Below are 53,204 nucleotides of genomic sequence, written 5' to 3'. Positions count from 1 at the left end.
GCCCTCCAGGGCCAGAACCAGGCGCTGGGCATCGCGGTCGGTCAACGCCCGGCCACAGAAAGGCTCGAGCAGGCGTGTCAGCGCGAGCAATGCCGGCTCGAGCGCCGCACGCACCTGGCCATGGTCGTGAATGCGCTCCAGCAGTTGGTGCAAGGCATTGAAACGGGTGGTGATGCCCATGAACTCGCTGTTCAGGCGGCTGACCCGGCCAGAGCGGTGACGCATGTGCGGGTCTTCGAAGGCGGTAATCGAGCGCAGGCTCTCCAGGCCCACGGCTTCGGCGATCAGGCGCACGTTGACGCTTTCGAAACTGTCACGCTGGCCCTGCCCACTCAAGTGCTGCACCACGAACGCCGCGAACACGCCAAAGCGCTGGTAGAGCGCATTACGCATCGCTGCGCTGGACGATTGCGGCAGGATGGCGGCGCTGACGAAAGTGGACACCAGCAAACCCAGGCCGATTTCCAGCACTCGCCACACCGCCGCCATGAACGCCCCTTCGGGGTGGTTCAGCACCGGCAGCCCGACCATCGCCGCGGTGTAGCCCGCCAGCACGAACCCGTAACCGCGAAAGTTGCGGTGGCGCTGCGCCCCAGCCGAACAGAGCCCCACCCACAGCGCCAGGCTAGGCAGGAACAGCTCACTGTTCTGCGGGAAAAGCGCGAACAGCAAAACCGTTACCGCCGAGCCTGCGATCGTGCCGAGCAGTCGATAGAAGCTTTTGGCGAACACCTGGCCACTCTGCGCCTGCATCACGATAAACACTGTGATCATCGCCGTGCGCGGCTGCGGCAGTTCCAGGCGCATCGCCAGCCAGAGCGTGGCGAACGCAGCCAGCAGCACCTTGAAGATAAACACCCAGGTAACCCCATCGGTGCGAGCCCACGCCAGCAGGCTGCGCCGCCAGGGCAATGCGAGCAGGCTCACGGGGCGGCCACCGTACTTCTCAGGCGATCCATGGCTGAAAGGGCAGCCGGCGTGGCGGGGGCTTGAAGCGAGCGCGGGTCGGGCGCGTCGTCGCCCGCCTGCACCCCCCCGCCCAGCGCACTGACCAAGCGGGCCTGGGTACTGAGCTGCGCTGCCTGCACCTGCTGCTGCACTCGCTGCTGCTGGAACAATGCAGTCTGGGCGTTGAGCACGCTCAAGTAGTCGGTCAGGCCACGACGGTAGGCCGCCAGGGCGAGGTCGAAGGTGCGTTGGGCGCTGGCCACAGACTCGGCGGCAAGGCCGGCCTGCTTGTGCATCGACTCGCGCCGCACCAACTGGTCTGCCACCTGCCTGAGGGCCTCGACCAGGGTTTGTCGATAATTCGCCACGGCCTGGTCATAGCCGGCACTGGCGGCGCCCAACTGGCCGCGCAAACGCCCGGCATCGAAAATGGGCAGGCTCAGCGCAGGGCCAGCGCTGTAGCTGAGCTTGCTGCCGGTCAGAAATTCCAGCATGCCGCCACCGGTGGCCATGTAGCCGAGGCTGCCGGCCAGGTTCACGTCCGGGTAGAAGCCTGCCTGGGCGACCTGGATGCCACGCGCCTGCGCCGCCACCTGCCAACGCGCGGCGACCACATCCGGGCGCTGGCCGAGCAGTTGCGCTGGCAATCTGGAGGGCAACGGCAGGTCGCGGCCAAGGCGCATACAGGGGCGCTCAAGCCCTTGCGACGCGCCCGGCCCCTGCCCCGCCAGCGCTGCCAATTGGTGGCCGGCCAAGGTGATGCTCTCCTCCAGCGCGTCGAGCTGGCGGTGGGTTTCAGGCAGTGGCGTTTGCGCCTGGCTGACTTCGAACTGTGTGCCGATACCGTGAGCCAGCCGCGTGTGCGCAAGGCTCAGGATCTGCTCCTGCTGGGCCAGCGTCGCTTGGGCGATGTCGCGTTCGGCGTATGCCAGCGCCATGCGGATATACACCTGCACCATCGCATCGACCAAGGCCAATTGCGCTTGGCGGGCCTGGGCAACGCGCTCATGCACAACGTCGAGCGCCTGCTCGCTGGCATTGAGCTCACGGCCCCAGAGATCGAGGTTCCAATTGAAGGCTAAACCTGCGTTGTTGTCCCAGGTGGTGTCGCCGGCCAGCGCCCCGGGCCCATAGAACTGATCGGCCGGCCAGTTGCGCCGCTTGAGTGCAGCCGTGCCGGCCACTTGCGGCCCTTCGGCCGCCTCCACGGCACCCGCCAACGCCTGGGCTTCGCGCACCCGCGCCTGAGCCAGCGCCAGGCTGGGGCTGCCGGCCAGCGCTTGGGCGATCAACCGATCGAGTTGCTCATCACCATAACCTTGCCACCACTGCTGCGCCGGCCAGCGAGCATCTTGCTCAGCGTTGTGCACGGCGGCGCCCGCAACGAGCGTGTCAGGCTGAGGAATGCTGCTATGGGGGGCGATCCCCCCGGTGCCGATGCATCCGCTCAGGGCAAGCGGATACGCGCAGAAGGCCAAAGCCTTGAGCTTTCGAAATGTACGCAGGGGCACAACGACGCCTCGAGAAAGAGGTGGGGGCAGGAATTGGGGCCGATTCTAGAGCGGCGCCTGTTGGGCGATAAGGTGTTTTTTTGGTGATTCTTTGTTACAGATCAAGAAACAATCCTGTGGTAGCCTTTACTTGCCAAATAGTTACTACATGCGACAATCGCGCCGTCTTCCTTGAGCACGAACCATGGACACCCTGCAAAACATGCGGGCCTTCTGCAGCGTGGCAGAGGCCGGTAGCTTCACCGCCGCAGCCGCGCAACTGGACACCACCACCGCGAACATTTCACGGGCGGTTTCCAATCTTGAAGCCCATTTGCAAACCCGCCTGCTCAACCGCACCACTCGCCGCATCGCGCTGACCGAAGCTGGCAAGCGGTACCTGGTGCGCTGTCAGCAGATCCTGGCATTCGTCGAGGAAGCCGAGGCCGAAGCCAGCGATGCTCACGCGCGGCCCGCAGGGCAACTGAAAGTGCACACCATGACCGGTATCGGCCAGCACTTCGTGATCGACGCCATTGCCCGCTACCGCCAGACCCACCCGGACGTGACCTTCGACCTGACCCTGGCCAACCGCGTGCCCGACCTGCTCGACGAGGGCTACGACGTGTCCATCGTGCTGGCCAGCGAGCTGCCGGATTCAGGGTTCGTGTCGCAGCGCCTGGGCATCACCTACAGCATTGTGTGCGCCTCCCCCGAATACGTTAAAACCCATGGCATGGCCAGCACGCCCGGCGACTTGAAACGCCATGCCTGCCTGCGCCTGGTGAGCCCGGTGGTGCAATTGGAAAAGTGGCTGTTCGACGGGCCCGACGGCCAGGAAATGGTCAACATCAGCAACGCGCCTTTCCAGGTCAACTCCGCCGACGCCATGACCACCGCGATCAAGAGCGGCATGGGGGTGGGCGTGCTGCCGATCTACGCAGCCATCGATGGGCTGCGCGATGGCAGCCTGGTGCGCATGCTGCCGGAGTACCGGCTGCAGGAGCTCAACCTGTATGCCATCTACCCATCGCGGCAGTACCTGGACGCCAAGATCAAGACTTGGGTGGAATACCTGCGCGGCTCGCTGCCGGACATTCTGGCCGCCCATGACGCCGACCTGCGCACCCACGAGCTGAACTTCGCGACCTGAGGCGGCTGGCGCCGAGGCCGAGAGGAATGTTAGCGTGCTTACATTCCCGCCCTAAAACGAGCCGCGCCGATGAAAAAAACAGTATTGGCTTTCAGCCGTATCACGCCTGAGATGGTCACCCGCCTGGAGCAGGACTTCGAGGTGATCGTTCCTGACCCCAAGGCCGGCGACATCGCTGCGCAGTTCAATGAGGCATTGCCACATGCACACGGCCTGATCGGCGCGGGCCGCGCGCTGGGCGAGAAGCAACTGGCCGCGGCCACCCGGCTTGAGGTGGTTTCCAGCGTTTCGGTGGGTTACGACAACTACGATGTGCCCTACCTGACCTCGCGCGGCATTCAACTGACCAACACCCCCGACGTGCTGACCGAAAGCACGGCAGACCTGGGCTTTTCGCTGATCATGAGCAGCGCCCGGCGCGTGGCCGAGCTAGACGCCTGGACCAAGGCCGGGCACTGGAAGGCCACCGTGGGCCCTGAACTGTTCGGCAGCGACGTGCATGGCAAGACGCTGGGCATGGTGGGGCTGGGCAACATCGGTGCAGCCATCGCCCGGCGCGGCCGGCTGGGCTTCAACATGCGCGTGCTGTACAGCGGCAACAGCCGCAAGCCGGCACTGGAGCAGGAACTGGGCGCGCAGATGCGCAGCCTGGATCAACTGCTGGCCGAGGCCGATTTCGTTTGCCTGGTGGTACCGCTGTCGGAAAAAACCCACCACCTGATCGGCCAGCGCGAGCTGGCGCTGATGAAGCCCAGCGCGTTTCTGATCAATATCGCCCGTGGGCCGGTGGTCGATGAGCCCGCGCTGGTGGAGGCGTTGCGCAACGGCACGATCCGAGGCGCCGGGTTGGACGTCTACGAAAAAGAGCCGCTGACCGACTCGCCGCTCTGGCAGTTGCCCAACGCCGTGACCCTGCCCCACGTGGGCTCGGCCACTGCCGAAACCCGCCAGGCGATGGCCGAGCGGGCGATGGCCAACCTCACCGCCGCGCTCAAGGGCCAGCGCCCTCAGGACCTGGTCAACCCCGAAGCCTTCAAAGGCTGAGCCAAGGCCTGCGGGCGTGGTTTGCGAAACACCAACCAGTTGCCCAACATCACCAGCGCCAGGCCCGCAAGGGCCGGGCCACTCCAGTGGTACCCTTCGAACCAGCTCGACACGTTCAACGCCACCAGCGGAAAGAGCACCGTGCAATAGGCTGCCCGCTCGGCGCCCAGCCGGCCCACCAGCGTCAGGTAGGCCGTGAACGCAATGACTGAGCCTGGAATGGCCAGATACAGCAAAGCCCCAAGATACAGCGGGCTTGGGTCCCAGGTGAACGGCACACCGCAGGCCAGGCAATACCCGGTCAGCCACAAGGCCCCATAGAGCATGCCCCAGGCGTTGGTGGTCAGCGGGCGCAGGCCACGGCGCTGATGCAGGGCCGAGAGCATGTTGCCCGCCGAAAAGCACATCGTGCCGGCCAGGGCCCACCCCAAGCCCAGTAGCGTGCCGTTGCCGGCAGGGTGGTTCGCCCATTGCGGCCAGAACAACAACCCCAGGCCTACCAGGCCCAGCGCCCCGCCACCGATAACCGCCGGCGCAATCCGTTGGCCAAAGCACAGCCGAGCGCCAAGGGCGTTCCACAGGGTCGCAGTAGAGAACACCACGGCCGACAGGCCACTGGGCAACCACTGCATGGCCTGCAGAAAGCACATGAAGTTCACGCTGAACAGGCACAGCCCCTGTGCCAGCGCAATGCCGTGGCTGGCACGGTTCATCGGCTGCAGCCGGCGCGTGAACATCAGCAGGGCGAACAGCACCGCTGCGGCCAGCCCAAAGCGGTAAACGATAGAGGCGGCGATGGGCACTGGCCCCAGTTGCCATTTCAAGGCGATCCAGGTGGTGCCCCAGATCAATACGGTGGCGAGGTACAACACAGCGTTCATGGCATGGCCTCCTGTCGAGGCCGCCAGCATCGGGCCTGGCACAGGCGCTGGCTTTCATATTCTTGCGGTTTTTCGTCCCGGTATGCGCCGTATGCCTGCGCCGGGCGCTAGGATAGCGCCCTCAAGGAGCTCACCATGTTGCAACTCGATGTGTTCAACTGCCTCGAAAGTTCGCCACACGCTCGCCTGGAACGGCGCGCGGAGCTGGGCGACGGCCTGGTCGTAGCGCAGTGGCGCAACCGCGACAACGCTCAGCAATACGTGGGCCCATCGCACCACACGCTGTCGTGCTACCTCGAAGGCGGCAACGACGTCCTTTGCTGTGCGCAACCTCACCTGCGGGGTGGGCCGGGCAAGGTGTTCGTGTTCCCGGCGGGGGTAGATTCGTCTTGGGTGGTCAACAGCGAGTTGCGCCTGCTGCACCTGTACTTCAGCACCGAACAGTTTGCCTTGGCGTGCATGCGTTGGCTCGACCGAGAGCCGCGCGCCTTGCAGCTCAACGAGGGCCTGTTTCTGGATGATGCGCTGCAAGCCGCGCGCTTTGCTGCCCTGGCGCGGCTCGACTGGCAGGAGCCGGGCGAGCGGCTGGTCACCAGCAGCCTGGCCCACGACATGCTCGGCCATGCCCTGCTGGCGCAGGCAGGCCCGAGGGCGCAACCGAGCGTGCGAGGCGGGTTGTCGGGCCGGGCGCGGCGCCAGGTGATCGAATACATCGAAACGCACCTGCCGCAAGCCCTCACCCTCGGTGAGTTGGCGGCAGTGTGCGGGCTGTCGGAATATCACTTTGCGCGGATGTTCCGGCAGAGCCTGGAAGTGGCGCCCCACCGCTACGTGCTGGCGCGGCGCCTGGCACGGGCACAGCACCTGCTGCAGCACAGCCAGCTGGCACTGGGCGAAGTCGCCATGGCCTGCGGCTTCGCCAGCGCCAGCCATTTCAGCAGCCGCTTTCGCCAGTGCCTGGGCACCACGCCGGGCGCTTACCGGCTGGCGTTAGCCTAGGCGGGCGAGTATCACGCCGATAGGGCCTGCCACAACGCAAGCCGCAGCCAGCCCTAACGCAACGCGCGGCCGATAGGGCATCAGCCAGACCATCAGCCCTGCGCTGGCCATCAATACCGCGCACCACTGCACCAGGCCAAGGGCCCAGCCTTGGCTGGCGACAGCGGGCCAGGGTGAGACGAGCAACAGGCCGGCCCCCGCTGCTCGCAGGCACCGGCGCTGGGCCAATGTGCCTTTGCGCCTGATCAGGTCGCTGAAGTGCTTGTCCATCGCCAAGCACAGTGCCATGAAGCCGGCATAGCAGAGCAACGCCGCAAGCAGCATCAGTGAGCCTCCTGTTCAGCGCGAAGCGGGCGCGCCCGCTCGCGGGGCAGCGCCGACCCCAGCGCCTTGCGACGCACTCGCCGGGCGACCCACGCCAGCAACACACCGAAGGCGGCCGCCGTCAGGTCGATGCCGGCCCGCGCCCAGTCGCCTGCCGGCAACGACACGCTCAAGCCGGCGCCGGTGGTGAACTGGCTCAACAGCGGTAGCGATACCAGCATCACCGCGGCCGCCGTCAGTTGCTGTACCCAACCCCGCGCGTCGGGGCGCCACGCCGCATGCAGCAAGCAGCCCAGCCAAACGAGAAAGAAGCAGCGCACCTCCCAGCCACCGCGGCCGGGCAGTTCTATCGGCAGGAGGCGGTTGGCGCACAGAAACGCCGCCACCGCGCACACCAGCCCCGCCATGCCGGCCAGGTTCAACATGCCCACCAACCGCAGCTCGAAGGGCCTGATCGCGGCCTTGGCATGCTTTTGCTGGCGCTTGCTCAACCACATCACAAGCCCGGTGCCGATCATCGCCGTGCTCGCCAGCCCGCAGACGAAGTAAAGCCAGCGCAGCAGTGGGTGGGCGAAGCGGCCCATGTGCAGGCCGTAAAAAGAACCTGCAATCATCTGGGGCAGCGGCCGGGCACCCTCGTCGGCATGCAGGAGGGTGCCGCCTGCCACGCTGAAGACAGTGCCGGCGCCCGGAACATAGGCCACACGCGCAGAAGTGGGTGGCTGGAAAGTCACGGTAGCCTGCGCCGTGCCGGGTTTGTCGACGCGCACGCTACCCACCTGCCCCCCTGGCACCTGCTGCTGGTAGCGATCAAGCAGTTGCGCGAGGCTCAGCAGCGTGGCCGAGCTGGGGGGCGCAGTGGATTGGACCTCGGGGTAAAGCTCGCGGAAGTACTCGCGGTCACCGCCTTGGTAGTTCGCCATCAGTGTGGCGGGCATCAGCAGGTACATGAGGATCACCAGGCTGCTGTAGGTGATCATCAGGTGAAACGGCAAGGCCAGCACCCCGGCGGCATTGTGGCCATCCAGCCACGAACGCTGGCCCTTGCCGGGGCGGAAGGTGAAGAACTCCTTGAAGATCTTCTTGTGGGTGATGATCCCGCTGATCAATGCGACGAACATCACGAACGCCGCCAGCCCGGCGATAAGGCGCCCCCAGGGATAGGGAAGCTCCAGTTCGAAATGGAAGCGGTAGAAGAACTCCCCGCCCAACGTGCCGCGCGCGTCGAGCGCCTGGCCAGTGACGGGGTCGATCGCCTTTCTGACATAACTGCCGCGCCCCTGCTTGCCCGGCTGCTGGTAGAGCACCAGGGTCTTGGGGTCGCGCTCGTCGCCCGGGTCGATATACCAGCTGGCCGCCCCGCCCGCATGAGCTTGCAGGTAGCGCTCGGCGCCTGCCAGGCGCTGATGCATCTCCAGCGTCTGAGCGGGCACTTCCGGTTGTGCCCAGCGGCTCAGCTCTTCCTTGAAGTAGGTCAGCGACCCGGTCAGGAAGATGGCGAACAACAACCAGCCGAACACCAACCCTACCCACGTGTGCAACCAGGCCATTGCCTGGCGAAAGCCCTCTTTCATGGGTGGGCCACCCCATGAAGGCAACCCGCCAGGCCGCCCAGCAGCAGGGCGCCCAGCCCGACACCGAGCCACGCGCGTGTCGCACTGGCGCAAGCGAAGCACCAGATGACCGCCACCAGCCACACGACGAACGAGATCATCATCGCCGTCATCACGGCCTGCAAGCGAGCCATCGGCAAGCCCCAGCTGACACACAAGCTCGCCAGGACCGCCACGAGGTAGCCGCCCACTATGGCGGCGACGATGCGGGAAGTCACAGCCAGGCGGTAGCGCAAGGACACCTCGGCGGCTTTGGTTTTCATGGCGTGCGCGCTGCGAATGGGGAATGGATTGCCAAGTTTATTGATAAACATTCTCAAGGGCAAAGGCTTTGCATCGCCTTCGGTTCAAGGGGCGCGTCAACCGCCGCTTTTAGCCCGATCGGCCCGCTCGTCAAGCAACAACCGGAAAAATATTTATTAACCACACCGGGTTGAAATCGCCGGCCTGATCCCCGAATGTGTGCCTCAAGGGCCGCTGAAAACTGCCAGCACCCGGCAGTAGTGGCGCCTTGATTTCGTCACCTGAAGAAGGGGCAACACCATGCATATTCAAGTCAACAGCGATAACCACATCCACGGCGGTGCTCGCCTGGAAGAATGGGTGCGCAATACGCTCGAAACCGCACTGGAACGCTTTGAAGACGACCTCACCCGCATCGAGGTGCATCTGCGGGACGAAAACGGCGATAAGGCCGGCCCGCACGACAAACGCTGCCTGCTTGAGGCACGTCTGAAGGGTATGCAGCCGCTTTCGGTCAGCCACCGCTCACCGTCGCTCGACACCGCCATCGACGGGGCCGCCACCAAACTTGAACATGCCCTTGAACATGCACTGGGCAAATTGCGCGACCGGCGCGCCAGTGCCGCCTGAGCCCTGCCCACTGACGAAAAAGGCGAGCCAAGGTGCTCGCCTTTTTCATGCCTGGGCAGTGTTCAGGTGCACCCGACCACGCAAGCATGCCGGTGGTCCGGCGCCACGAACTTACCTGAAGGGGCCTAGTCAATACGTCCAGTCTTGCTATTCAGGTGACGTTATGGACAACCCTTTCAAAATCATCACTGATGCGTTCCAGCCCGAGTATCGGGTGAACCTGAGCATTCAAGGCCTGGACGGTACCATCATGCTCACGCTTTCCAATGCCCAAGGCGTGGTAGCAAAGCGTTTGATCAGCGCACAACAGCGCAACGACCCTAAACGCCTCGCCCGGCTGATCGACAGCGTGCGTTTCGGGATCGCCATAGAGCAAGGCAGCAGTGCCGTCGAACTGCTCACCGCCATGACCGAACGCGATCGCACCATGCGGCCGCGCCCCCAGTGGCTTGGCGAACAACCCAGCCTCGCCGTGGGAATCTAAGCGGCTCAGATTTCCCCTTGCTCGACTTCTACCTTGCCTGCCTGCCCACCCTTGCGTGACGGCCCTTCGATCTTGACCGAGGGGAAACGCGAGGAGGCGAAGCGCACCACCAGGATCGCAAAAGCCAGCAACAGGATCGCACCCGAAAGGTAGACCACGCCCAGGTCGGCGGGCCCATGATGCGATACGTCAGAGATCAGCAACCGGGTGAGCGCGGTGATAGCCACGTAGATCAGAAAGCGCACAGGCATGTGGTTGGTCTTGAAGTAGATCCCCACCATCGCCCCCAACTCCAGGTAGATGAACAGCAGCAGCACGTCATCCACGGAGATATGGCCTTTCTCCAACATGCCAACGAAGGCCACCACTGACGCATAGGCCGTTACCCCACCAATGGCGAACAGCGCCAGGTAGTGGAACGTCTCGACGAACAGATTACCCAGCGACTCGGCGCAGCGGTGCACGTGTTCACGCAGGGCATCGGCCCAATTCTTTTTCATGGGTAAGTCCTTTGAGTGGCACCAGGCGGGGATCATAACCAAAGCCTGCGAACCGGCGTGGAGGCAGTTTGTCGCAGGTCGCGCTACAGTGCCTGCTGGCCCAGACCCAATGAGGACATTGCACGTGAAGATTTCAGCACCCCGATGCCTGGCCGCCGTGGGCGACCGTTGTGGTGAAGCCGCCGTATGGTCGGCAAGCGATAACGCCATCTGGTGGGTGGATATCAATCGTTTCCTGGTTCACCGGCTGGGCTACCCCGACGGCGCGCTGCACAGCTGGGTATTCGAGGAGCCGGTCACGGCCCTGGCGCTGACCGATGAGCCTGGGCGCTGGCTGGTTGCCCTGGCCTCGCAGCTGATCTGGTGGTGGCCCGACGATGACCGCCGGCAGCCCCACGGTTTCAAGCTGAGCGATGCCCCGGTTGCACGCTTGAACGACGGCCGCGCAGACCCTCAGGGCAACTTCTGGGTGGGCTCGATGTTCAACAACGTTGCCCCCGACGGCGGCCCTCAGCAAGCCGGCGGCACTCCTGGCCGGTTGTTTCGCATTACCCCGAAGGGTGAAACCCACGTGCGCCTGGCCGACATCGGGATCTCCAATACCCTGTGCTGGAGCCCCTGCGGCACGCGCTTCTATTTCGCCGACTCCACGCGCAACTGCATCAGCGTCTATCACTACGATGCGGCCAGCGGCGACATCACCCCCCAAGGCACCCCATTCTTCGAAGGTTTCGAGCGTGGCGCGCCGGATGGCTCGGCCATCGACCGCGACGGCTACCTGTGGAACTGCCGCTACGGCGGCCACGGCATCGCCCGCATCGCGCCGGATGGCCGCCTGGACCGGTTCATCGAGCTGCCCACCGCAAACCCCACTACCTGCACCTTTGGCGGGCCAGGCCTGAGCACTTTGTTCATCACCTCGGCCAGTTATGACACTGGCACCGGGGACCGGCTGGCCGGCTCACTCTGGGCACTGGACACCGGCACGGCCGGCATGGGGGAGAATGTAGCTCGAGTGGGTTGAAAACCTGAAGCACGATACTGTATAAATGCACAGGTAATTTTCAGCACCTGCCCGCAGCTGCTTGCCGCTGGCACACCTTGATGAGGCCACCCATGGCTGTAGAAACCCTGTACCGCAGTACCCGCGACCTGGAGACGCTCTTCGTGGACCGCAAACTCGCCGATGCCCATGACCAGATGCTCGAGCTGGCCGAATCACTCACCGGTTTGCTGATGAGCAATGTCCAGGGCCTGTCCGAAACCCTTGCCGAGGAAGTGAGTATCTACCTGGCCAAGAACCGCTCGGTTCTGGCCTCGGCGTTCAAGAACAACGTGGGTGCCCTGGCCGAGCTGTCCCAGCCGGCGAGCGACGCCAACGCTGAAAGCGATCAGCCGTAAACCAAGCGCTCGGCCAGCGTTTGGGCCACGCGTGCCGGTGAACAATGCTGAGCCTGGGCCTGGCCGAAAATCTCGGTCAGGCGAGTGCCGATGCCGCCCAGGTGTGCAGCAACGGCGGCTTCCTCTTCACCCCGATGGCGAAGGCTTGCGTGAATCACCCCCCCTGCGTTGATCACGTAGTCCGGGGCATACAGGATCCCTCGCTGCTCCAGTTGGTCTGCCACCTCGAGCGCACTGAGCTGGCCATTGGCACAGCCGGCGATGGCAGAGCAACGTAGCTGCCCCGCGCTCTGGCTTGTCAGCACGGTGCCGAAGCTGCAGGGCGCGAAGATGTCGCATGGGGTGCTGGCCATCATGTCGGTGGCCACGGGGCGCGCCTGCAGCTGCTCCATGGCCAGTTGTACCTTGGCCGGGTCGACATCACTGACCAGCAGTTCAGCCCCTGCCTGATGCAGGCGGCTGGCCAGGGCGAAGCCGATATGGCCCAGCCCCTGAATACCGACGCGAAGCCCATGCAGGTCATATGCCCCAAGGCGTGCTTTGGCGGTAGCGCGGATGCCCACGAATACACCTTCGGCCACATGGTGCAGCGGGTCGCCGGTGCGGCGTGTGCAGGTCACATGTGCAGTTTCCCTTGCAATGCAGTCCATGTCGGCACTGGTGGTACCGCTATCGATAGCGGTTACGTAGCGGCCGCCCAGGCTCTCGACCAATCGGCCAAAGGCTTCGAACAGCGCTTCTCGGTTTTCAATACGAGGGTTGCGCATGATGACCGCCTGCGCCCCGCCCACGGGCAGGCCGGCGAGTGCGGCCTTGAAACTCATGGCCTCGGCCAAGCATACAGCCTGGTAAAGGGCAGCCTCGTCGTCGGGGTAGGCCAGGTACCTGCACCCACCCAACGCTGGGCCATGGCGAGTGTCATGGATGGCCACCGCCGCCCGCAGGCCAGTGGCCGGGTCGACTGCCAGTTGTAGGGTTTCTACGCGTGTGCCTTGCATGAGCGCGAACATCAGGGCGAGCCCTCCCGAGCGCAGCCGTCAGTTGTGGCACTGAGTATAGATCGCGTTGGCCGTTGCGCTGCGACTTCACTGGACGAAGCGCGCGCCTAGCGCTAAAACAATAAGCGACAGCCCGCTTTTTGGAATGCCAATGACCCTACGCCAAGCTTGCCTTGCCTGCGTGGCCCGCGAACCGGCCGCAACCTTCGAGGCTGCACTGTGGGTGGCCGCTGAGCACGACCCTCAGGTTCAGCCTGCACAGTGGCTCGGGCAGGCGCGCGAGCTGCGCCATCAGGTTGGCGCCCGCCTGCCCGCGCTGCCCCCACGTGAGCTGGCACAGCCGTTACTGCGTGAGCTTGCAGGGCTGGGGTTCGTACAGGACGACTTCCACCCAGTGCGCCCGGAGGCCGCGCTGCTGGATCATGTGCTACAGCGCAAGCGGGGCCAACCATTGGCCCTCGGGCTACTGGCGCTCGAGCTGGCGCGGCAGCTGGGCATTGCGCTGGTAGGCATCAATTTTCCGGGGCATTTTCTTCTGCAGGTGCCGGGGGCCGATCACCTGCTCGACCCCAGTGGCGGCAGGCGCCTGTACCCGATCGACTGCCGCAGCTTGCTGGTACGCCAGTTCGGCCCGCACATGCCGTTGCGCGCGGAACATATGGCGGTGGCCACACCGAGGCAAATGCTTCAGCGCCTGTCGCGCAACCTGCGCCAGTTGCACACCCGGCACGGCCAACCGCTCGCTGCATTGCGCGACGCGGAACGTGTGCTGGAACTGGGCCCAGGCATCAGCAGCGATTACCTGGCCCGCGCAGGGCTGTATCAGCAGCTCGACTGCCCGCAGGCAGAACGCTATGACGTAGAGCACGCCCTGCTGCTGACCGACGACCCGGTCCAGCAGTTGCGCCTGGCCGAGCGCCTGCATCACTTGCCGGCAGGCCGGGGTGCCTTGCACTGATACGAACGATTGTTACCCGAAGCGTAACGGTCAATGTCGGCGCCGCTGGTTTATCCACTGCTCGGCGTTCTCTATGCTGCGCACACTTTCCAGGCCATCCGCAGCGGGCTTAATCCCCCTTTAAGCTGCCGTCGCGATAGTGGCTCGGCGAGTGCTCCAATGGGCGTTGTGTGTTGCTCCTGCTTCCAACGTCTTGCTTATAACCGCTGTGTGCGCAGCGGTTTTTTTTCGCCTGGCTTTCAGCCCCGGCGCTTGAGTTGTTCGGCGAGCGCATCGACCCATGGCTCGGCGTCGGTCTCTGGCGTCACGGTTTCGCAGGCATCCAGGCGCAGCATTGGCTGAACCTGCTCGATCCCCAACTCATCGAACAGCTCGCGCAGCAGCTCGCCGCCGCCACAGAAGCTGTCATCGTAGCTGCTATCGCCCAAGCCGATAACCCCACCAGGCAAGCCACGCAAGGCCGCGGGCAGGCTGGCGCGCAGCTCGCTGTACAGTGGAATCAGATCGTCGGGCAGCTCACCCAGGCCAGTGGTGGAAGTGATGCCTAGCAGTGCCTGGGGTTGGGCATCGAGCAGCGGTGCCAGATCGGTGCGGCGGAAGTAAACACACTGGTGGCCCGCAGCCTCCAGCCGCGCCACGGCGTGACGGGCGACATCTTCGGCCGCGCCGTAAACTGTGCCGGAAAACACTACCACTTTCATACATTCACCTTCTTCAGGGTCAAGCCTGGGAGTCTACCAGCTCATTCGTGCCAGCCGCGCGGGGTTGCTTTAGAATGGGCACGTCCATGCCGCTGGAGCCTACGATGATCAATGCCAACCTGCTGCAACACGTCGTTAACGCATCCTGCGACGGCATCGTGGTCGCCGAGCAGGAGGGGGACGACACCATCCTCCTCTACGTGAACCCGGCATTCGAACGGCTCACCGGCTACAGCGCCGCCGATATCCTGTACAAAGATTGCCGTTTTTTGCAGAACGATGATCGCGAGCAACCGGCGCTTGATCGCCTGCGGGAGGCCATTCGCACGCGGCAGCCCTGCCGTGAAGTGTTGCGCAACTACCGCAAGGATGGCTCGGTGTTCTGGAATGAACTGTCGATCACCCCCGTGTACAATGATGCCGATCAGCGGCTTTACTTCATAGGCGTGCAGAAGGACGTCAGCCAGGCGGTCGGCGCGCAGGCCCGAATCCTGCAGCTCGAAGCAGAACTTGCCCAGGCGCGCCAGGAAATCGACCAATTGCGCGCTGGCGCTTGAACCACGCGCCTCACTCACCAACGATCAGGCACTGCCATGCGCTCCGACGCTATCCTCACCCAGGATGAGCTGGACTTCATCCAGACCATGAACCGCAGCCAGGCGGCCAGCGCGCCCGAAAACCTGTCGACGCTGTTGCTCAATGGCGGCGATCAGATCAAAGACCTGCTTGCGCGCCTGCTCGCCAACGAGCAGGTCACCATTCAGGCGCAATTCGAGAACCAGCAGCTTCGGTTCCCCCTGCAACTGGTGGAAGACGAATTTCATGCCCAGCATGTGAAGCTGGGCTCGCCCATCATCTATGAAGATGGCCCGATGCTACGCCCCTGGCGCTTGGCGTTGCCCGAGCCGGTGCAGCTGGCAGAAGACGACGGCCGGCCAAGCGAGCTGTGGTTGGTGGAGTTGTCTTTCAATGGAGTGCTGGTTGAGGTGCGCAATGGCGCCCGGGTGCCCCGGCATTTCGCCCTGTGGTTCAACCCGGAGGGCTACGACCCGGTCTCGCTGCATGGCGCACTGGAGCGCCAGACCAAGGACGGCTTTTTTGCCTATCGCCTGACGCTGTGCAACCCCCAGGAAATGGAGCAACTGCGCGACTATATCCTTCAGCAGCATCGGCTCAGCCACCCACGCTTGCACACGAGCTGATCAGGTGTCCAGGCGGCCCTGAATGAACTGCTGCAGCCGCTGTTCATAGGCGCGCAGGTCACTGCCCATGCAACCCACGGCGCTGCCGAGCAGTTCATTACGGGCAAGGTCGCTGCAATCACCGGCGATAAGCAAAGGGCACTCCAGCCCAAGTGCCAGTTTCATCATGCGCTGCCCGAAATCCGCTGCTGGCGGGTGATTGGAGAACAGCACCATCGCCTTGGGCCCTAATCGCTCGCAGACCAGGCTCAATTCATCCACCGGCTGGCGCACCGGCAGCACCTGAACTTCGACGTGGGCCGAGCCCATCGCCAGCCCTGCCAACAACAGCTCCAACTCGTGGCATTCACCCGGCACCGCCGCCAGTAGCACACGCCCTGCCCGTTCGGCCCGGCGGCCCTGCTGCAGCCGTTGCCAAAGGCGGCCGCGCAGATACTGGTCGAGCAACAGCCATTCGCTTTGTTGGCCAAAGCCCTGCTGCTCGATGCGCAACTGCCGCCAGACCGGCATGAACACATCCTCAAAGGCGTTCAGTAAGGGGTAGGTCGCCAGGACCTCGTCGAACACCTGGTCAAGCCGACGCTCGTCGAAACTGCTCAAGGCACGGCAAAGTCGGTCGCAGCACACTCGTAACTCGCCGATCACCGCCCGCTGGCCCTGAGCCTCGGCCTCGCGCAAAGCCTGGGTACGGGCCAGGATCCCGCCTACCTTGCTTACTGATACCCCACGCTCGATCCACCCCAGGATCAGGCGAACTTCATCGATATTGCCGTGCGAGTACAGGCGGTGCCCGCTTTCGGTGCGTACCGGCTGAATCAGGCCATAACGGCGCTCCCAGGCGCGCAGCGTCACCGGGTTCACGCCGGTCAGGCGAGAGACTTCGCGGATCGGAAGCAACTGCCCGGCGAGGTGCTCTGGCACCTGTTCCGAGCCGTCGATGGGATCGTTCATGTGCAGTAAAACCAAGGGCCTTGATGATGAGCAGGCATTCTAGCGCGATCTGTGGGTACTGGAGCATCGCTGCTGCCGCTCGCCGCTCAACGGCGGCTCAGATACGGCGCTGGACGCCGCCGAAAAAATAGGAATAATCCTTGCATCTATTCCAAGTGCCCGCCACCACCCCGGCCGGGCACTTCGCGACCCTCTACCCGAGGGCCATCGCCAACACCCGGAGATATACCATGTCTGCGCCTCCCGTGACCCTACTGGTCGCCCGCCACGCTGCGCGTGGCCGCTATCCCGAATTGCTTGCCTGGCTTCATGAAGGCGAACGCCTGGCTACCGACTTTCCTGGCTATTTGGGTTCGGGCGTGCTCGCACCGCCTCATGGCGACGACGAATTCCAGATGATCTTCCGATTCACCGACGCCGCAACGCTCCACGCCTGGGAACATTCAGCATCGCGCCGTGCCTGGCTCGAACGCGGCGATGGGCTCTTCGCCCAACCCCGTGAGCAGCGTGCCCAAGGCCTGGCTGGCTGGTTCGGCAACCCTGGCGCCCCACGCCCACCGCGCTGGAAGCAATCGATCGCGGTATGGCTGGCGTTCTTCCCGGTATCGCTGGCTTTCAACGCGGCGTTCGGCCCCTGGTTGGCCGACTGGGCGCTGGTGCCTCGGGTACTGGTCAGTACCTTGCTGCTCACACCGGTCATGGTGTGCGTCTTCATTCCCCTGGCCACACACTTGCTGGCGCGCTGGCTTCATGCGCCGGCCGCACCTTCGCGCAAGGTGCTGGCACCGCAGGTTCGCTGAAGGCGCCGGGCAGTGGTATAAAAGCCGCTGCCCTGGTTTGCCACGAGCGCTTCAATGCCCCTTCCCTACCCGATCCTGATCACGGGTGCCGCCCAGCGAGTGGGCCTGCACTGTGCACTGAGCTTGCTCGAGAGCGGCCAGCCCGTGATCGCCAGCTACCGTAGCGAACGCCCAGGCCTGGGCGCTTTGCGCGAAGCGGGTGCTGTCTTGATCCAGAGCGATTTCTCCAGCGAAGCTGGCATCGAGGCCTTCATCACCGAGCTCAAGGCCTGCACCCCGGGGCTGCGCGCCATCGTGCACAACGCCTCGGCCTGGCTGGCGGAACAACCCGGCCAGCAAGCGCAAGTCATGAGCCAGTTGCTGAGCGTGCATGTGCTGGCGCCCTACCTGATCAACCTCAAGGCCGAAACGCTGCTGCGCCACGGCGGCCCAGCGGATATCATTCACATCAGCGACGACGTGACGCGCAAAGGCAGTGCCAAGCACATCGCCTATTGCGCCAGCAAAGCAGCACTAGAGAGCCTGACGCTCAGTTTCGCCGCGCGCCTGGCGCCGGATATTCGCGTCAACGGTATCGCACCGGCCATGGTGATGTTCAACGAGCACGATGACGCGGCGTACCGCGAACGCACCCTGGCCAAAGCCGCGCTGCCTCGGGAGCCCGGCCCGCAAGTCATTTACCAGAGCCTGCGTTACCTGCTCGATACGCCCTATGTCACCGGAACCACGTTGGCCGTCAACGGCGGCCGGCACCTGAAATAACCGCGACAGGAGTTTGCCCATGTCAACACTCGCGCCAGGCACGGCCCGCATCCGGGTCAAGGACCTGCGGTTGCGCACTTTCATCGGCATCAATCAGGACGAAATCCTCAATAAGCAGGATGTGCTGATCAACCTGACCATCTGCTACCCCGCCCACGATGCCGTGCGTGACAACGACATCGACCATGCCCTGAATTACCGCACCATCACCAAGGCGGTGATCGCGCTGGTGGAGGACAACCGCTTCGCCCTGCTGGAACGCCTGACCCAAGAGATTCTCGACCTGGTAATGCGCCATGAATCGGTGACCTACGCCGAGGTCGAGGTCGACAAACCCCACGCGCTGCGCTTTGCCGAATCGGTGTCGATCACCCTGGCAGCCAGCCGCTGAAACACGCGAGTCCCCATGAACGATACCCAACGCACTCAACTGGAAGCCGCCGCCTTTCGCCGTCTGGTGGCCCACCTGCAAAGCCGCACTGACGTGCAGAACATCGACCTGATGAACCTGTCAGGCTTCTGCCGCAATTGCCTGTCCAAATGGTACAAGGCTGCGGCCGATGACCAAGGCATCGAGCTCTCGCTCGATCAGGCCCGCCAGACCGTGTACGGCATGCCCTACGACCAATGGAAAGCCCAGCATCAGACCGAAGCGAGCGCGGCTCAGCAAGCGGCATTCGCTCAAGGCTCGACCTCCAAGGAGAAACCATGATGGATTTGCAAAGCCTGCGCCAGAGCCTGGCCAGCGGGGAGCACCAGTTCGCTGACACCTTGGCATTCATCGCCCAAGGCTACGATTACACCCCCACCGCATTCGATAACGGCCCTGTGCACAACGCTGCCGGGCAGAACGAAGGCTCGTGCAAGACGCTGGGCTTGGCACGGCTTGAAGGCTTCAGCGATGAACAGGCCCTGCTAGCCTTTGGTGAGCACTACCGCTCGGTGTTGGCGACTCCTGAGGGCAGCGACCACGGCAACATCCGTGCGTTGATCGCCGGGGGGCAGGCGGGGGTTAGTTTCGAAAGCGAGCCTTTGAAGCGCAAAGGCTGAAAAGCAGGCCACCGCGTTGCAAGCGAAGCGGTGGCCCAAGGGCTTACTCGAACGTTGCGTTCTGCAGCCCGTCCAGGTAGCGCTCGACATCCAGCGCGGCCATGCAGCCAGCACCGGCAGAGGTGATTGCCTGGCGATAGACGTGGTCAGCCACGTCACCGGCGGCGAACACGCCGTCTACGCTGGTCGCAGTGGCATTGCCTTCGCGGCCACCCTTGACCACCAGGTAACCATCCTTGAGCTCAAGCTGGCCCTCGAACAGCGAAGTGTTCGGGGTGTGGCCAATGGCGATGAACACACCGTCCACCTTAAGCTCGTCGCTGCTGCCATCGTTATTGCGCAAACGCGCACCGGTGACACCCATGTTGTCGCCCAGCACTTCCTCGAGCACCGCATTGAGCTTGAGCTCGATCTTGCCTTCGGCCACGCGGGCATGCAGCTTGTCGATCAGGATCTTCTCGGCGCGGAAGGTCTCGCGGCGGTGCACCAAGGTCACCTTGCGGGTGATGTTGGCCAGGTACAGCGCCTCTTCGACGGCAGTATTGCCACCGCCGACCACGGCGACGTCTTTGTTGCGATAGAAGAAACCGTCGCAGGTCGCGCAGGCTGAAACGCCCTTGCCCATGAAGGCTTCTTCCGACGGCAGGCCCAGGTAGCGAGCGCTGGCCCCGGTGGCGACGATCAGCGCGTCGCAGGTGTAGGTGCCGCTGTCACCGGTGAGGGTGAACGGCTTGTTGGCCAGATCCACGGCATTGATATGGTCGAAAACGATCTCGGTCTCGAAGCGCTCGGCATGACGCTGCATGCGCTCCATCAAGGCCGGGCCGGTCAAGCCTTCGACATCACCGGGCCAGTTGTCGACTTCGGTGGTGGTGGTGAGCTGCCCGCCTGCCTGCAGGCCGGTGATCAGCAACGGCTTGAGGTTGGCCCGGGCTGCGTACACAGCAGCGCTGTAGCCTGCGGGGCCGGAGCCGAGAATGATCACCCGCGAATGACGAACATCAGACATGACACACTCCTATGGGCCGCCAGCCCCCTGGCCGGCCACCCTGAAACGAGGCGCGGCCGCCTGGCCGCGCGGGGGTTACAGCGACTTGGCGTTGCCGGCCAGGTAGTCGGCCACGCCTTGGGCGTCGGCCTTCATGCCTTTCTGGCCCGGGCGCCAGCCCGCTGGGCACACTTCGCCATGCTCTTCGGTGAACTGCAGTGCTTCGACCAGGCGAACCATTTCGTCGACGTCCCGGCCCAGTGGCAGGTTGTTGACAACCTGGTGCTGAACCACGCCCTGGCGGTCGATCAGGAACGAGGCGCGCAGTGCGACACCCGCGTCGTGCTCAATGCCGTAAGCCTGGACAATCTGGTGCTTGACGTCAGCGACCATGGTGAATTCGACTTCGCCGATACCGCCTTTCTCCACCGGGGTGTTGCGCCAGGCATGGTGGGTGAACTGCGAATCGATGGACACACCGACCACTTCCACACCCAGCTCGCGGAAACGCGCGATGCGGTTGTTGTGGGCGATGATTTCCGATGGGCAGACGAAAGTGAAGTCCAGCGGCCAGAAGAACAGCACCACGTATTTGCCAGCCAGCGAAGACAGCTTGAAGCTGTCGACCAGGGTACCGTCGCCCAGGACTGCCGGGGCGTCGAAATCGGGTGCTTGCTTGTTGACCAGAATGCTCATGGGTATCTCCTGATAATGAGGCTTCATTGAGGTTGGAAAAGGAAAGTGCGCAAAGCTTAACGGGCCAGGCACGATTAGGGAAATCCTGCTTGGCAATCAAAGCCATAGGCAAAGCTGATGGCGCAAGGGTGTAACTGGTTGTAAACAGGCTTGGCCGCCCAGGTGGAGGCGGGGTATGTTCGTGGCCTCTGCCACTTCGGAGCGGCCTATGCCTCCCTACCCTGCCCTCTCTGGCCCCGGCTACCTTCGCGAAGGCCTGCAACTGTTGATGCGCCCCGGCCTGCGCTTGTTCGTGCTGATCCCGCTGGGTATCAACCTGCTGCTTTTCTGCGCACTGATCGGCCTGGCCGGGCATGAGTTCGGCCTGTGGCTCGACCACCTCAAAAGCAGCTTCCCCGGTTGGCTGAGCGCCCTGCAATGGCTGCTGTGGCCGTTGTTCGTCCTGTTGATGGTACTGGTGATCTTCTTCACCTTCACCATGGTCGCCAACATCATCGCCGCCCCGTTCAATGGTTTTCTCGCGGAGAAGGTCGAGGTGGTGATCACCGGCAAGGACGAATTTCCGGCGTTCAGCTGGAAAGAACTCATCGAAATGATCCCGCGCACCATGAGCCGGGAGATGCGCAAGCTCGGCTATTACCTGCCCCGTGCCCTAGGGCTGCTGGTACTGTCGTTCATCCCGGGAGTCAACATCGTCGCAGCGCCATTATGGGTGCTGTTCGGCGTGTGGATGATGGCTATCCAGTACATCGACTACCCGGCTGACAACCATAAAATGAGCTGGCAAGACATGCTCGCCTGGCTGCGCAGTAAGCGCTGGGCATGCCTGAGCTTTGGCGGCGTGACCTACCTGGTGTTGCTGATACCGCTGGTGAACCTGGTGATGATGCCGGCCGCAGTGGCCGGCGCCACGTTGTTCTGGGTGCGTGAGCGCCAGCGCTGAAGCGTCTCAGCCTTCGATGGCCCTTTCGACCGCCTGAATCACTTCAGGCGCGTCGGGTGCGATACGCGGCGAAAAACGCGCGAGAATACGCCCGTCACGGCCGATCAGAAATTTCTCGAAGTTCCAGCCGATGGGTTCACCCTCGCCTACCAGCCATTGGTAAAGCGGGTGGCGGCCTTCGCCGTTGACCTCCAGCTTCTCGCCCATGGGAAAGCTCACGCCATAGTTGAGGCTGCAGAAGCGCTGGATATCCTCGGCACTACCCGGCTCCTGGCCTCCAAATTGGTTGCATGGCAGGCCGAGCACGCTGAAGCCACGATCGGCATGGCTTTTGTAAAGCGTTTCGAGGGCGGCGTATTGAGGCGTCAGCCCACACTTCGAGGCGACATTCACCACCAGCACTACCTTGCCCTTGAAGGTGCTCAGGGGCAACGGCTCCCCCTCGAGTGTGCGCAGCTCGAACGAATGGAAATCAGACATCGGCATAGCTCCTTGGAAGGGTGGAAACAAAACGGGCGCCGCTCTTTCGAAGCAGGCGCCCGGTTCGATGCATCAAGCGTGAATCAGTGGTGGTGACCACCTTCGCCATGAACGTGGCCGTGGGCCAGTTCTTCCTGGCTCGCATCGCGAACGCTGATGATCTTGACCTTGAAGTTCAGGCGCTGGCCAGCCAACGGGTGGTTGCCGTCGACGGTGACGTCGTCGCCGTCCAGGTCGCGAATGGTGACGATCTGCATTTGCCCATCGGGGGCCGACGCATGAAACTGCATGCCGACTTCCAGCTCGTCGACACCTTCGAACATGCTGCGGCTCAGGGTGCTGACCAGCTCGGCGCTGTACTCACCGTAGGCGTCCTCGGGCTCGATGGCAACGTTGAGCTCGTCACCGGCCTGCTTGCCGTCCAATGCCTTTTCAAGGCCAGGGATGATGTTGCTGGCGCCATGCAGGTACGCAAGCGGCGCACCGCCGGCGGAGCTGTCGATGACCTCACCAGCGTCGTTGGTCAGGGTATAGTCGATAGAGACAGCCTTGTTGGCGGCGATCAGCATGAAATGACACCTTTGCATGTGTGTATGAACGAGAAACGTCCAAGCAGTGTAAACAAGCCTCGGCACGAATGCGAATCCACGCCCGCCTCACGCGTGGTCGGTTACGACCGTGACGACCATGGGCATTGGTTCGTGAAGCTCTCGTGCGGGCACACTCAGCATGTGCGCCACGACCCACCCTGGCAATCACGCCCCTGGGTGCTCGACGCTACCGAGCGCGAGCGCAGGCTGGGTGAACCCTTCGCATGTGGCTGGTGCGCGAAGGGGGCAGTTAGCGATACCCTTGGGCGATGAAAACAACAGATGAGCCATGGCAGGCTCACACCCTGCTCCGCAATACCCGAGAGATCCTCCATGCAAACCTTCTTCATCGCGCCGACCGATTTCGGCGTGGGCCTGACCTCCATCAGCCTCGGGCTGGTGCGCGCACTGGAGCGCGCCGGCCTGCAAGTCGGTTTTCTCAAGCCGGTGGCGCAGCCGCACCCCGGCGACACGGGCCCTGAACGCTCAACCGAACTGATCGCCCGCACCCACGGCCTGAAGCCACCGCCGCCCCTCAACCTGGCGCACGTGGAGCGGATGCTCGGCGACGGCCAGCTCGATGAACTGCTGGAAGAAATCGTCCAGCTGCAGCAGCAAGCGGGCGTGGGCAAGGACGTGCTGATCGTCGAAGGCATGGTACCCACCCGCCAGGCCAGCTACGCGGCGCGGGTCAATCAGCACTTGGCCAAGAGCCTGGACGCCGATGTCATCCTGGTGTCGGCACCGGAAAGCGAGGCTCTGGCCGAGCTCTCGGGCCGTGTGGAGTTGCAGGCCAGGCTGTTCGGCGGCGCGCGCGACCCCAAGGTGCTGGGTGTGATTCTCAACAAGGTGCGTACCGACGAGAGCCTGGCCAGCTTCGCAGCGCGCCTGCGCGAGCATTCGCCGCTGCTGCGTGGCGGCGATTTTCGCCTGCTTGGCTGCATTCCCTTCCAACCGGAGCTCAACGCCCCTCGTACACGCGACGTAGCCGAACTTCTGGGCGCGCGGGTCATCAATGCCGGGGACTACGAACAGCGGCGCATGGCCAATATCATCCTGTGCGCGCGCACCGTGGCCAACACCATCAGCCTGCTCAAGCCGGGCACCTTGGTGGTCACGCCGGGGGACCGCGACGATATTCTGCTGGCTGTGAGCCTGGCGGCCATCAATGGCGTTCCGCTAGCCGGGCTGCTGCTGACCAGCGACTCGGTGCCCGACCCACGCGTGCTGGAGCTGTGCCGCGGCGCCCTGCAGGCGGGGCTGCCGATCCTTTCGGTCAGCACCGGCTCCTACGATACCGCGACACGGCTGAACCAGCTGAACCGCGAGATCCCTATCGACGACCGGGAGCGGGCCGAGACCATCACCGACTTCGTCGCCAGCCACCTCGACTCTCGCTGGCTCGAGCAGCGCTGCGGCACGCCGCGTGAGCTTCGCCTGTCGCCCGCCGTGTTCCGTTACCAACTGGTGCAACGAGCGCAGCAGGCTGACAAACGCATCGTGCTACCCGAAGGTAACGAACCGCTGATCATCCAGGCTGCCGCCACCTGCCAGGCCCGTGGGATTGCCCGCTGTGTGCTACTGGCCCGGCCTGACGACGTACGCGCCACCGCTAGCGCCCAAGGCATCGAACTGCCACCGGGCCTGGAGATCCTCGACCCTGAAGCCATTCGAGGGCGCTACGTTGCACCGATGGTGGAGCTGCGGCGCAACAAGAACCTCAACGAGCCGATGGCGGAGCAGCAGCTCGAAGACCCGGTGGTGATCGCCACCATGATGCTCGCGCTGGATGAAGTCGACGGGCTGGTGTCTGGCCTGGTCCATTCCACGGCCAATACCATTCGGCCAGCGTTGCAATTGATCAAGACAGCACCGGGTTGGAGCCTGGTGTCGTCGGTCTATTTCATGCTGTTCCCAGACCAGGTGCTGGTGTATGGCGACTGCGTGATGAACCCGCACCCAAGCGCCGAAGAGCTGGCGCAGATTGCCCTGCAGAGCGCGGACTCGGCCAACGCGTTCGGCATCGCACCAAGGGTGGCCATGCTCAGCCATGCCAGCGGGCAGAGCGCTACGGGGGAGGAAGTCGAGAAGGTCCGCGAGGCGACACTGCTTGCACGTGAAGCCCAACGGGATCTGCTGATCGACGGGCCACTGCAGTATGACGCCGCAGTCAATGAAACTGTGGGCCGGCAACTTGCCCCCGGCAGTACCGTGGCCGGTCGTGCGACAGTGTGTGTATTCCCGGAGCTCAATACCGGTAATACAACATTGAAGGCGGTGCAGCGCAGCGCCGATTGCACAAGCCTGGGGCCGATGCTGCAAGGCCTGCGCAAACCGGTGAACGACCTGCCGCGGGGGGCGCAGGTCGACGATATCGTCTATACCATCGCGCTGACCGCCATCCAGGCCAGCCGCACGCTTTGACCTGCGCGTTGCCGCGGTTAGCCGGGCCAGGCTGACGAAGGGGCCTCAGCGGCCCCCTTCAACCTGCGCAAGCACGCTGGCCGCGCTCAACCCTGGTGATCACTGCGGGTATTGCTGATACTGCTGTTGCTGGTACTGCTGTTGCTGCTGTTGTGGCGCCGGCGCTTGGTACTGCTGACCTGGGATGGGCTTGAGGTTGACCTCCACACGGCGGTTCTGCGCCCGGCCGTTCACATCGGCGTTGCTCGCTACCGGCTGGTCCGGCCCCATGCCACGTACCGACAGCCGCGAGCCATCGACGCCCTGGCTGGTCAGGTAGGTAGCCACGGCTTGGGCACGTTGTTGGGAAAGGTCCATGTTGTGCTGGCGGCTGCCGGTGCTGTCAGTGAAACCTACGATCTCAATCGTGTTCTCGTTGAACTGCTTGAAAGAGGTGGCTAGGTTGTTCAGTGGCGAATAGAAGCCAGGGGCGATGGCAGAAGAATCGGTGGCGAAGGTGATGTTGCCGGGCATGATGAGCTTGATCTGATCACCCTGGCGTTGCACCTCCACGCCAGTGTTGGCCATGCTCTGGCGCAACTGGGCTTCCTGGCGATCGGCATAGTAGCCGTAACCTGCCGAGGCCGCGCCAGCGACGGCTGCACCGATCAGCGCGCCCTTGCCACGGTGGTTATGGTCGATGGCCGCACCTGCTACAGCACCCGCCAGGGCGCCGAGGCCGCCGTATTTGGCCGTCCGGCTCATGCCCTGCCCACCTTGACCCTGCTGCGCCTGGCCTTGTTCGGAATAAGGGTTGGGAGAGGCGCAGCCGGCGAGGGTCGCGGCAGCGAGGGTAGCGAGCATCAATTGGCGGGCGTTGAACATCGTAAAGCTCCTGAAGGCAGATGGCAGTCGGGGCCATGGCGCAGCGCCCCGCGCAGCTATTTGAACCGCAAACCGGAGGTTGTTTCCATGACAGGAAATTTAGCCAACCGGCTTTATTTGTGTCAGTCGATGACCCCAGACGTTCCCTTCAGTCTTGCGCAAGCAGTTGGGCATAACGTGCCAGGTCCACGTTGCCGCCGGTAATGACCACCCCGATCCGCTTGCCACGCCACGCTTCAGGCTGCTCCCATAGGGCGGCAAGCCCTAGGCAGCCGGTGGGCTCGACGACCATCTTCATGCGCTCGGCAAAGAACCGCATGGCCCTTACCAGGCCGGCGTCCGGCGCCGTGAGGATGTCGTCGACCAACTTACGGATCAGCGCAAAGGTGTAGTTGCCCAGGTACTGCGTCTGCGCGCCGTCAGCCAGGGTGTGAGGGGTGTCGATTCGCACGATGCGGCCTGCACGCAGCGATTGCTGGCCGTCGTTGGCGGCCTCCGGCTCCACGCCCAACACCTGGCAGGCCGGTGAAAGAGTGCGCGCTGCAAGCGCGCAGCCCGAGAGCAGCCCACCCCCTCCAAGCGGCACCAGCAAGGTGTCGAGGGGCCCGGTATGCTCGATCAACTCCTTGGCTACCGTACCTTGCCCAGCCACCACCCCAGGGTGATCGTACGGCGGCACCAGCGTCAGGCCATGCTGCTCAGCCAGAGTCTGGCCGATGGCAGCGCGGTCCTCACTGTAGCGGTCATAACCCACGACGGTGGCCCCGTAGCCGCGTGTGGCCGCGATTTTGGCCGCTGGGGCGTCATGGGGCATCACGATGGTTGCCGGAATGCCCAGCGTTCGCGCGGCCAAGGCGATGCCCTGGGCATGGTTGCCTGAGGAAAACGTCACCACCCCACGCCGCCGCTGCTGCTCATCGAACTGGGCCAGGGTGTTGAAGGCGCCGCGGAACTTGAACGCTCCCATGCGCTGGAAGTTTTCGCACTTGAAGAACACCTCGGCGCCCAGCGCCTGGTCGAGTGTGTGGCTGGTCAGCACCGGCGTGCGGTGGGCATGGCCTTGGATACGTTGGGCGGCGGCTTCCACATCGGCGTAGGTCGGCAAATCGGCGGGGGGCATGCACAGGCTCCTGATAGCGGCTGCCTGCATTCAAGCACCGACTCTGAAAATCAGCCAGCCCGCCGGCATATGGGTAGGGCTTTCGCCGCGACCGTATGCCGCCTGCGGCACTGAATTGGGTTAATTCATCAGCCGACACGCATATTGAGAAAGTAGAATTTCAAGGGCTCACCATTGTAATGGCCTGCGCGCAGGCACTCCCCAAAGGGAAAGGGCAAAACGGGGTGAGGGTAGGTACTATTGCCGACCCGCTGCCCCTCGGTATCACTCAGGTAGAATCGGCCAAATGCTTTGCTGGAAGGCTCGACCACTTCCAACGCCCAGATGTTGTTTGCCCCGGCAGAAAAAGGATTGAGTGATTCGGCCACACGCCCAGGCAGTGTTCCGCCATAAAGCCCCAGCCAGCCGGATGCGTTTTGCTCCAAACGAGCATTTGCATAGGCACCCTCTTCCCTAATCGAAACCTGAAAACGAGGCCTTTGGGTGAAGAAGTCGTGCCCTATGAAGGTGAAATGAAACCTCAACGGCAAAAAGTTCGCGGCTCTTTGGCCCCGCGCAAGATGGTGCAGCCAACCGCTATATTCCCGCGCCAAGGCGAAGTGAGAGGGCCCCCAAAGAGGTGAATTACCGAACGGCGCCCTATTGGCACCTACGCGGCCCAATGGGCTGTGAAGCTCTGCACTGAAACTGGAGCTCATCGAATACTTCCCGACGTCGTCTGCTGAAAGGAGCCGCGGACTTTATGAAAGGGCAAGCAATCCCACGATAAGGAACCCCTCCCCGGGCGCTGCGGGCTTTCCAGCAGAGCGCACGCGAGCGAGCAGTAGCAATGTTGGATTATGATCAAAACAATCAAATAGCCGTCGATGTGTACATCAAAAAATGAAAGCAGTGATCAAAAAACAGATCTATTGATCGTTCTGATCATTGATGGCATGATCCTGATCATAACAATCACAAATCAGGACACCGCCAATGAAATTCCACGGCATCGTTCCCGCCCTCGTCACCCCGCTTACGGCCGACCAGCAGCTTGATGAAGCCGCGCTGAGGGCACTGATCGAAAATCTCATCGGCCATGGCGTCCATGGCCTGTTCGTGCTCGGCACCAACGGCGAGTTCTTTGCGTTGAGCGAGGAAGAAAAACTGCGCGTAGCGCGCATCACCGTGGAAACCGCTGCCGGCCGTGTGCCGGTCATCGCAGGCACCGGCGCCTTCGCCACCGCTGAGGTGGTGCATATGAATGAGCGGATGCACGCGCTGGGCGTCGACGGCCTTTCGGTCATCACGCCGTACTTCAATGCCGTCAATGAGCGCGAGCTGATCAAGCACTACGAGACCATCGCCGACGCCTCCGCGCTGCCGATCATGCTGTACAACATCCCGGCCAAAACCGGTATGAGCATCGGCATCAAGGCGGTGGCCGCACTGTGCCAGCACCCGATGATCAAGGGCATCAAAGACAGCGCCGGCAATTTCGACGCGCTGGTGCAGATGATGCAGTACCGCAGCGACGACTTCGCAGTGTTCGCCGGCACTGACTCCCTCATCTACTGGAACCTGCTGGCTGGCGGCGACGGCGCGGTGGCCGCGACGGCCAACGCTGTGCCTGGGGTTGTGATGGACATCTGGAACCGCTTCAACGCGGGCGACCACGCGGGCGCCCGCCAGGCCCAGGAGCGCCTGCGCCCACTACGCGACGCCTTCGCCATGGGCACTCTGCCCGTCGTGCTCAAGGAGGCCACCAGCCTGCTCAACCTGCCGGTGGGCCCCTGCCGTTCGCCGACCTTGCCGCTGGAGCCGGCCCAGGCTGAACGCCTGGCCCAGGCACTGGCGGTCTACCGCAACTGACAGGAGGCAGCCATGCCCTATCACTTCCAGACCATCAAACACCTGGTGCACGGTGCCGGTTGCCTCGACGAGCTGCCCCAGCGCCTGGCGCTGCTCGACCGGCCGATAAAGCGCCTGGTGCTGGTCACTCAGAACTCGATGCATCGCCTGGGCGTCACCGAACGCGTTCGCGACATGCTCGGTGCCGAGGGCATTTCGGTTCAGGTGATCGACCAGGTCGAAATCGAGCCGACGCTGGCCAATATCGAGCAGCTGTTCCGTGAGCAGGTCGCCTCGTACGCGCCTGACGCGTTGCTGGCGATCGGAGGTGGCAGCGTGCTTGACGCTGCCAAGCTGTTCTCCGTGCTGTTGACCAACGATGTGCCTCTGCGCGAGATGCTGGGGGTCGACAAGGTCGCCCTCCCCGGCCTGCCTACCGTCATGGTTCCGACCACCTCCGGCACAGGCTCCGAAGTCACGCCCAACGCGATCGTCACCCTGCCCGATGAAGCGTTGAAGGTGGGTGTGGTGAGCCGCCACTTGTTGCCCTCTCTGGTGCTGCTCGACCCGCTCCTGACGCTCAGCCTGCCGCAGCCGATTACCGCAGCCACCGGCATGGATGCGTTCACCCATGCGTTGGAGTCGTTCATTTCAACCAAAGCCAACCCGGTCAGCGACGGTTTCGCCCTGGAGTCGATGCGGCTGATCGCCGGCAGCCTGGTGCAGGCCTACGAGCAGCCCGACTCGGTACAAGCCCGCGCCGACATGCTGCTGGGCTCGATGTACGGTGGCCTGGCGCTGACTGCCGCCGGCACCGCTGCAGTGCATGCCCTTGCTTATCCGCTCGGAGGGCAGTTTCACGTGACCCACGGCGTGGCCAACGCGATGCTGCTGCCCCACGTAATGCTGTTCAATCAGGACGCCTGCGCTGCCCGTTTGCAGCGCGCCGCCAAGGTGTGCGGCATCGCTTCGGAGAAAGACAGCGAGCTGGTGGCTTCCGGCAAGCTGGTGGGCTGCATCGTCGACTGGACCAAGCGCCTGCACATTCCACAGGACCTGCGTGCCTTCGGCGTGGAAGACGAGCATGTGCCAGGGCTGGCAGTGGCCGCTTCGAAGGTTACCCGGCTGATGGTCAACAACCCCAAACCGATGTCGCTGGCCAACATCGAGGCGGTCTACCGGTGCCTGCTGCCATGAAGCGCCTGCTGATCCTGGCCGACGACCTCACCGGCGCAGCCGATTGCGCAGTCGGGTTCGCTGGCCGTGCCCGCTGTGCAGTCGCGCTGAAGGCCCACGAGCCGCTGCCAGCCGGCGCGGATGTCGTGGCGCTGGACCTCGATACCCGGCGCATGCCCCCCGAGGCGGCAGCGCTCGAACACCACCGCGTGCTGGCCGTACCAGGCCATGACAGTTACGGCCTGTACAAAAAGATCGATTCGACCCTGCGCGGCAACTACGCCGCCGAGATAGCGGCGCTGAGCGAGCGAGGGCTGGCGCTGATCGCCCCGGCCTATCCCGCGCTGGGGCGTACGACTCGCCAGGGAGTTCAGTGGCTGGATGGCGCACCGGTGCACCAGAGCGAAACTTGGCGCAATGAAGGCTTGGCCGGTAGCGCTGACCTGGTCGCCGCATTGCGTGCACAGGGCTTGCGCTGTGCGCATCTGGAGCGCTCGGCACTGGCGCAGGCGAGCGAACACCTGCGCCAGGCACTGGCCGATGGTGTGCAGGCGTTGATCTGCGATGCCAGCACCGATGAAGACCTCGCCGTGATCGCCGCAGCCAGCGCAGCGCACTGGCAGGAGCTGTTCTGGGTCGGTTCGGCGGGCCTGGCCAAGGCCTTGGGGCCGTGGCTGCAGGCCAACACCCGGCAGGCTCCGCACCGCGCACAGGGCCCTGTGCTCAGCGTGGTCGGTTCGATGGCTTCCCACTCCCACGGGCAGGCCGTGCACCTGGCGCAGGCCAGCGGCGCGCTAACGACTGTGCTTGACCCTCACGCCTTGCTGAGCGGCACTGCCGACCATCTGGGGGCCATCACCGAGGCCTTGGCCAGCGGCCGTGACGTGGTGGTGACCGTCAGCCAACGCAGCCGCCTCGGCGATCAAGCTGCTGCCCTCAGCCAGGCACTGGCTGCCAGCCTGCAGCCGGCCCTGTACCTGGCTGGCACGCTGATAGCCACCGGTGGCGAAACCGCCCGCGCGCTACTCGACGTCGCCGGCATTGGCCACCTTGAACTGTACGCAGAGCCCGCGCCGGGCTTGGTACGGGGGCATGCGATGCACCAAGGCCGCCCCTTGACCGTGATCACCAAGGCCGGCGCCTTCGGTGCCCCGGATGCCCTATGTGCCGCCTGGCGGCAACTCGACCTGTGCCCGGCCAATGCCGGGCAGGAGCCTCCTATGCTTGAACGTCCCGTTATCGGCATCACCTTGGGCGACGCCACCGGCGTTGGCCCGGAAATCATCGTCAAGGCCCTGGCCCACGAGCGCGTGCATGCGATGTGCAAACCGCTGGTGATCGGCGATGCCAAGCGGCTGGAAAGCGCCAACCGCATCGTCGGTGGCTCGATGCAGGTTCATGCGATCCAGCACCCACGCGAGGCGCTCTACGAGCCGGGCACCATCGACTGCATCGACCTGGGCCTGATCCCCGAGGGCTTGCCCTACGGCAAGCTCTCGGCGTTGGCCGGTGACGCTGCCTACCAATACATCGCCCACACCGTGAAGCTGGCCGAAGCGGGCGAGCTTCAGGCGATCTGCACTGCCCCCCTGAACAAAGAAGCGTTGCACGCCGGTGGGCACCTCTTCCCCGGCCACACCGAGCTGCTGGCGCATCTGACCGGTGTCGAAGAAGTGTCGATGATGCTGATGACGCCGACCCTGCGGGTGATCCACGTGACCACCCACATCGGCATCATCGACGCGATTGCCCGCATCGAGCCCGGCCTGGTGCGTCGCACCCTGGAGCGTGCCCACCAGACGCTGGTGCGGGCTGGCATCGCCGACCCGCTGATCGCGGTGTGTGGCATCAACCCCCACGCTGGCGAAAACGGCCTGTTCGGCTATGGCGAGGAGCAGACCAAGATCCAGCCCGCCATCGACGAGCTGCGCGCCCGCGGCTGGCGCGTCGAGGGCCCGCTGCCGGCCGACACGCTGTTCTTCCGCGCAGGCCGCGGCGATTTCGATGCGGTGGTGGCCATGTATCACGACCAAGGCCACGGCCCGGTCAAGGTGATGGGCCTGGAGGCCGGGGTCAACGTGACCATCGGCCTGCCGGTGATCCGCACCTCGGTCGACCACGGCACCGCGTTCGACATCGCAGGCAAGGGTGTCGCCGACGAACGCAGCCTGATCGAAGCGCTGCGGCAGGCGGTGGAACTGGCCGCCCGCCCCCCTGCTTGAGTTGGTTCATCCGCCCCACACAACAACAATTCTGGAGCGATAACAATGGCAACCTTCGATTCGAAAGACACGATGATCATCATCGCCATGGTGGTGCTGTACATCCTCTTCACCACCTGGCTGAGCTTGCGCCTGCGCAGCCGCACCAGCGAGCAGTACATGGTGGCATCACGCAGCATGCCGGCCTACGTAGTGGGCATTCTGATGATGAGCGAGTACATCGGCGCCAAATCCACGGTAGGCACGGCCCAGGCAGCGTTCGAAAGCGGCATGGCAGCCTCCTGGGCGGTCATCTCGGCGGCAATCGGCTTTCCGCTGTTTGGCTTGTTGATGGCGCGAAAGCTCTATAGCTCGGGCGAATACACCATCTCCGGCTTCATCGAGAAAAAGTACGGGCGCTCTACCAAACTCATGGTGTCGGTGATCATGATCTACGCCCTGCTGCTGGTGAACGTCGGCAACTACATCAGCGGCGCGGCCGCCATCAGCACGGTGCTGAAGATCAATCTGCCGGTGGCAGCGTTCATCACGGCGATCATCAGCACGCTCTACTACGTGTTCGGCGGCCTCAAGAGCGTTGCCTACGTCAGCATCCTGCACACGGCCGTGAAATACGTGGGCGTGCTGATCGTGCTGGGCACTGCAATCTCCCTGGCCGGCGGCTTCGACAAGATTCACCAGGGCCTGCCGGCGCATTACTTCACCTGGGACGGTGCCATCGGTGGCTCCAAGGTCGCTGCGTGGATCATCGGCACGGCGGGGGCGATCTTCTCCACCCAGTTCATCATCCAGGCCATTTCCTCCACCCGTAACGCCAAGGCCGCGCGGGCCTCGACCTACTGGGCCGCGCTGTTGTGCCTGCCGATTTCGCTGGCACTGGGCCTGATCGGGGTCACCGCCAAATACCTGTACCCAGACATGAACAGCCTCTACGCAATGCCGGTATTTCTACAGGCCATGAGCCCGTGGATGGCAGGTGTGGTGACCATCTCGCTGGTGGCCTCGATCTTCGTGGGCGTCAGCACCGTGGCGCTGGCCATCGCCTCGCTGGTGGTGCGCGACTTCTACGTGCCGATGTTCAAGCCCAATGCCGAAACCGAATTCCGCATGACCAAGCGCATCGGCCTGGTGATCGGGTTCTTGCCGCTGATCTTCGTGTTCTTCGTGCCGGAAATTCTCAACCTGTCGTTCTTCACCCGCGCCCTGCGCCTGTCGATCACTGTGGTCGCGCTGGTTGCGATCTACCTTCCGTTCTTCGCCACCACCCGTGGCGCGACCCTGGGCCTGGCGGCGGCCACCGTGACAACCAGCGCCTGGTACCTGATGAACAACCCCTATGGTATCGACAACATGTACATTGCCCTGGCCACCCCAGCCGTGGTGATCCTCATCGAACGCTGCCTGCCCGGCGCGGGCCGCAACAAGGGCCAGGCTGCCAAACCGGAGGTTTCCAATGCCAACTGAACACCGTGAGGACGCCTACCTGCCGACGCCCTACGCCCAGAACCACGCCGCCAACCTGCACGAGCTGGCCGACGGCACGCTGTTGTGTACCTGGTTCGCAGGCACTCAGGAAGGCATGGCCGACATCTTCGTACTGCTCTCGCGCAAGGCGCCGGGGCAAGCCTGGAGCGAGCCGGTCAAGCTCAGCCAGGACGACACCCGTTCCGAGCAGAACCCGATCCTCTTCCAGGCCCCGGATGGGCCGTTGTGGCTGATCTGGACCGCGCAGGTATCAGGCAATCAGGAAACCGCCATTATCCGCCGCCGCCTGAGCGAGGACGGCGGCCTGAGCTGGGGCCCGGTCGAAACGCTGTTCGACGAGCCGGGCATTTTCGTACGCCAGCCGCCGGCAATCCTGGCCAACGGCGACTGGGTGCTGCCAGTGTGGTACTGCATCGCCCTGCCCGGCGAGAAATGGGTGGGCAGCCACGACGTCAGTGCGGTCATGATTTCCGCCGATGCCGGCCGCAGCTGGACGCGCCATGACGTGCCGGCCAGCACCGGCTGCGTGCACATGAACGTGCAGCAATTGGCCGACGGTAGCCTGCTGGGGCTGTTTCGCAGCCGCTGGGCCGACCATGTTCACGCGTCCAGGTCTCACGACGGTGGCCGCACCTGGTCGGCACCAGAGCCTACCGAGCTGCCCAACAACAACTCGTCCATCCAGTTCGTGCGCCTGGCCAGCGGCGAGCTGGCGCTGGCGTGCAACCCGATCAATGCCGAAGGCATCAGCACCCGCCGTGCTTCGCTGTACGACGAGATCGAAGACGAAGGCGACGAGCGCGTAGTGCCCGGCGCCAATGCAGACGGCCGTGCCGCAGTGTGGGGCATCCCCCGTGCGCCCATGAGCCTGATGCTCTCGCATGACGAAGGCCGCACTTGGCCGGGGCGGCTGGACCTCGAACAGGGCGACGGCTTCTGCCTGACCAACAATTCCCAGGAAAAACTCAACCGCGAATTCTCCTACCCCAGCGTGATCCAGGCCCGTGACGGCAGCCTTCATGTGGCCTTCACCTACTTTCGGCAGAAGATCAAGCACGTGCACGTGCACCTGCCACTGGCGGCATTGCGTTGAAGGAGGCAACGATGAGCGAACAACCCCGAACCGCGTTGGTGACCGGCGCCAGTTCCGGCATCGGGCTGGCGATCGCCGAGCGACTGCTGGCAGAAGGCTGGGCAGTGCTGGGGCTGTCGCGCCAGTGCCCGCCGCTGGAGCACCCGGCGTTCACCTGGCGCGCCGTCGACTTGAGTGACCGCGAGGCGACCGACGCGGCGCTCGGTGAGGTCGGCCCTCTGCAGGCACTGGTTCATGCCGCAGGCATCATGCGCACCGCGCACTTGGGTGAGCTGGACCTGAGCGCGGGCGCTGCCATGTGGCGCCTGCATGTCGAGGCCGCCACACAGTTGGTCGACCGCCTCGCCGGCCGCCTGGCGGGCGGCGGGCGAGTGATCGTGATCGGCAGCCGTACCTGGCAGGGCGCCGCAGGGCGCAGCCAGTACGCGGCGACCAAAGCGGCGTTGATAGGGCTGGTGCGCAGCTGGGCAATGGAGCTGGCACCCCGTGGCATCACCGCCAACATCATCGCCCCAGGCGCCACCGACACGCCCATGCTGCGCGACCCGGGCCGCCAGGGCACACCGCCCCGTGTGCCCCCGCTGGGGCGTTTCGTTACCCCCGAGGAAGTCGCAGCCTACGCCGCCTTCATTGCCGGCCCGTCGGCCGCGGCGATCACTGGGCAAACCCTCATCATGTGTGGCGGCGCCTCCTTGTAAGGTAGAGTAGCGCCCAGATTGCCACCGCCGAACGGACGCTTCATGAAAGTCGCCAACCGCCGCCATACCCTGCTTGAGTTCGTCCACGCCAACCCAGGCAACGCTAATGTCGAGACCCTCTGCGCCTTGCTGGGTGTCTCGGAGGCAACGGTGCGCCGCGACCTGACGGCACTGGCCGAACAGGGCCTGGTGATGCGCACCTATGGCGGGGCCGCGCACATCGGGGCACGCGAGCCAGAGCAGTCGTTGCAGGAACGCAGCGGCCAGCATTCCACCGAAAAGGCCCGCATGGCCCGCGCGGCGCTGGCGCACATCCACGACCATGACACGCTGCTGCTCGATGGCGGCACCAGCACTGCCGCGCTGGCGCGGCTGCTGAGCGAGCGCCGCGGGCTGCATGTGATCACCAACAACCTGCTGGCGCTGCCCGCCTTGCAGGAACTTCCCGAAGGCCGCGTGACCTTGCTGGGCGGCGACCTGCGCAGTGAGAGCCTGTGCACTTTCGGCCCTGCGGCCCTGGCCATGCTGGAGCGGCTGAGCGCCGACAAGGTGTTCGTCAGCGCCGACGGCGTGGTGGCTGGCCGCGGGCTATGCGAGGCCAGCGCGGAACAGGCCTACCTGAAGGACAAGATGCTGCAGCAGGCGGCCGAGGTATTCGTGCTGGCCGACGCCAGCAAGCTGGGGCGCGACAACCAGCAGCACTGGACGCCGGTGAGCGGCCATTGGCGGCTGATCACCAGCGCCGAGGACGAGGCGCTGGTGGCGCCCTTCATGAGTACCGGGTTGGTCGAGGTGCAGAGGGTGTGAACGCTTCAGCCTGCTGGCAACCCGCTTGCGTCAGCCAAAACGCCCGGTGATGTAGTCCTCGGTCTGGCTCTTGCTCGGCTTGGTGAAGATGGTGTCGGTGTCGCCGTGCTCGATCAGGTCGCCCATGAACATGAATGCAGTGGAGTCCGAGCAGCGCGCGGCCTGTTGCATGTTGTGGGTCACGATCACCACGGTGAATTGCTCCTTTAGCTCGGTGATCAACTGCTCGATGCGGCCAGTGGAAATTGGGTCGAGCGCCGAGGTCGGCTCATCGAGCAGCAGCACTTGTGGGCGCAGGGCGATGGTGCGGGCGATGCACAGCCGTTGCTGCTGGCCACCGGAAAGGCCCGAGCCGCTCTTGTTGAGTTTGTCCTTGACCTCATCCCATAGCGCAGCGCCGCGCAGGGCCTGCTCGACCCGCTCTTCCATTTCTCGCTTGCCGAGCTTTTCGTGGTGGCGCACTGCATAGGCAATGTTGTCGTAGATCGACATCGGGAACGGCACCGGCTTCTGGAACACCATGCCCACGTGGCTGCGCAGGCGGTTCATCGAGTAATTCGACGCCAGGATGTTCTCGCCGTTGAGCAACACTTCCCCCTTGGCCTCCTGCTTGGGGTACATCGAGTAGATACGGTTGAACACGCGCAGCAAGGTCGACTTTCCGCAGCCTGACGGGCCGATGATGGCAGTGACCTGCTTCTCCGGAATGTCCATATTGATGGAGTTGAGCGAGCGGTGACCGTTGTAGAAGAACTCGAGGTTGCGGACCTGGATCTTGGTACGCACGGGCGCGGCGGTAGTCATCAGTGGGACCTTTCACGAAGAATCAAACGGGAGAACAGGCTCAGGGCCAACACGAAGAGGGTCAGCACCAGCGCGCCGGCCCAGGCCAGGGCATGCCAATCCTCGAAGGGGCTCATGGCGTACTGGAACACCACCACCGGCACACTGGCGATCGGCTTGAGCAGGTCGCTGCTCCAGAACTGGTTGCCGAAGGCGGTGAACAGCAGCGGCGCGGTTTCACCGGTGATGCGTGCCAGTGCCAGCAGGATGCCGGTAATGACACCAGCCCGGGCGGCGCGCAGGATGATCTGCAGGGTCATCTTCCATTGCGGCACGCCCAGGGCCAGTGCTGCTTCACGCATGGTGCCCGGCTGCAGCTGGAGCATCTCGTCGGTGGTCCGCACGACCACTGGAATCACCAGCAACGCCAAGGTCAGGCCACCAGCCAGGGCAGAGAAACCGACCTGATGATTGGTCAAGGCGCTGACCGGCAGGATGAACGCGGTGTAGATGAACAGCCCCAGCACGATAGACGGTGCCGACAGCAGAATGTCGTTGATGAAGCGCACGATGGTGCCCATGCGTGTGTACCGGGCGAATTCGGCCAGCCACACCCCGGCCATCAAGCCGATGGGGGTACCGATGATCAAGGCCACCGCCGACATCAGCAGGCTGCCATAGAAGGCATTGGCCAGGCCGCCCTGCGAGCCGGGGGGCGGTGTCATCTGGGTAAACAGCGCAGGCCCCAGGGCAGAGAGGCCATTGGTGATGGTGGTGAACAGAATCCACACCAGCCACAGCAAGCCAAAAGCGGTTGCAGCGCAGGCGAAGGCCATGGCCAGCCCGTTCTTGAGCGCGCGCTTGCGGTACAGGTTTTCGTTGGGCGAACTCATTTAACCCCCTCGTTGCGCGACAGGCGCATCAGCATCAGGCGGGCGATGGCCAGCACGATGAAGGTCACCACGAACAGCAGGAAGCCGAGCGCGATCAGCGAGCTGCGGTGCATGTCTGAATAGGCTTCGGTGAACTCGTTGGCGATCACCGAGGCGATTGAGCTGCCCGGCATCAGCAGCGAAGCCGAGAGCTGGTGGGCGTTGCCCAGCACGAAAGTCACCGCCATGGTTTCACCCAGGGCGCGGCCCAGGCCCAGGAACACGCCGCCGACCACGGCCGAGCGGGTGTAGGGCAGCACGATGTCCCACACCACCTCCCAGGTGGTTCCGCCCAAGGCATAGGCCGACTCCTTGAGCTGGGTCGGCACGGTGCGAAACACCTCGTTCATGACCGAGGTGATGAAGGGGATGATCATGATCGCCAGCACGATGCTCGCGGTGAGTACGCCGATGCCCAAGGGCGGGCCCTGGAACAGTACGCCGACGCCAGGGATGGCACCCAGATAATCGTTGATCCAGGGGCTGATGTGATTGGCCATGAACGGGGCGAACACGAACAGCCCCCACATGCCATAAATGATTGAAGGAATGCCGGCCAACAGCTCGATGGCCGAGGCGATCGGCATGCGCAGCCACGGCGGGGCCACTTCGGTCAAAAAGATCGCAATGCCGAAGCTAACCGGCACGGCAATCACCAGCGCCAGGAAGGCGGTCACCAGCGTGCCGTACACCGGCACCACGGCGCCGAAACGTTCACCGACGGCATCCCAGTCGGTGCTGGTGAAAAAATCGAGGCCAAAGGTATGGAAGGCCTGGGCGCCGCCCCACAGGGTGGAGCCGGCAATGCACGCAAGCAGGCCCAGCACGACCATCGCAGCGCCACGCACCGTGCGGCGAAACCACACATCGTGACGGTGATCGCGGGCGGCGCGCGCTTCGCTTTCGTTCTGTTTGTCTGCAATCACAGTGGACAGCACTTGGGAGTTATCGGTCATCTTGGTCCACTCGCACGAAATCCCCTCAAGCGCCGATCAGCGCTTGAGGGGCGAGGGTTGCACTCGGTTCGCTTACTTGAACTCGGCGGCCCAGTAGGCTTCGATCTGCTTGACCAGCGAGTCCGGCAGCGCGACGTAGTCCAGCTCGGCAGCCTGAGGCTGGCCCTTCTCCAGCGACCACTTGAAGAAGTCCAGAGCGGCTTTGCTTTCTTCGGCTTTTTTCGGCTGCTTGTACATGATGATCCAGGTGGTCGCAGCGATCGGCCATGCATCGGCGCCCGGCGCGTTCACCAGCAGCAGGTTGAAGTCCTTCGCGCTTTTCCAGTCGGCAGTGGCACCGGCCGCAGCGAAGGCAGCAGCGCTAGGCTCAAGGAACTTGCCGCCGGCACTCTTGAGCTGAGTGTGCGACAGCTTGTTGGACTTGGCGTAGGCGTATTCGACGTAGCCGATCGAGCCCTTGATCTGCTTCACGTAGGCAGCAACCCCTTCGTTACCCTTGCCACCCACACCTACCGGCCACTGAACGGTGGAGCCGGCGCCGGCTTTCCAGGCGTCTGGGGCGGCCTTGTCGAGGTAGCTGGTGAAGTTGAACGAGGTGCCCGAGCCGTCGGAGCGGTGAACCACGGTGATCTTCTCGCCGGGCAGTTTCACGTCAGGGTTCAGGGCCTTGATCTTGGCATCGTCCCAGGTGGTGATGGTGCCCTGGAAGATAGCGCCGAGGGTTTGGGCATCGAGTTTCAGTTTGCCCGGCTCGACGCCTTCGACGTTGACGATCGGTACGATACCGCCGATGACGCTGGGGAATTGGCCCAGGCCAGCGGCCTGCAGGTCTTCACCCTTGAGCGGGGCGTCGGATGCGCCGAAGTCAACGGTGGCGGCCTTGATCTGAGCGATACCGCCGCCCGAACCGATCGATTGGTAGTTGATGCGGTTACCCGAGGACTCCTGGTACTTCTGTGCCCATTTCGACAGCACAGGGTAAACGAAGCTGGAACCTGCGCCGTTCACGTCGGTGGCATGGGCAACGCCCGACAGGCACAGCGAAGCCAGCAGAATCGAAAGGCGGGTCTTGGTCAACAGTCTCACGGCACACCTCAGTCAAGGATTTGTGTGGAGTCATTCCACAGGAGTAAGCCGTGCCGATTTAAAGCCGGGAATGTGACTCTTTCATGACAGAAGGTGGGGAAATTTGTTACAGCGCAGCGCCAAGCCTCGTAGGCCGCGGCCTGCAGAGGAGCAGGAAAAGTTCCCTACCCCTCGAAAAGGCATGGCATTGCGCCATAGTTCACACGGCCAGTCGCAGAAATCAGAACCTGACGCTGGTGCTGAGCGAAAGAAAATCACGGTCGGCGAGTGTGCTGTAGCGGCCGCCGAAAAAGGCCGTGTAGGTGAGGTCGGCCGACCAGGTGCGCTGGTAGTCAGTGCCCAGGCCAACGCTCACAGCCTTGCGCCCCTGCTCGAAAGTCCCCTCAGGCTGCGGCGAATAGCCGCTCACATCGTGCGACCAACCCAGGCTGGGCTTGACCGCCAGCCGCGGCAGCACATCGTTGAAGGTCCAAACTGCCCGGGCGCGGTAGCCCCAGGCATTGGCCGTGGTAAAGCCAGCACCAGGGGCCCTGCCGTAGACGGGGTCGCGGCCGTAGTCCAGGCCATCACCCAGGCCGGCGACGTGCACCGCGCCCACCTCCCCAGCCAGCTCGAAGCTGTCAGCGCCGAGCCCGCCGTCGAAGGTGTGGGCAAGGCTGGTCTGCACTTGTGTGACAGCCTTGCGCCGGTAGCCCGCTGTATCGATACCGCTGGCCGCCTGGTCCAGCACTTGGAGCCAGTTCTGTTGCACCGGCGCATTGGGCCGGTAGCTTACTTCGCCCTTCCAGCGGGTGCCCGCAGGCAAGGTCGATGAAAAGCTCAGGCCCAGCAGGTGAATGTTCTGCGGGTAGCGCAGGTAATACCCTGAGCGACCTGCCGCAACGCTGGGCTGCAACGCATCGAGCACTTCAGCACTGGCCGGCACCCCCGCCGAGGCCAGCGCACCGGCCAGGTTCGATGCACTTGCCCCCGTACCCGCGAAGATCGGCGCGCGGCTGTGGTAATTCATGGCATAAGCGCCCAGGTCGGTGTTCCATTGGTCGAGCTGGTAGTGCACTGCCAGGCCGAACTGGCCGCCGTCGCGAGCATCACGGTCTTTGCCACGGCTGATGAGCACCCCTTCGTCCGGGCTTGCAAAGCGAGCGCCCTGCGCGCTGGCCGCCTGCAACGCAGCCTGGCGCTGGGCGCTGCCAAGGCTATTCAACTGGGCGGCCAGGGCGGCCTGGGTAGGGCCCAGGGCCAGGTTACGATCGCAGCCCTGCGCCAAGACATCGCTGGTGGCCATGAAGGTGCCGCAATTGGCCTGGCTGTCAGCGGTCCACTTGAGTTGGTAGAAACCGTCGATGGCCAGGCGGTCGGTCAGGTTCTGGTTCAGGTACAGGAGGCTGGCAGGCCGCAAGTTGCTGCGCCAAGTGCTGCCGGGGCGCGACCAGGTAGCAGCTTCATGAGGGTTGATCGCGCCGATGCCCCCACCGATGAACTCAGCCTGGCCCCAGCCCAGCACCTGCCGGCCGAGCCTCAGCGTGCCCGGTTCATCGCCTAACTGGTAGTTATGCCAAACATAGGCATCGAGCAACTCACCTCCGCTGGCCTTGCTGCTCTGAGCGCGGCCGCCATCGTCGATGGCCTTGAAGCGTCGGCTGTCATCCTTGAGCTCGAAGTCGTACCAATAGCGGCCTTTGAGGTAAGCGCCGCTGTTGCCATAGCGCAGCTCCAAGGCATGCTCACCGCTGAGCAGGCGGGTAAATGCTTCGCCCTGGCGGAAGTTCTTGCGCCCGTCGTCGCCGATCGCGCTGTAGCCAGTACCGCCATTGGCCGCGCCGATCAGCCGCTGCGACGGGCTGGCCGTGCCCCAGGCCGAAGACAACGACAGCTTCGAATCGAACTGCCCTTCCACAGCACCGATATTGAACGGCACGCCCCAGGCAGGCACGGTGGCCAGCGCCAGGGCACCGCCCCAGATCACACGAAAAGCACTCAACGGCAGCATCCAGACAGAAAAACCCAAACGTGCGGCGCCGACCCACTTGCTTCAGCCACCGCGCCCCAACACTTTTACCGGCTGGTCAGAGCGATCTTGATACCCAGCGCCACCAACACTGCACCCATGGTGCGGTCGAACCAGTGGCCCATGCGCGCGAAGCCAGCCCGGACACGCGCCTGGCTGAACAACTGCGCGACCAGGCAGAACCACAGCGCAGTCGCCAAGGCCAGGTACACCCCATAGCCAGCCTGCACTACCACAGGCGTATGCGGGTTGATCACCACGGTGAACAGCGACAGAAAAAACAACGTAGCCTTGGGATTGAGGCCGTTGGTCATGAACCCAGCAACATAGGCCTGGCGCGCAGAGCGCGGCTCAGCCGGCGCGGTTTGCATCGCGCCTTGCGCCGCCGGTTTGGCGCGCAGCGCCTTGATGCCGATGTAGAGCAAGTACGCAGCCGCCAGCCATTTGAGCACGTTGAACAGCATGATCGACTGCGACACGATCAGGCCGATGCCCAGCATCGAATAGCCCACGTGCAGGAAGATCGCCGAGCCCACTCCCAGCGCCGTCCAGCGCCCGGCGGTGCGGCCATGGGCCACGCTTTCGCGCACCACAACAGCGAAATCGGGGCCAGGGCTGGCCACGGCCAGCAGATGAATCAACGCGACGGTAAGAAACTCGGACCAATACATGGCGTGCCTGCCTTTAAATTTTGTAACAGCTGGATTATTCAAGCGGGTAAGTTAACCCAGATCGCGCCTGGCGCGGATGAGTTTTCAACCTTTGCCACGAGGGCTTTGCATGCACGCCGTATTTCTCGACTACAGCTCACTGGACCTGGGCGACCTGGACATGGCCCCCTTGCGCCACGCCTTCGATGAGCTGACGTTGTACGAGCGCAGCGAGCCAGACCAGGCCATCGAGCGCCTGGCCGGGGCGCAAGTAGCGATCACCAACAAGGTGCCGATCACCGCACAGGTGCTGGCTGCCAACCCGCAGCTGAAGCTGGTGCTGGTGGGCGCTACCGGCACCAACAATGTGGACCTGGCCGCGGCGCGCGCCCAGGGCGTGATCGTGTGCAACTGCCAGGGCTACGGCACCCCTGCGGTCGCTCAGCACACGTTGATGTTGCTGTTGGCGCTGGCCACCAGCCTACCGCAGTACCAGCGGGCGGTCGCTGAGGGCAAGTGGCAGCAGGCCCGGCAATTCTGCCTGCTGGACTTCCCGATCGTTGAACTGGAAGGCAAGACACTCGGCGTATTGGGGCACGGTGAGCTGGGCAGCGCCGTGGCGCGCCTGGCCGAGGCTTTCGGCATGGCCGTGCTGGTCGGCCAGTTGCCTGGCCGCCCGGCTCGCGAAGGTCGCCTGCCGCTGGATGAACTGCTGCCCCGCGTCGACGCCGTTACCCTGCACTGCCCGCTGACCGAGCACACCCGGGATCTGATCGGCGCACGCGAGCTGGCCCTGCTCAAGCCGGGCAGTTTTGTGATCAACGCCGGGCGCGGCGGCCTGGTGAACGAACAAGCCTTGGCCGATGCCTTGCGCAGTGGTCATCTGGGCGGTGCTGCCACCGATGTGCTGACCACTGAGCCGCCGATCCAGGGCAACCCGTTGCTGGCAGCTGACTTGCCGCGCCTGATCGTGACGCCGCACAGCGCCTGGGGCAGCCGTGAAGCTCGCCAGCGAATCGTCGGCCAGCTCGCCGAGAACGCTCGTGGCTTCGCCGCCGGGACGCCGCTGCGAGTGGTGAGCTGACCTCTGCTACACTGCGCCGCTTTTGCCCCAGGAGACGACTCATGGACCCGCGCAGTGAAGTGCTGCTCCGCCAGGCCGACCTGTTCACTGGCCGCGTGCTGCTCGCCGGCCTGCCCGCCGACGGGCTGCTCAGCCACTTGCCGCAGGCTCAGGGGTGGTGCTGGAACGCTGCCGACCGGGCGAGCCTGACGGCGCGTTTCGGCGAGCGCATCGGCTTCGGCACCGAAGTGCCGACAGGCGAGATCGAGGGCGCGGTGCTGTTCGTCCCGAAGGCCAAGGAGTTTTCAGCCTGGCTGCTGGCATGCCTGGCAGCGAACCTCAACGGCAAACCCCTGTACCTGGTAGGCGAAAAGCGCGGGGGCATCGAAGGTGCAGCGCGGCAACTGGAGGCCTTCGGCAAGCCGCGCAAGCTCGACAGCGCACGGCATTGCCAGCTGTGGCAGGTACAAGTGGAGAACGCAGCGCCCGCCCCATCGCTGGAAAGCCAGGCCAACGCCTTTAGCGTTGAGGCGCCAGGCGGGGCATTGAACGTGGTGAGCCTGCCGGGCGTATTCAGCCATGGCCGCCTGGACCGCGGCACCGCGCTGCTGCTCAAGCACCTTGACGGCCTGCCCGAAGGCCCGCTGCTCGACTTCGGCTGCGGCGCCGGCATCGTCGGCGCTGCGCTCAAGCGCCGTTACCCCCAAGCCATCGTTACGCTGCTGGACGTCGACGCTTTTGCCATCGCCGCCAGTGCCCTCACCCTGAAGGCCAATGGCCTGGAGGCGCAGCTGATATGCACTGACGGCATCGAGGGTGCGCCTGTGGACCAGGCTGCGATCATCAGCAATCCACCGTTTCACACCGGCGTGCACACCCACTACGCAGCCTCGGAGAACCTTCTGGGAAAAAGTAGCGTTCACCTTCGAAAAGGGGGCGAAATCCGCTTGGTCGCCAACAGTTTCCTGCGCTACCCACCCTTGCTGGAGGCGGCGCTGGGGCATTGTGAAACCCTCGACGAGGGTGACGGCTTCAAGATCTATCGAGCAAAAAAAGGCTGAAACGCAGCGCTTGCGTTTGTCAGCACGGCTAGGCAGAATCCGCTCCGTCCTAGGGGAGTAGTCTCCCGCAAGCAACCTGCTTGCATTGGCGCGCGTCAACATACTTGGCCCACAGGCCATGGCGCGAGCGACCAGAGAGGCCCACACAGAGGGGCCCGGCGGTTTGACAAGACCTATGACACGCACACCTTACCCGGGGCGGGGAGGCTGTACGTGTCATAGCCGTGTTCGACCCGCCCCCTGTAGGAAGCCTGATGCTTGAATCCCTCCTTGTACCCACTGGTATCGTGGCGCTGGCCGAAATCGGCGACAAGACCCAACTCCTTGCGCTGATCCTGGCCGCTCGCTTTCGCAAGCCGGTCCCGATCATCTTCGGCATTCTCGCCGCTACCCTGGCCAATCACGCCGCTGCAGGCGCCGTGGGTGCCTGGATCAGCAGCTACCTCACCGAGAGCGTTCTGCACTGGATCTTGGCTGCAAGCTTCACGGCCACAGCCCTTTGGACGCTGGTGCCCGACAAAATGGACGACGACGAGGCCAACCGCGCCAGCCAGTTCGGCCCGTTCATGGCTACGCTGATCGCCTTCTTCCTCGCCGAAATCGGCGACAAGACTCAGGTAGCCACGGTCATGCTCGCCGCGCAGTACCCGAACCTGCTGATGGTGATCATCGGTACCAGCCTGGGCATGCTGATCGCCAACGTACCTGTGGTGCTGGCCGGCAACTTCGCCGCCGACAAACTGCCCCTGGCGCTGATCCGCCGCCTGGCGGCCATCGCCTTCTTCGTGCTCGCGGTATACGCGGTCTACAAAGCCATGGTCAGCTCAGGCTGGATCTAAGCCTCAAGCCGCAAGCCACGGTTTTTTCTCGTGGCTTGCAGCTCAGCGTTACCTTCACCCTTTGCCGGAAGACTGGTACAGCGGCATCACTTTCGGGATCGCTGCCTGCAGAGCCGCGATGCGGTTGGCGTCGGAGGGGTGGGTGCTGAGAAACTCGGGCTGCCCCGCCCCGCCGGCAGCGTTCATCTTCTTCCACAGGGTGATCGCGGCGTTAGGGTTGTAGCCTGCACGGGCCGACAGCTCAAGGCCCAGCAGGTCGGCTTCGTTCTCATTGGCGCGGCTGTTAGGCAAGGTCATACCGTACTGGGTAACCGCATCGGCCAGCGCGAGGGAATCCTGGCCCAGGCCAAACACCGCAGCCGCGCCCTGCTTGGCCATCTGAAGCCCGTAGGCCTTGGACATGGCCTCCCGGCCATGCTCGCGCAAGGCGTGGGCAATTTCATGGCCCATCACTGCAGCCAGCTCGTCGTCGGTGAGCTTGAGTTGATCGATCAGGCCGCTGTAAACGATGATCTTGCCCCCAGGGCCGCAATTGGCGTTGAGCTCATCGCTCTTGATCAGGTTCACTTCCCATTGCCATTGGGCTGAGTCCGGGCGCAGCTTCGGGGCCTGCGCGATCAACCGATCGGCAACCGCCTTCACCCGCTTGGCTTCTGCGCTGGACTTGTCCAGCTCATTGGCCGCACTGGCCTTGCTCAGCGTCTCCTTGTAGGAGGTGGCGTACATCTGGTTCACCTCATCGGTAGACAGCATGCTGAACATGTATTGCTTGCGATTGACGCCTACCGAGTCGCCCTGGGTGGTGTTGACTGCCTGGCAACCGCCGAGCAGCACTGTACTGGCCAGCGATACGGCGACAGCGACTTTCTTGAGGATCATTGGAATAGCTCACTCCCTTGCATGATGCCGCGTATCCTACCTGATACATCAGGCCTGGAAACCCTCAGGCCGGGGTGAGGCATTCCGGCGCGTTGAGCTGGGGGTCATTGACCAACCGCGCCAGCGGGCGCTCACGCAACTGTGGGCAAGGCCTTGCCAGCAGCCCCTGCAGCACTGGCAGCTGCGTGTCGGCGGCCAGCCATTGCGCCTGCTCGGCCTGCTCGAGAATCAATGGGCGGCGCTGGTTCATCGCAGCCTGGGTGACCACCGCCACGCTGAGCCAGGTCTCATCGCCCACTGGGAAAGCTTCCCACAAGGCAGCGAAGTGCAGGTTGGAGCCTTCGCCAGGGGTGAGCCAATAGGGCTGCTTGCGCACGCTGCCGCGCCATTCATAGAAGCCGTTGGCTGGCATCAGGCAGCGGCGCTGCCGAAAGGGCTCGCGGAACATCGGCTGATCGGCCAGGGTTTCAGCGCGCGCCTGCGCAGGCGTGCGCGAGAGGTCAGTGAGCCAGGGCGGGGTCAGCCCCCAGCGCGCCAGCGCAAGCTCATCGCCCCCCTGCCCCAGGCGCTGAATCAATACCCGCTGGCCAGGGGAGATGTTCCATTGCGCCTGCTGGCCCGGCGGAAAACCCGGCAGCGCGGCGAAGGCTGGCGACCAGCGAAACAAGGCGTATCGACCACACATCCGAAAACAAGGCTCCGTTCAACATTCAAGCACACCGAAATAGCTGTCCGGTTCCTCGCCTGGCAAAGGCTGGGCGCCATTGTACGCAGCAATGAGCTGCCGTGCGTCGGCCGCCTGCGCATCGTCGACCACCAACCCCAGCAAACCCATGGCCGGCAAATCGCCAATGCCCCCGATCAGGTCGCGCCCGGCCAGGTGCGCAGCGATACCCTCACTTTGCAGCATCACCAGCAGCAGCTCGGCCTCCAGCAGGCTTTCGGGCTCATAGATGCGCTTCATCTATTCGTTCTCGCTGAAGGTTTGCAGCGACCACTGCTCGCCGTCGGTGTTGAGCACGAAGGTGATCGGCCGGCAGCAGACCGGGCAGTCCTCGATGTACTGCTGATCGCCGCCGGAAAGGTCCAGCACGGCCTCTGCTGGCTCCCCGCAATAGGGGCAATCGTAGGGTTGGGTTTCGAGCATCGGGCCTCCGGCCTTGTTTATGGGTATAATCGCCGGTCTGTTCCAATACACCAGCCGTTTCCAACAAGAGAGCAAGATGGGCGAATTCGATGCCATCCGACCTTACGACGACTCCGAGGTCAAAGCCGTACTGAAGAGGCTCCTCAAGGACCAGGCGTTTCTCGATACCATCATTCACTTCCGTTTCCCGCGTTTTGCCAACGCCATGGGCTGGTTGCTCAAGCCGATGGTCGCGCGCAAGCTCGGCCGCGAGTTCGCAGGCATCGAGAGCGTTGCAGCGCTGCAGGACAAGGTCGAAATGTATGTCGACCACACCATCGAGCGCGCCACAGACGGTGTGACCTACACCGGCGTGGAACAATTCAAGTCTGGCACGGCCTATCTGTTTCTGGCCAACCACCGCGACATCGTGATGGACCCGGCATTCGTCAACTATGCCGTGTATCACGCGGGCCTGCCGACGCCGCGCATCGCGATCGGCGACAACCTGTTGCAGCGGCCGTTCGTCAGCGACCTGATGCGCCTGAACAAGAGCTTCATCGTGCACCGCTCCATCACCGGGCGGCGCGAGAAGCTCGCCGCCTGGCAGTTGCTCTCGGCCTACATCAGCCATTCGATCCGCACCGACTGCCAGTCGATCTGGATCGCCCAGGCCGAAGGCCGCGCCAAGGACGGTGATGACCGTACCGACCCGGCCATTCTGAAAATGTTCCACATGAGCCGCCGCGAGGAGCCTTTCGCCGAGGTGATTCATTCGCTGAACCTCACGCCCGTGTCGATCAGCTATGAATACGACCCCTGCGACGCGGCGAAGGCGCGCGAGCTGTACATCCGCGCCACTACGGGCACCTACCAGAAGGCCCCCGGCGAAGATGACCTGAGCATCGCGCTGGGCATCACCGGCTACAAGGGCCGCGTGCACATCAACTTCAGCGCACCAGTAACTGCTTACCATCAGGACACCAAGGAGCTGGCGGTCGAGATCGATCGGAAGATTCTCTCCGGTTATCGGTTGTTCCCGGTGCATTACCTGGCCTGGGAGCAGTGGGCCGGCGCCGAGGCCTCGCTGCAGGTGCCGCTGGCATCTGCGCTGTTCGACTCACAGGAGCTGGAGCAGGCGCGGGAAGAGTGGCAGCGCCGCCTGGAGGGGTGCCCTGCTGAGCACCGGCCGTACCTGGTTCAGCAGTACGCCACTCCGGTACGCAACCAATACCGGGTCAAGGCAGGGCTACCGCTCTGACCGCCTGGCGGCCTTTATTGCCTGTTCACGGTTTCGTCATCAAAACAGGGCAGCCTATGCCGCCCATGTTTGACCGACTCTGAACAGGATGTTTTTGCCATGCTGCATGCCCACAACCAAGACCGCCTCTACCTCATCACTGCCACCGACGAACAGGAGGCGCTGGTCGACGGCCAGGCGATCAACGTGCACGACCGCCGCTGGCTGGTCTATTGCGCGCTGGGTGGGCATCACCATCAGGACCTGCCCGAAGCCGACCTGCACACAGGCTTCTGCCTACCCGACTTCCATATCGAAGCCGCGTGATCGCGCGCGGCAAATTCCAGCCAATAAAAAAGCTGCAAACCGCTGACCGGCTTGCAGCTTCAACCTCGCAGTGGCTGGCTCACTGTCGCAGGGTTTGGCCGACGGTGGGGTCTTTGAAGACGCGGGTCAGGGCGTCGCTGAGCACATCGCCTACCAGCCGGGTGTTGGTTTCCTGGTTCGGCGACATGCCGAAGCGCTGGTTCAGCGAAGCGTTGTACCGGCCGCTGTAATTGTGGCCATTGCCGCGGACATCGGCGCGGAAGGTCGCAGAGATATTGGCCTCGGTGACGTAGGTGGTGTCCTTGGGCGACTGGTACTTGAGGTCAGCCAGGGTGAGGGTCAGGGTTGGGGCACCGGTGGCACCGGCATTGGGCGTGAAGCCCATCAGGCGTACGGCGGCTTCGGCCTGGGCCTGCAGCTTGGGCACGATGTCATTGCCCTGCACCGTCACGGCGCTGGTTTCAGGGTAAAGGCCACCGCGGGTACCCAGCACCGGCGATGGGCGACCATCGACGACGCGTACGACCACCGGCTGCCCCTGTGCAACGGGCGCCAACTGCTCGAGCAGCTTGGGTTGCGGGCTCAGCATTTGCGGGCTGCTTGCACAGCCGGCCAAGGCCAGGGCGCCGGCGACGATCGAAGCGGACAACAGGCGTGGCAACATGCACGGATCTCCATGAGGGGCGGTGCCGGCCAGTATACCGGCGCTGCGCGGGTGGCGGTATGGCCATCTCGTTCAGACTGGCAACGGCCGGCGGCGGTTCCTGTCACCACCTTGTCACGCCCTCTGTATAGGTTGTGAACCAAGCCCAACGCAAAGACCGTCGCCATGTTCAAACTGCTTGCATTACTCGGCCTCATCACCCCGCCACGCCACTACGCGCTGCTCGATGCCCATGGGCTGTGCACCGCTTTTTGCAGCAGCGGGCGCGCGCCAGCAGGGCCAGGCTGGGTGCAGACCAGTGAAATCCGACTGCATTGGCTGGGCCGCCCACTGCCTGCCAGCGCACGCGTGACCTACCCTGCGCGCCCCGCCCGCCTGAGGGGCGCGCTGCAAAACTGAGCCGCGCGCGCCTCGCCACTGCCGAGCCTGCCTGCGTCGAATCGTCGCTTTGCCCGCCCGACCTCGTTATACTCACGCCCCGATTACACGGTCGTCTCCTGCCCGCGGCCCGCTTGGCTGCCCACAGAGAGTCGCCCACGCGGATCGGGCGTGCGTCGCCCTCCAGCGCGCCTTTCTTGACCCTTGGTCGAATTGCCCGCCGCCGCTTTAGATGAGTTGATGGCAGCCTCAAGCACCAGCCTTTTTGTCGTTCATTGGCAATGGCCGGGGAAAGCTGGCCGCCCGGCGCGGTCACACCTGAACAGGCTTCTGGTTGTCAAAACAGTTGTGGAAGATTTTGGAGATGCGTGAATGGCGCAGAATGAAGCAGTGGACGTAGTGCTGGTTGGGGCGGGCATCATGAGCGCAACCCTGGCGGTGCTGCTCAAAGAGCTCGACCCGTCGCTGAAGATCGAAGTGGTCGAAGCGATGGACTCCGGCGCCGCAGAGAGCTCCAACCCGTGGAACAACGCCGGCACCGGGCACGCGGGCCTCTGCGAGCTGAACTACACGCCACAGGCCGCCGACGGTTCCGTCGACATCAAGAAGGCTGTGCACATCAACACCCAGTTCGAGGTGTCGAAGCAGTTCTGGGCCTACCTGATCCGCAATGGCGCGTTTGGTGCACCCAAAGGGTTCATCAACCCTGTGCCTCACCTGAGCTACGTTTCCGGCGAAAAGGGCATCGCGTTTCTTAAGAAACGCTTCGAATCGCTCAAGCCACATCACGCCTTCGCCGAAATGGACTACACCGAAGACAAAGCCATCATGCAGCAATGGATGCCGCTGATGATGCCCGGCCGCGACCCCAATGAGCGGCTGGCCGCCACCCGCGTGGCCAAGGGTACCGACGTGAACTTCGGCGCGCTGACCAACAAGCTGCTGGGCTACCTGGGCGGCACCGAGAACGCGACGGTCAAGTATTCCAAGAAGGTCACTGGCCTGCGCCGTGAAGGCACCGGCTGGGTGGTAGACGTCAAGGACGTCAACAGCGGCCACACCCGCCAGGTCGGCGCGCGGTTCGTGTTCCTGGGTGCCGGCGGGGCGGCGCTGCCGCTGCTGCAGGCCTCGGGCATTGAGGAAGGCAAAGGTTTTGGCGGTTTCCCCGTCAGCGGCCAATGGCTGCGCTGCGACAACCCCGAGGTGGTCAAGCAGCACCAGGCCAAGGTCTACAGCCAGGCGGCGGTGGGTTCTCCGCCGATGTCGGTGCCACACCTGGACACCCGCGTGGTAGACGGCAAAACCTCGCTGCTGTTTGGTCCTTATGCAGGCTTCACCACGCGTTTTCTCAAGCATGGTTCGTTGATGGACCTGCCGTTGTCGGTACGCCTGGGCAATATCGGCCCGATGCTGGCCGTGGCACGCGACAACATGGACCTGACCCGCTACCTGGTCAAGGAAGTGCGCCAGTCGATGGAGCAGCGCCTGGAGTCGTTGCGCAAGTTCTACCCCGAGGCCAAGGCCGAGGACTGGCGCCTGGAAGTGGCCGGCCAACGTGTTCAGATCATCAAGAAAGACGCGAAGAAAGGCGGTGTGCTGCAATTCGGTACCGAACTGGTGGCGGCGGCAGACGGCAGCCTGGCCGCATTGCTGGGTGCCTCCCCTGGCGCCTCGGTGACCGTGTCGATCATGCTGGAACTGATAGAACGGTGCTTCCCGGAGCAATACGCAACGGCCTGGGGCGCGAAACTGGCGCAGATTTTCCCGGCGCGGGAGAAAGCCCTGGCCGCCGATGCCGAGCTGTACCGCAAGGTCAACCAGCAAAGCAACGAAGCCCTGGAGCTGGAAACACCGGCTCGCGTGGCAGGCGAGCAATACGCCTGATCGTCCTGGGCGGTGCTGCGCCTCGCAGCCCGCCCTATTGCAGGCCGACGTTCGCAGGCGGCCCGCAGCAAGGGCGGCTCGCTGCGCGGCAGACGTCATCAGGCCTGGCGGGCAGCCTCGATGATGGCAATGTACTCAGGCGCATTGCGCTGATCCTGAATATGCGCCACGAAATCCTTGCCATTGGCATCCTGGGCGCCGACGTCTAGCCCCTGTTCCTTGAAAAACTTCACAAAGCGCTCGAAGTCGTCGACGCGCAGGCCACGGTAAGCTTTGATCAACTTGTGAAGGGCTGCGGGGGTATCGTCCGCTGGCTCGAATTGCAGGAAGGTCTTGATGTAATCGTCGCTGATCTCGTCGCCGATGATCTGCTTCTTGTCTTTGCGCATTGCTACTCCAGGCCCGAACGGTTTTACGAGGCCGGCAGTGTAGCGCCCTGCCCCGCTCTCACTCAACGCGCGCGGCCGCCAGCAGTGTGCAGGTCGGCCCAGATGTGGCCGTTCGAGTAGGTGAGAAACTGCACGTAGACAGTGTCGTTGCGCAGCATGTCCATCAGGATGCGGTACTGGTTAAGCGGGTAATTCAGGCTGAGCGTCTTGCTGGCCTCATCGAAGTTGGGCTTCTTGAGGCTTTTGCTTTCGCTGTCGAAAGTGACCAGCACCTGGTAAAGCGCCCCGCCCTTGTTCAGTGGCTTGCCTTTCAGGCGCAGCGACAACGGTGCCGTTACAGGAATTGGCTGCTCGTTGGAGGGCCTTTCGTTACCCGCCACCACGCTGAACT

The 53,204-nt window shown here is 63.8% G+C and carries 61 protein-coding genes, 2 pseudogenes and 1 riboswitch (2 of these 64 only partly in view); of the genes and pseudogenes, 33 read left to right on the top strand and 30 right to left on the bottom strand.

Features of this window, described 5'->3' with window-relative positions:
* Both F474_RS07500 and F474_RS07495 read right to left on the bottom strand, forming a co-directional pair.
* On the bottom strand, positions 1 to 927 hold the 5' portion of the coding sequence (locus F474_RS07500; protein WP_097088710.1) for an FUSC family protein. Its footprint begins 1,227 nt before the window's first position; the window shows 927 of its 2,154 coding nt (coding positions 1-927); the start codon lies at positions 925 to 927; its stop codon lies off the left edge, out of view.
* Positions 924 to 2,459 carry an efflux transporter outer membrane subunit gene (locus F474_RS07495; RefSeq protein ID WP_097088708.1) on the bottom strand — a complete coding sequence of 512 codons (1,536 nt, stop codon included), beginning with the start codon at positions 2,457 to 2,459 and terminating at the stop codon, positions 924 to 926. Before F474_RS07495 ends, F474_RS07500 begins: the two co-directional genes overlap by 4 nt.
* A gap of 184 nt (positions 2,460 to 2,643) precedes the next feature.
* Here F474_RS07495 and F474_RS07490 point away from each other — a divergent pair, with 184 nt between their 5' ends.
* Positions 2,644 to 3,591, top strand: coding sequence for a LysR family transcriptional regulator (locus tag F474_RS07490; RefSeq protein WP_097088706.1), 948 nt, complete (start codon positions 2,644 to 2,646; stop codon positions 3,589 to 3,591).
* A 69-nt stretch (positions 3,592 to 3,660) separates the two neighbouring features.
* Positions 3,661 to 4,635, top strand: a complete 975-nt coding sequence (locus F474_RS07485) for a D-glycerate dehydrogenase (RefSeq protein ID WP_097088704.1) — start codon at positions 3,661 to 3,663, stop codon at positions 4,633 to 4,635.
* Here the strand turns inward: F474_RS07485 and F474_RS07480 are convergent.
* A complete protein-coding gene (locus F474_RS07480) occupies positions 4,599 to 5,516 on the bottom strand; it encodes a DMT family transporter (protein WP_097088702.1) in 918 nt (305 codons plus the stop codon). The genes F474_RS07485 and F474_RS07480 overlap by 37 nt on opposite strands.
* A gap of 135 nt (positions 5,517 to 5,651) precedes the next feature.
* Between F474_RS07480 and F474_RS07475 the strand changes: the two genes are divergently transcribed.
* Positions 5,652 to 6,515 (top strand): helix-turn-helix domain-containing protein, encoded by an 864-nt coding sequence (locus F474_RS07475; RefSeq protein ID WP_097088700.1) that lies wholly within the window; start codon positions 5,652 to 5,654, stop codon positions 6,513 to 6,515.
* Here the strand turns inward: F474_RS07475 and F474_RS07470 are convergent.
* The 3 genes from F474_RS07470 to F474_RS07460 are packed head-to-tail and all read right to left on the bottom strand — an operon-like array spanning position 6,507 to position 8,715.
* The gene (locus F474_RS07470) at positions 6,507 to 6,839 is read right to left on the bottom strand and encodes a DUF3325 domain-containing protein (protein ID WP_097088698.1); all 333 of its coding nucleotides are present in this window, start codon (positions 6,837 to 6,839) and stop codon (positions 6,507 to 6,509) included. The genes F474_RS07475 and F474_RS07470 overlap by 9 nt on opposite strands.
* Positions 6,839 to 8,413, bottom strand: coding sequence for a PepSY-associated TM helix domain-containing protein (locus F474_RS07465; protein WP_097088696.1), 1,575 nt, complete (start codon positions 8,411 to 8,413; stop codon positions 6,839 to 6,841). The genes F474_RS07470 and F474_RS07465 overlap by 1 nt, the downstream gene beginning before the upstream one ends.
* Positions 8,410 to 8,715: a DUF3649 domain-containing protein gene (locus tag F474_RS07460; RefSeq protein ID WP_097089033.1), complete on the bottom strand. Its 306-nt coding sequence runs from the start codon at positions 8,713 to 8,715 to the stop codon at positions 8,410 to 8,412. Before F474_RS07460 ends, F474_RS07465 begins: the two co-directional genes overlap by 4 nt.
* A 280-nt stretch (positions 8,716 to 8,995) precedes the next feature.
* Here F474_RS07460 and F474_RS07455 point away from each other — a divergent pair.
* Together F474_RS07455 and F474_RS07450 are read left to right on the top strand one after the other, a co-directional pair.
* Positions 8,996 to 9,319, top strand: a pseudogene (locus F474_RS07455) (HPF/RaiA family ribosome-associated protein); the annotation flags it as partial.
* 169 nt (positions 9,320 to 9,488) lie between these two features.
* Positions 9,489 to 9,809 carry a DUF3509 domain-containing protein gene (locus F474_RS07450; protein WP_097088692.1) on the top strand — a complete coding sequence of 107 codons (321 nt, stop codon included), beginning with the start codon at positions 9,489 to 9,491 and terminating at the stop codon, positions 9,807 to 9,809.
* A gap of 5 nt (positions 9,810 to 9,814) precedes the next feature.
* Here the strand turns inward: F474_RS07450 and F474_RS07445 are convergent, their stop codons facing one another.
* Complete coding sequence (locus F474_RS07445) at positions 9,815 to 10,309, bottom strand: phosphate-starvation-inducible protein PsiE (protein ID WP_097088690.1); 495 nt, start codon at positions 10,307 to 10,309, stop codon at positions 9,815 to 9,817.
* 124 nt (positions 10,310 to 10,433) lie between these two features.
* Here F474_RS07445 and F474_RS07440 point away from each other — a divergent pair, with 124 nt between their 5' ends.
* Both F474_RS07440 and F474_RS07435 read left to right on the top strand, forming a co-directional pair.
* Positions 10,434 to 11,333: an SMP-30/gluconolactonase/LRE family protein gene (locus tag F474_RS07440; RefSeq protein ID WP_218191676.1), complete on the top strand. Its 900-nt coding sequence runs from the start codon at positions 10,434 to 10,436 to the stop codon at positions 11,331 to 11,333.
* A gap of 92 nt (positions 11,334 to 11,425) precedes the next feature.
* Positions 11,426 to 11,710, top strand: coding sequence for a YebG family protein (locus tag F474_RS07435; RefSeq protein ID WP_097088686.1), 285 nt, complete (start codon positions 11,426 to 11,428; stop codon positions 11,708 to 11,710).
* On the opposite strand, the gene F474_RS07430 is transcribed toward F474_RS07435, so the two are convergent.
* On the bottom strand, positions 11,701 to 12,720 hold the full coding sequence (locus tag F474_RS07430; RefSeq protein ID WP_097088683.1) for a Glu/Leu/Phe/Val dehydrogenase dimerization domain-containing protein: 1,020 nt from the start codon (positions 12,718 to 12,720) through the stop codon (positions 11,701 to 11,703). The genes F474_RS07435 and F474_RS07430 overlap by 10 nt on opposite strands.
* A 139-nt stretch (positions 12,721 to 12,859) precedes the next feature.
* Here F474_RS07430 and F474_RS07425 point away from each other — a divergent pair, with 139 nt between their 5' ends.
* Positions 12,860 to 13,666 (top strand): SirB1 family protein, encoded by an 807-nt coding sequence (locus tag F474_RS07425; protein ID WP_097088681.1) that lies wholly within the window; start codon positions 12,860 to 12,862, stop codon positions 13,664 to 13,666.
* A gap of 239 nt (positions 13,667 to 13,905) precedes the next feature.
* Here F474_RS07425 and F474_RS07420 read toward each other — a convergent pair whose 3' ends face one another.
* Positions 13,906 to 14,367, bottom strand: a complete 462-nt coding sequence (locus tag F474_RS07420) for a flavodoxin (RefSeq protein WP_097088678.1) — start codon at positions 14,365 to 14,367, stop codon at positions 13,906 to 13,908.
* 104 nt (positions 14,368 to 14,471) lie between these two features.
* Here F474_RS07420 and F474_RS07415 point away from each other — a divergent pair, with 104 nt between their 5' ends.
* Both F474_RS07415 and F474_RS07410 read left to right on the top strand, forming a co-directional pair.
* Positions 14,472 to 14,924: a PAS domain-containing protein gene (locus F474_RS07415; RefSeq protein ID WP_097088675.1), complete on the top strand. Its 453-nt coding sequence runs from the start codon at positions 14,472 to 14,474 to the stop codon at positions 14,922 to 14,924.
* A gap of 36 nt (positions 14,925 to 14,960) precedes the next feature.
* Positions 14,961 to 15,569 (top strand): hypothetical protein, encoded by a 609-nt coding sequence (locus tag F474_RS07410; RefSeq protein WP_097088673.1) that lies wholly within the window; start codon positions 14,961 to 14,963, stop codon positions 15,567 to 15,569.
* Here the strand turns inward: F474_RS07410 and F474_RS07405 are convergent, their stop codons facing one another.
* The gene (locus F474_RS07405) at positions 15,570 to 16,520 is read right to left on the bottom strand and encodes a MerR family transcriptional regulator (protein ID WP_176510737.1); all 951 of its coding nucleotides are present in this window, start codon (positions 16,518 to 16,520) and stop codon (positions 15,570 to 15,572) included.
* A gap of 230 nt (positions 16,521 to 16,750) precedes the next feature.
* Here F474_RS07405 and F474_RS07400 point away from each other — a divergent pair, with 230 nt between their 5' ends.
* The 5 genes from F474_RS07400 to F474_RS07380 are packed head-to-tail and all read left to right on the top strand — an operon-like array spanning position 16,751 to position 19,132.
* Positions 16,751 to 17,320 carry an antibiotic biosynthesis monooxygenase gene (locus tag F474_RS07400; RefSeq protein ID WP_097088671.1) on the top strand — a complete coding sequence of 190 codons (570 nt, stop codon included), beginning with the start codon at positions 16,751 to 16,753 and terminating at the stop codon, positions 17,318 to 17,320.
* 54 nt (positions 17,321 to 17,374) lie between these two features.
* Positions 17,375 to 18,082, top strand: coding sequence for a dihydromonapterin reductase (folM, locus tag F474_RS07395; RefSeq protein ID WP_097088668.1), 708 nt, complete (start codon positions 17,375 to 17,377; stop codon positions 18,080 to 18,082).
* A 19-nt stretch (positions 18,083 to 18,101) separates the two neighbouring features.
* Positions 18,102 to 18,473, top strand: a complete 372-nt coding sequence (gene folX, locus F474_RS07390; RefSeq protein WP_097088665.1) for a dihydroneopterin triphosphate 2'-epimerase — start codon at positions 18,102 to 18,104, stop codon at positions 18,471 to 18,473.
* A gap of 15 nt (positions 18,474 to 18,488) precedes the next feature.
* The gene (locus F474_RS07385; RefSeq protein WP_097088662.1) at positions 18,489 to 18,794 is read left to right on the top strand and encodes a DUF1244 domain-containing protein; all 306 of its coding nucleotides are present in this window, start codon (positions 18,489 to 18,491) and stop codon (positions 18,792 to 18,794) included.
* The gene (locus F474_RS07380) at positions 18,791 to 19,132 is read left to right on the top strand and encodes a HopJ type III effector protein (RefSeq protein ID WP_097088659.1); all 342 of its coding nucleotides are present in this window, start codon (positions 18,791 to 18,793) and stop codon (positions 19,130 to 19,132) included. Before F474_RS07385 ends, F474_RS07380 begins: the two co-directional genes overlap by 4 nt.
* 43 nt (positions 19,133 to 19,175) lie before the next feature.
* On the opposite strand, the gene trxB is transcribed toward F474_RS07380, so the two are convergent.
* On the bottom strand, positions 19,176 to 20,141 hold the full coding sequence (gene trxB / locus F474_RS07375) for a thioredoxin-disulfide reductase (RefSeq protein ID WP_097088656.1): 966 nt from the start codon (positions 20,139 to 20,141) through the stop codon (positions 19,176 to 19,178).
* Between the two features lie 75 nt (positions 20,142 to 20,216).
* Positions 20,217 to 20,816 carry a peroxiredoxin gene (locus F474_RS07370; protein WP_097088654.1) on the bottom strand — a complete coding sequence of 200 codons (600 nt, stop codon included), beginning with the start codon at positions 20,814 to 20,816 and terminating at the stop codon, positions 20,217 to 20,219.
* A 208-nt stretch (positions 20,817 to 21,024) separates the two neighbouring features.
* On the opposite strand from F474_RS07370, the gene cysZ reads away from it, so the two are divergent.
* Positions 21,025 to 21,759, top strand: coding sequence for a sulfate transporter CysZ (cysZ, locus tag F474_RS07365; RefSeq protein WP_097089029.1), 735 nt, complete (start codon positions 21,025 to 21,027; stop codon positions 21,757 to 21,759).
* 6 nt (positions 21,760 to 21,765) lie between these two features.
* Here cysZ and F474_RS07360 read toward each other — a convergent pair whose 3' ends face one another.
* Positions 21,766 to 22,239, bottom strand: coding sequence for a glutathione peroxidase (locus tag F474_RS07360; RefSeq protein WP_097088652.1), 474 nt, complete (start codon positions 22,237 to 22,239; stop codon positions 21,766 to 21,768).
* A gap of 83 nt (positions 22,240 to 22,322) precedes the next feature.
* Positions 22,323 to 22,808 (bottom strand): peptidylprolyl isomerase, encoded by a 486-nt coding sequence (locus tag F474_RS07355; RefSeq protein ID WP_097088651.1) that lies wholly within the window; start codon positions 22,806 to 22,808, stop codon positions 22,323 to 22,325.
* Positions 22,809 to 22,832: 24 nt separating this feature from the next.
* Between F474_RS07355 and F474_RS07350 the strand changes: the two genes are divergently transcribed.
* Together F474_RS07350 and pta are read left to right on the top strand one after the other, a co-directional pair.
* Positions 22,833 to 23,102, top strand: coding sequence for a DUF3565 domain-containing protein (locus F474_RS07350; protein WP_256582779.1), 270 nt, complete (start codon positions 22,833 to 22,835; stop codon positions 23,100 to 23,102).
* A 60-nt stretch (positions 23,103 to 23,162) separates the two neighbouring features.
* Positions 23,163 to 25,253: a phosphate acetyltransferase gene (gene pta, locus F474_RS07345; protein ID WP_097088647.1), complete on the top strand. Its 2,091-nt coding sequence runs from the start codon at positions 23,163 to 23,165 to the stop codon at positions 25,251 to 25,253.
* 99 nt (positions 25,254 to 25,352) lie between these two features.
* Here pta and F474_RS07340 read toward each other — a convergent pair whose 3' ends face one another.
* From F474_RS07340 to F474_RS07330, 3 genes are all read right to left on the bottom strand, one after another.
* Entirely contained in the window at positions 25,353 to 26,117 is a 765-nt protein-coding gene (locus F474_RS07340) for an OmpA family protein (RefSeq protein ID WP_097088645.1), read from the bottom strand.
* A 148-nt stretch (positions 26,118 to 26,265) separates the two neighbouring features.
* The gene (locus F474_RS07335; RefSeq protein WP_097088643.1) at positions 26,266 to 27,237 is read right to left on the bottom strand and encodes a threo-3-hydroxy-L-aspartate ammonia-lyase; all 972 of its coding nucleotides are present in this window, start codon (positions 27,235 to 27,237) and stop codon (positions 26,266 to 26,268) included.
* A 128-nt stretch (positions 27,238 to 27,365) separates the two neighbouring features.
* Positions 27,366 to 27,935: a hypothetical protein gene (locus F474_RS07330; protein WP_125483370.1), complete on the bottom strand. Its 570-nt coding sequence runs from the start codon at positions 27,933 to 27,935 to the stop codon at positions 27,366 to 27,368.
* A 277-nt stretch (positions 27,936 to 28,212) separates the two neighbouring features.
* Between F474_RS07330 and dapA the strand changes: the two genes are divergently transcribed.
* The 8 genes and pseudogenes from dapA (at position 28,213) to F474_RS07295 (ending at position 36,548) form a co-directional block, all read left to right on the top strand.
* Positions 28,213 to 29,088 (top strand): 4-hydroxy-tetrahydrodipicolinate synthase, encoded by an 876-nt coding sequence (gene dapA / locus F474_RS07325; RefSeq protein ID WP_097088639.1) that lies wholly within the window; start codon positions 28,213 to 28,215, stop codon positions 29,086 to 29,088.
* A gap of 12 nt (positions 29,089 to 29,100) precedes the next feature.
* Entirely contained in the window at positions 29,101 to 30,264 is a 1,164-nt protein-coding gene (locus F474_RS07320; RefSeq protein WP_097088637.1) for an iron-containing alcohol dehydrogenase, read from the top strand.
* Positions 30,261 to 31,394, top strand: a pseudogene (locus F474_RS22800) (four-carbon acid sugar kinase family protein); the annotation flags it as partial. The gene F474_RS07320 and the pseudogene F474_RS22800, both read left to right, overlap by 4 nt.
* Before the next feature lie 69 nt (positions 31,395 to 31,463).
* A complete protein-coding gene (gene pdxA, locus F474_RS22795) occupies positions 31,464 to 32,465 on the top strand; it encodes a 4-hydroxythreonine-4-phosphate dehydrogenase PdxA (protein ID WP_218191677.1) in 1,002 nt (333 codons plus the stop codon).
* 45 nt (positions 32,466 to 32,510) lie between these two features.
* Entirely contained in the window at positions 32,511 to 33,929 is a 1,419-nt protein-coding gene (locus tag F474_RS07310) for a sodium:solute symporter family protein (protein ID WP_097088633.1), read from the top strand.
* The gene (locus F474_RS07305; protein WP_097088631.1) at positions 33,919 to 35,043 is read left to right on the top strand and encodes an exo-alpha-sialidase; all 1,125 of its coding nucleotides are present in this window, start codon (positions 33,919 to 33,921) and stop codon (positions 35,041 to 35,043) included. Before F474_RS07310 ends, F474_RS07305 begins: the two co-directional genes overlap by 11 nt.
* Positions 35,044 to 35,054: 11 nt before the next feature.
* Complete coding sequence (locus F474_RS07300; protein WP_097088629.1) at positions 35,055 to 35,741, top strand: SDR family NAD(P)-dependent oxidoreductase; 687 nt, start codon at positions 35,055 to 35,057, stop codon at positions 35,739 to 35,741.
* Between the two features lie 42 nt (positions 35,742 to 35,783).
* Positions 35,784 to 36,548, top strand: coding sequence for a DeoR/GlpR family DNA-binding transcription regulator (locus F474_RS07295; RefSeq protein WP_097088627.1), 765 nt, complete (start codon positions 35,784 to 35,786; stop codon positions 36,546 to 36,548).
* A 30-nt stretch (positions 36,549 to 36,578) separates the two neighbouring features.
* Here F474_RS07295 and pstB read toward each other — a convergent pair whose 3' ends face one another.
* The 6 genes from pstB to F474_RS07265 form a co-directional block, all read right to left on the bottom strand.
* On the bottom strand, positions 36,579 to 37,352 hold the full coding sequence (pstB, locus tag F474_RS07290) for a phosphate ABC transporter ATP-binding protein PstB (RefSeq protein WP_097088626.1): 774 nt from the start codon (positions 37,350 to 37,352) through the stop codon (positions 36,579 to 36,581).
* Entirely contained in the window at positions 37,352 to 38,224 is an 873-nt protein-coding gene (pstA, locus tag F474_RS07285; RefSeq protein ID WP_097088623.1) for a phosphate ABC transporter permease PstA, read from the bottom strand. The genes pstB and pstA overlap by 1 nt, the downstream gene beginning before the upstream one ends.
* Complete coding sequence (gene pstC, locus F474_RS07280) at positions 38,221 to 39,219, bottom strand: phosphate ABC transporter permease subunit PstC (RefSeq protein ID WP_097088621.1); 999 nt, start codon at positions 39,217 to 39,219, stop codon at positions 38,221 to 38,223. Before pstC ends, pstA begins: the two co-directional genes overlap by 4 nt.
* 72 nt (positions 39,220 to 39,291) lie before the next feature.
* Positions 39,292 to 40,305, bottom strand: a complete 1,014-nt coding sequence (gene pstS / locus F474_RS07275) for a phosphate ABC transporter substrate-binding protein PstS (protein WP_097088619.1) — start codon at positions 40,303 to 40,305, stop codon at positions 39,292 to 39,294.
* Between the two features lie 220 nt (positions 40,306 to 40,525).
* Positions 40,526 to 42,295, bottom strand: coding sequence for a DUF1302 domain-containing protein (locus tag F474_RS07270; RefSeq protein WP_097088617.1), 1,770 nt, complete (start codon positions 42,293 to 42,295; stop codon positions 40,526 to 40,528).
* A 65-nt stretch (positions 42,296 to 42,360) separates the two neighbouring features.
* Positions 42,361 to 42,984, bottom strand: coding sequence for a LysE family transporter (locus F474_RS07265; RefSeq protein WP_097088615.1), 624 nt, complete (start codon positions 42,982 to 42,984; stop codon positions 42,361 to 42,363).
* Positions 42,985 to 43,093: 109 nt separating this feature from the next.
* Here F474_RS07265 and F474_RS07260 point away from each other — a divergent pair, with 109 nt between their 5' ends.
* The 3 genes from F474_RS07260 (at position 43,094) to F474_RS07250 (ending at position 45,926) form a co-directional block, all read left to right on the top strand.
* Complete coding sequence (locus F474_RS07260; RefSeq protein WP_097088613.1) at positions 43,094 to 44,047, top strand: 2-hydroxyacid dehydrogenase; 954 nt, start codon at positions 43,094 to 43,096, stop codon at positions 44,045 to 44,047.
* Positions 44,048 to 44,088: 41 nt separating this feature from the next.
* Positions 44,089 to 45,087 carry a class I SAM-dependent methyltransferase gene (locus tag F474_RS07255; RefSeq protein ID WP_097088611.1) on the top strand — a complete coding sequence of 333 codons (999 nt, stop codon included), beginning with the start codon at positions 44,089 to 44,091 and terminating at the stop codon, positions 45,085 to 45,087.
* Between the two features lie 40 nt (positions 45,088 to 45,127).
* A riboswitch (yybP-ykoY riboswitch) is annotated at positions 45,128 to 45,251 on the top strand.
* 90 nt (positions 45,252 to 45,341) lie between these two features.
* On the top strand, positions 45,342 to 45,926 hold the full coding sequence (locus tag F474_RS07250; RefSeq protein WP_097088608.1) for a TMEM165/GDT1 family protein: 585 nt from the start codon (positions 45,342 to 45,344) through the stop codon (positions 45,924 to 45,926).
* 54 nt (positions 45,927 to 45,980) lie between these two features.
* On the opposite strand, the gene F474_RS07245 is transcribed toward F474_RS07250, so the two are convergent.
* From F474_RS07245 to F474_RS07230, 4 genes are all read right to left on the bottom strand, one after another.
* Positions 45,981 to 46,805 (bottom strand): M48 family metallopeptidase, encoded by an 825-nt coding sequence (locus F474_RS07245; RefSeq protein WP_097088606.1) that lies wholly within the window; start codon positions 46,803 to 46,805, stop codon positions 45,981 to 45,983.
* Between the two features lie 64 nt (positions 46,806 to 46,869).
* A complete protein-coding gene (locus F474_RS07240) occupies positions 46,870 to 47,490 on the bottom strand; it encodes an SOS response-associated peptidase (protein WP_097088604.1) in 621 nt (206 codons plus the stop codon).
* A gap of 18 nt (positions 47,491 to 47,508) precedes the next feature.
* Positions 47,509 to 47,769, bottom strand: a complete 261-nt coding sequence (locus F474_RS07235; RefSeq protein WP_097088602.1) for a putative signal transducing protein — start codon at positions 47,767 to 47,769, stop codon at positions 47,509 to 47,511.
* A complete protein-coding gene (locus F474_RS07230; protein WP_097088599.1) occupies positions 47,770 to 47,952 on the bottom strand; it encodes a CPXCG motif-containing cysteine-rich protein in 183 nt (60 codons plus the stop codon).
* Positions 47,953 to 48,028: 76 nt separating this feature from the next.
* Here F474_RS07230 and F474_RS07225 point away from each other — a divergent pair, with 76 nt between their 5' ends.
* Positions 48,029 to 49,192, top strand: coding sequence for a 1-acyl-sn-glycerol-3-phosphate acyltransferase (locus tag F474_RS07225; RefSeq protein WP_097088597.1), 1,164 nt, complete (start codon positions 48,029 to 48,031; stop codon positions 49,190 to 49,192).
* Positions 49,193 to 49,291: 99 nt separating this feature from the next.
* Positions 49,292 to 49,498, top strand: a complete 207-nt coding sequence (locus tag F474_RS07220; protein ID WP_097088595.1) for a hypothetical protein — start codon at positions 49,292 to 49,294, stop codon at positions 49,496 to 49,498.
* A gap of 79 nt (positions 49,499 to 49,577) precedes the next feature.
* On the opposite strand, the gene F474_RS07215 is transcribed toward F474_RS07220, so the two are convergent.
* Entirely contained in the window at positions 49,578 to 50,162 is a 585-nt protein-coding gene (locus F474_RS07215) for a YajG family lipoprotein (protein WP_097088593.1), read from the bottom strand.
* Positions 50,163 to 50,327: 165 nt separating this feature from the next.
* Here F474_RS07215 and F474_RS07210 point away from each other — a divergent pair, with 165 nt between their 5' ends.
* Both F474_RS07210 and mqo read left to right on the top strand, forming a co-directional pair.
* Positions 50,328 to 50,561 carry a hypothetical protein gene (locus tag F474_RS07210; protein WP_097088591.1) on the top strand — a complete coding sequence of 78 codons (234 nt, stop codon included), beginning with the start codon at positions 50,328 to 50,330 and terminating at the stop codon, positions 50,559 to 50,561.
* Between the two features lie 351 nt (positions 50,562 to 50,912).
* Positions 50,913 to 52,424: a malate dehydrogenase (quinone) gene (gene mqo, locus F474_RS07205; protein WP_097088589.1), complete on the top strand. Its 1,512-nt coding sequence runs from the start codon at positions 50,913 to 50,915 to the stop codon at positions 52,422 to 52,424.
* Between the two features lie 98 nt (positions 52,425 to 52,522).
* Here mqo and F474_RS07200 read toward each other — a convergent pair whose 3' ends face one another.
* Both F474_RS07200 and F474_RS07195 read right to left on the bottom strand, forming a co-directional pair.
* A complete protein-coding gene (locus tag F474_RS07200) occupies positions 52,523 to 52,813 on the bottom strand; it encodes a PA4642 family protein (protein WP_097088587.1) in 291 nt (96 codons plus the stop codon).
* A gap of 62 nt (positions 52,814 to 52,875) precedes the next feature.
* Positions 52,876 to 53,204, bottom strand: partial view of a hypothetical protein gene (locus F474_RS07195; RefSeq protein ID WP_097088585.1) — the 3' portion only. It continues 145 nt past the right edge of the window; the window shows 329 of its 474 coding nt (coding positions 146-474); its start codon lies beyond the right edge, outside the window; the stop codon is at positions 52,876 to 52,878.

Origin of the sequence: Pseudomonas sp. URIL14HWK12:I12 (assembly GCF_003097135.1) — a bacterium.
Taxonomy (GTDB): domain Bacteria; phylum Pseudomonadota; class Gammaproteobacteria; order Pseudomonadales; family Pseudomonadaceae; genus Aquipseudomonas.
Note: the sequence above shows the minus strand (reverse complement) of the source record. Positions and strands in the feature narration are given on the sequence as shown.

Excerpts from the sequence above, each read along its gene's own strand:
- F474_RS07245 (WP_097088606.1), bottom strand. The coding sequence starts at position 46,805 with ATGATCCTCAAGAAAGTCGCTGTCGCCGTATCGCTGGCCAGTACAGTG.
- F474_RS07225 (WP_097088597.1), top strand. The coding sequence starts at position 48,029 with ATGGGCGAATTCGATGCCATCCGACCTTACGACGACTCCGAGGTCAAA.
- F474_RS07430 (WP_097088683.1), bottom strand. The coding sequence starts at position 12,720 with ATGTTCGCGCTCATGCAAGGCACACGCGTAGAAACCCTACAACTGGCA.
- folX (WP_097088665.1), top strand. The coding sequence starts at position 18,102 with ATGTCAACACTCGCGCCAGGCACGGCCCGCATCCGGGTCAAGGACCTG.
- F474_RS07300 (WP_097088629.1), top strand. The coding sequence starts at position 35,055 with ATGAGCGAACAACCCCGAACCGCGTTGGTGACCGGCGCCAGTTCCGGC.
- pdxA (WP_218191677.1), top strand. The coding sequence starts at position 31,464 with ATGCTTGAACGTCCCGTTATCGGCATCACCTTGGGCGACGCCACCGGC.
- F474_RS07355 (WP_097088651.1), bottom strand. The coding sequence starts at position 22,808 with ATGCTGATCGCCGCCAACAAGGCTGTCTCTATCGACTATACCCTGACC.
- F474_RS07250 (WP_097088608.1), top strand. The coding sequence starts at position 45,342 with ATGCTTGAATCCCTCCTTGTACCCACTGGTATCGTGGCGCTGGCCGAA.
- F474_RS07305 (WP_097088631.1), top strand. The coding sequence starts at position 33,919 with ATGCCAACTGAACACCGTGAGGACGCCTACCTGCCGACGCCCTACGCC.
- folM (WP_097088668.1), top strand. The coding sequence starts at position 17,375 with ATGCCCCTTCCCTACCCGATCCTGATCACGGGTGCCGCCCAGCGAGTG.
- F474_RS07465 (WP_097088696.1), bottom strand. The coding sequence starts at position 8,413 with ATGAAAGAGGGCTTTCGCCAGGCAATGGCCTGGTTGCACACGTGGGTA.
- F474_RS07370 (WP_097088654.1), bottom strand. The coding sequence starts at position 20,816 with ATGAGCATTCTGGTCAACAAGCAAGCACCCGATTTCGACGCCCCGGCA.
- F474_RS07200 (WP_097088587.1), bottom strand. The coding sequence starts at position 52,813 with ATGCGCAAAGACAAGAAGCAGATCATCGGCGACGAGATCAGCGACGAT.
- F474_RS07260 (WP_097088613.1), top strand. The coding sequence starts at position 43,094 with ATGCACGCCGTATTTCTCGACTACAGCTCACTGGACCTGGGCGACCTG.
- F474_RS07240 (WP_097088604.1), bottom strand. The coding sequence starts at position 47,490 with ATGTGTGGTCGATACGCCTTGTTTCGCTGGTCGCCAGCCTTCGCCGCG.
- F474_RS07350 (WP_256582779.1), top strand. The coding sequence starts at position 22,833 with ATGAACGAGAAACGTCCAAGCAGTGTAAACAAGCCTCGGCACGAATGC.
- F474_RS07410 (WP_097088673.1), top strand. The coding sequence starts at position 14,961 with ATGCGCTCCGACGCTATCCTCACCCAGGATGAGCTGGACTTCATCCAG.
- F474_RS07385 (WP_097088662.1), top strand. The coding sequence starts at position 18,489 with ATGAACGATACCCAACGCACTCAACTGGAAGCCGCCGCCTTTCGCCGT.
- F474_RS07420 (WP_097088678.1), bottom strand. The coding sequence starts at position 14,367 with ATGAAAGTGGTAGTGTTTTCCGGCACAGTTTACGGCGCGGCCGAAGAT.
- F474_RS07475 (WP_097088700.1), top strand. The coding sequence starts at position 5,652 with ATGTTGCAACTCGATGTGTTCAACTGCCTCGAAAGTTCGCCACACGCT.
- trxB (WP_097088656.1), bottom strand. The coding sequence starts at position 20,141 with ATGTCTGATGTTCGTCATTCGCGGGTGATCATTCTCGGCTCCGGCCCC.
- F474_RS07485 (WP_097088704.1), top strand. The coding sequence starts at position 3,661 with ATGAAAAAAACAGTATTGGCTTTCAGCCGTATCACGCCTGAGATGGTC.
- F474_RS07235 (WP_097088602.1), bottom strand. The coding sequence starts at position 47,769 with ATGAAGCGCATCTATGAGCCCGAAAGCCTGCTGGAGGCCGAGCTGCTG.
- F474_RS07230 (WP_097088599.1), bottom strand. The coding sequence starts at position 47,952 with ATGCTCGAAACCCAACCCTACGATTGCCCCTATTGCGGGGAGCCAGCA.
- F474_RS07460 (WP_097089033.1), bottom strand. The coding sequence starts at position 8,715 with ATGAAAACCAAAGCCGCCGAGGTGTCCTTGCGCTACCGCCTGGCTGTG.
- F474_RS07480 (WP_097088702.1), bottom strand. The coding sequence starts at position 5,516 with ATGAACGCTGTGTTGTACCTCGCCACCGTATTGATCTGGGGCACCACC.
- F474_RS07360 (WP_097088652.1), bottom strand. The coding sequence starts at position 22,239 with ATGTCTGATTTCCATTCGTTCGAGCTGCGCACACTCGAGGGGGAGCCG.
- F474_RS07270 (WP_097088617.1), bottom strand. The coding sequence starts at position 42,295 with ATGCTGCCGTTGAGTGCTTTTCGTGTGATCTGGGGCGGTGCCCTGGCG.
- pstB (WP_097088626.1), bottom strand. The coding sequence starts at position 37,352 with ATGACTACCGCCGCGCCCGTGCGTACCAAGATCCAGGTCCGCAACCTC.
- mqo (WP_097088589.1), top strand. The coding sequence starts at position 50,913 with ATGGCGCAGAATGAAGCAGTGGACGTAGTGCTGGTTGGGGCGGGCATC.
- F474_RS07265 (WP_097088615.1), bottom strand. The coding sequence starts at position 42,984 with ATGTATTGGTCCGAGTTTCTTACCGTCGCGTTGATTCATCTGCTGGCC.
- F474_RS07210 (WP_097088591.1), top strand. The coding sequence starts at position 50,328 with ATGTTCAAACTGCTTGCATTACTCGGCCTCATCACCCCGCCACGCCAC.
- F474_RS07320 (WP_097088637.1), top strand. The coding sequence starts at position 29,101 with ATGCCCTATCACTTCCAGACCATCAAACACCTGGTGCACGGTGCCGGT.
- pstA (WP_097088623.1), bottom strand. The coding sequence starts at position 38,224 with ATGAGTTCGCCCAACGAAAACCTGTACCGCAAGCGCGCGCTCAAGAAC.
- F474_RS07215 (WP_097088593.1), bottom strand. The coding sequence starts at position 50,162 with ATGTTGCCACGCCTGTTGTCCGCTTCGATCGTCGCCGGCGCCCTGGCC.
- pstC (WP_097088621.1), bottom strand. The coding sequence starts at position 39,219 with ATGACCGATAACTCCCAAGTGCTGTCCACTGTGATTGCAGACAAACAG.
- F474_RS07490 (WP_097088706.1), top strand. The coding sequence starts at position 2,644 with ATGGACACCCTGCAAAACATGCGGGCCTTCTGCAGCGTGGCAGAGGCC.
- F474_RS07415 (WP_097088675.1), top strand. The coding sequence starts at position 14,472 with ATGATCAATGCCAACCTGCTGCAACACGTCGTTAACGCATCCTGCGAC.
- pta (WP_097088647.1), top strand. The coding sequence starts at position 23,163 with ATGCAAACCTTCTTCATCGCGCCGACCGATTTCGGCGTGGGCCTGACC.
- F474_RS07380 (WP_097088659.1), top strand. The coding sequence starts at position 18,791 with ATGATGGATTTGCAAAGCCTGCGCCAGAGCCTGGCCAGCGGGGAGCAC.
- F474_RS07435 (WP_097088686.1), top strand. The coding sequence starts at position 11,426 with ATGGCTGTAGAAACCCTGTACCGCAGTACCCGCGACCTGGAGACGCTC.
- F474_RS07340 (WP_097088645.1), bottom strand. The coding sequence starts at position 26,117 with ATGTTCAACGCCCGCCAATTGATGCTCGCTACCCTCGCTGCCGCGACC.
- F474_RS07310 (WP_097088633.1), top strand. The coding sequence starts at position 32,511 with ATGGCAACCTTCGATTCGAAAGACACGATGATCATCATCGCCATGGTG.
- F474_RS07425 (WP_097088681.1), top strand. The coding sequence starts at position 12,860 with ATGACCCTACGCCAAGCTTGCCTTGCCTGCGTGGCCCGCGAACCGGCC.
- F474_RS07295 (WP_097088627.1), top strand. The coding sequence starts at position 35,784 with ATGAAAGTCGCCAACCGCCGCCATACCCTGCTTGAGTTCGTCCACGCC.
- F474_RS07445 (WP_097088690.1), bottom strand. The coding sequence starts at position 10,309 with ATGAAAAAGAATTGGGCCGATGCCCTGCGTGAACACGTGCACCGCTGC.
- F474_RS07400 (WP_097088671.1), top strand. The coding sequence starts at position 16,751 with ATGTCTGCGCCTCCCGTGACCCTACTGGTCGCCCGCCACGCTGCGCGT.
- F474_RS07470 (WP_097088698.1), bottom strand. The coding sequence starts at position 6,839 with ATGCTGCTTGCGGCGTTGCTCTGCTATGCCGGCTTCATGGCACTGTGC.
- F474_RS07450 (WP_097088692.1), top strand. The coding sequence starts at position 9,489 with ATGGACAACCCTTTCAAAATCATCACTGATGCGTTCCAGCCCGAGTAT.
- cysZ (WP_097089029.1), top strand. The coding sequence starts at position 21,025 with ATGCCTCCCTACCCTGCCCTCTCTGGCCCCGGCTACCTTCGCGAAGGC.
- F474_RS07255 (WP_097088611.1), top strand. The coding sequence starts at position 44,089 with ATGGACCCGCGCAGTGAAGTGCTGCTCCGCCAGGCCGACCTGTTCACT.
- F474_RS07330 (WP_125483370.1), bottom strand. The coding sequence starts at position 27,935 with ATGAGCTCCAGTTTCAGTGCAGAGCTTCACAGCCCATTGGGCCGCGTA.
- F474_RS07220 (WP_097088595.1), top strand. The coding sequence starts at position 49,292 with ATGCTGCATGCCCACAACCAAGACCGCCTCTACCTCATCACTGCCACC.
- F474_RS07405 (WP_176510737.1), bottom strand. The coding sequence starts at position 16,520 with ATGAACGATCCCATCGACGGCTCGGAACAGGTGCCAGAGCACCTCGCC.
- F474_RS07335 (WP_097088643.1), bottom strand. The coding sequence starts at position 27,237 with ATGCCCCCCGCCGATTTGCCGACCTACGCCGATGTGGAAGCCGCCGCC.
- dapA (WP_097088639.1), top strand. The coding sequence starts at position 28,213 with ATGAAATTCCACGGCATCGTTCCCGCCCTCGTCACCCCGCTTACGGCC.